35 protein-coding genes (1 of these 35 running past the window's edge) are annotated in these 57,671 nt (G+C 54.1%); 12 read left to right on the forward strand and 23 right to left on the reverse strand.

What is annotated here, in order from left to right:
• Window positions 1–280: 280 nt before the first annotated feature.
• On the reverse strand, window positions 281–2,842 hold the full coding sequence (locus P9L94_17140) for a hypothetical protein (protein MDP8245811.1): 2,562 nt from the start codon (window positions 2,840–2,842) through the stop codon (window positions 281–283).
• Between the two features lie 270 nt (window positions 2,843–3,112).
• Here P9L94_17140 and P9L94_17145 point away from each other — a divergent pair, with 270 nt between their 5' ends.
• The 3 genes from P9L94_17145 (at window position 3,113) to P9L94_17155 (ending at window position 7,605) form a co-directional block, all read left to right on the forward strand.
• Window positions 3,113–4,930 (forward strand): ABC transporter permease subunit, encoded by a 1,818-nt coding sequence (locus P9L94_17145; protein MDP8245812.1) that lies wholly within the window; start codon window positions 3,113–3,115, stop codon window positions 4,928–4,930.
• Between the two features lie 74 nt (window positions 4,931–5,004).
• The gene (locus P9L94_17150) at window positions 5,005–5,628 is read left to right on the forward strand and encodes a lysophospholipid acyltransferase family protein (protein MDP8245813.1); all 624 of its coding nucleotides are present in this window, start codon (window positions 5,005–5,007) and stop codon (window positions 5,626–5,628) included.
• Between the two features lie 156 nt (window positions 5,629–5,784).
• The gene (locus P9L94_17155; protein ID MDP8245814.1) at window positions 5,785–7,605 is read left to right on the forward strand and encodes a 30S ribosomal protein S1; all 1,821 of its coding nucleotides are present in this window, start codon (window positions 5,785–5,787) and stop codon (window positions 7,603–7,605) included.
• On the opposite strand, the gene proB is transcribed toward P9L94_17155, so the two are convergent.
• From proB to P9L94_17170, 3 genes are read right to left on the reverse strand one after another with little or no spacing between them, the layout of a single operon-like run.
• Entirely contained in the window at window positions 7,594–8,730 is a 1,137-nt protein-coding gene (proB, locus tag P9L94_17160; GenBank protein MDP8245815.1) for a glutamate 5-kinase, read from the reverse strand. The two genes, P9L94_17155 and proB, sit on opposite strands and share 12 nt — an antisense overlap.
• Window positions 8,723–9,868, reverse strand: coding sequence for a GTPase ObgE (gene obgE / locus P9L94_17165; protein MDP8245816.1), 1,146 nt, complete (start codon window positions 9,866–9,868; stop codon window positions 8,723–8,725). The genes proB and obgE overlap by 8 nt, the downstream gene beginning before the upstream one ends.
• 2 nt (window positions 9,869–9,870) lie before the next feature.
• Window positions 9,871–12,021 carry a hypothetical protein gene (locus P9L94_17170; protein MDP8245817.1) on the reverse strand — a complete coding sequence of 717 codons (2,151 nt, stop codon included), beginning with the start codon at window positions 12,019–12,021 and terminating at the stop codon, window positions 9,871–9,873.
• A gap of 154 nt (window positions 12,022–12,175) precedes the next feature.
• On the opposite strand from P9L94_17170, the gene P9L94_17175 reads away from it, so the two are divergent.
• From P9L94_17175 to P9L94_17185, 3 genes are read left to right on the forward strand one after another with little or no spacing between them, the layout of a single operon-like run.
• Window positions 12,176–14,083, forward strand: a complete 1,908-nt coding sequence (locus tag P9L94_17175; GenBank protein MDP8245818.1) for a hypothetical protein — start codon at window positions 12,176–12,178, stop codon at window positions 14,081–14,083.
• A gap of 8 nt (window positions 14,084–14,091) precedes the next feature.
• A complete protein-coding gene (locus tag P9L94_17180; GenBank protein ID MDP8245819.1) occupies window positions 14,092–15,204 on the forward strand; it encodes an NAD-dependent epimerase/dehydratase family protein in 1,113 nt (370 codons plus the stop codon).
• A gap of 9 nt (window positions 15,205–15,213) precedes the next feature.
• Window positions 15,214–15,825 (forward strand): methyltransferase, encoded by a 612-nt coding sequence (locus tag P9L94_17185; GenBank protein ID MDP8245820.1) that lies wholly within the window; start codon window positions 15,214–15,216, stop codon window positions 15,823–15,825.
• Here P9L94_17185 and P9L94_17190 read toward each other — a convergent pair.
• From P9L94_17190 to P9L94_17200, 3 genes are all read right to left on the reverse strand, one after another.
• Window positions 15,797–16,741: an SDR family oxidoreductase gene (locus P9L94_17190; protein MDP8245821.1), complete on the reverse strand. Its 945-nt coding sequence runs from the start codon at window positions 16,739–16,741 to the stop codon at window positions 15,797–15,799. The genes P9L94_17185 and P9L94_17190 overlap by 29 nt on opposite strands.
• 95 nt (window positions 16,742–16,836) lie before the next feature.
• Entirely contained in the window at window positions 16,837–18,108 is a 1,272-nt protein-coding gene (locus P9L94_17195; GenBank protein ID MDP8245822.1) for a hypothetical protein, read from the reverse strand.
• A 23-nt stretch (window positions 18,109–18,131) separates the two neighbouring features.
• Entirely contained in the window at window positions 18,132–18,731 is a 600-nt protein-coding gene (locus P9L94_17200; GenBank protein ID MDP8245823.1) for a YIP1 family protein, read from the reverse strand.
• Window positions 18,732–18,808: 77 nt separating this feature from the next.
• Between P9L94_17200 and P9L94_17205 the strand changes: the two genes are divergently transcribed.
• From P9L94_17205 to P9L94_17215, 3 genes are read left to right on the forward strand one after another with little or no spacing between them, the layout of a single operon-like run.
• Window positions 18,809–20,188, forward strand: a complete 1,380-nt coding sequence (locus P9L94_17205; protein ID MDP8245824.1) for a replication-associated recombination protein A — start codon at window positions 18,809–18,811, stop codon at window positions 20,186–20,188.
• Window positions 20,185–21,222, forward strand: a complete 1,038-nt coding sequence (locus P9L94_17210; protein MDP8245825.1) for a biotin--[acetyl-CoA-carboxylase] ligase — start codon at window positions 20,185–20,187, stop codon at window positions 21,220–21,222. Before P9L94_17205 ends, P9L94_17210 begins: the two co-directional genes overlap by 4 nt.
• A gap of 37 nt (window positions 21,223–21,259) precedes the next feature.
• Window positions 21,260–22,234 carry a zinc transporter ZntB gene (locus tag P9L94_17215; GenBank protein MDP8245826.1) on the forward strand — a complete coding sequence of 325 codons (975 nt, stop codon included), beginning with the start codon at window positions 21,260–21,262 and terminating at the stop codon, window positions 22,232–22,234.
• Between the two features lie 130 nt (window positions 22,235–22,364).
• Here P9L94_17215 and sppA read toward each other — a convergent pair whose 3' ends face one another.
• Window positions 22,365–23,471, reverse strand: a complete 1,107-nt coding sequence (sppA, locus tag P9L94_17220) for a signal peptide peptidase SppA (protein MDP8245827.1) — start codon at window positions 23,469–23,471, stop codon at window positions 22,365–22,367.
• 205 nt (window positions 23,472–23,676) lie between these two features.
• On the opposite strand from sppA, the gene P9L94_17225 reads away from it, so the two are divergent.
• Window positions 23,677–24,762 (forward strand): MraY family glycosyltransferase, encoded by a 1,086-nt coding sequence (locus tag P9L94_17225; protein MDP8245828.1) that lies wholly within the window; start codon window positions 23,677–23,679, stop codon window positions 24,760–24,762.
• Here P9L94_17225 and P9L94_17230 read toward each other — a convergent pair.
• The 4 genes from P9L94_17230 to P9L94_17245 all read right to left on the reverse strand — a co-directional run bounded on the left by P9L94_17230 (window position 24,728) and on the right by P9L94_17245 (window position 30,769).
• Window positions 24,728–25,501, reverse strand: coding sequence for a hypothetical protein (locus P9L94_17230; protein MDP8245829.1), 774 nt, complete (start codon window positions 25,499–25,501; stop codon window positions 24,728–24,730). The two genes, P9L94_17225 and P9L94_17230, sit on opposite strands and share 35 nt — an antisense overlap.
• A gap of 10 nt (window positions 25,502–25,511) precedes the next feature.
• Window positions 25,512–26,828, reverse strand: coding sequence for a DUF1015 domain-containing protein (locus P9L94_17235; protein ID MDP8245830.1), 1,317 nt, complete (start codon window positions 26,826–26,828; stop codon window positions 25,512–25,514).
• Between the two features lie 30 nt (window positions 26,829–26,858).
• Entirely contained in the window at window positions 26,859–29,606 is a 2,748-nt protein-coding gene (locus tag P9L94_17240; GenBank protein MDP8245831.1) for a transglycosylase domain-containing protein, read from the reverse strand.
• Between the two features lie 200 nt (window positions 29,607–29,806).
• Window positions 29,807–30,769: an alcohol dehydrogenase catalytic domain-containing protein gene (locus P9L94_17245; protein ID MDP8245832.1), complete on the reverse strand. Its 963-nt coding sequence runs from the start codon at window positions 30,767–30,769 to the stop codon at window positions 29,807–29,809.
• A 182-nt stretch (window positions 30,770–30,951) separates the two neighbouring features.
• Here P9L94_17245 and P9L94_17250 point away from each other — a divergent pair, with 182 nt between their 5' ends.
• Both P9L94_17250 and P9L94_17255 read left to right on the forward strand, forming a co-directional pair.
• Complete coding sequence (locus tag P9L94_17250; protein MDP8245833.1) at window positions 30,952–31,287, forward strand: STAS domain-containing protein; 336 nt, start codon at window positions 30,952–30,954, stop codon at window positions 31,285–31,287.
• A gap of 225 nt (window positions 31,288–31,512) precedes the next feature.
• The gene (locus P9L94_17255; GenBank protein ID MDP8245834.1) at window positions 31,513–32,103 is read left to right on the forward strand and encodes a pilin; all 591 of its coding nucleotides are present in this window, start codon (window positions 31,513–31,515) and stop codon (window positions 32,101–32,103) included.
• 412 nt (window positions 32,104–32,515) lie between these two features.
• On the opposite strand, the gene P9L94_17260 is transcribed toward P9L94_17255, so the two are convergent.
• The 11 genes from P9L94_17260 to P9L94_17310 form a co-directional block, all read right to left on the reverse strand.
• Window positions 32,516–33,973 (reverse strand): sigma-70 family RNA polymerase sigma factor, encoded by a 1,458-nt coding sequence (locus P9L94_17260; GenBank protein MDP8245835.1) that lies wholly within the window; start codon window positions 33,971–33,973, stop codon window positions 32,516–32,518.
• Window positions 33,974–34,347: 374 nt separating this feature from the next.
• The gene (locus P9L94_17265) at window positions 34,348–35,784 is read right to left on the reverse strand and encodes a glutamate synthase subunit beta (protein MDP8245836.1); all 1,437 of its coding nucleotides are present in this window, start codon (window positions 35,782–35,784) and stop codon (window positions 34,348–34,350) included.
• 12 nt (window positions 35,785–35,796) lie between these two features.
• Window positions 35,797–40,353 carry a glutamate synthase large subunit gene (gltB, locus tag P9L94_17270; GenBank protein MDP8245837.1) on the reverse strand — a complete coding sequence of 1,519 codons (4,557 nt, stop codon included), beginning with the start codon at window positions 40,351–40,353 and terminating at the stop codon, window positions 35,797–35,799.
• Between the two features lie 365 nt (window positions 40,354–40,718).
• Window positions 40,719–43,235 (reverse strand): AMP-binding protein, encoded by a 2,517-nt coding sequence (locus P9L94_17275; protein ID MDP8245838.1) that lies wholly within the window; start codon window positions 43,233–43,235, stop codon window positions 40,719–40,721.
• Window positions 43,232–44,473, reverse strand: a complete 1,242-nt coding sequence (locus tag P9L94_17280) for an MFS transporter (GenBank protein ID MDP8245839.1) — start codon at window positions 44,471–44,473, stop codon at window positions 43,232–43,234. Before P9L94_17280 ends, P9L94_17275 begins: the two co-directional genes overlap by 4 nt.
• A gap of 89 nt (window positions 44,474–44,562) precedes the next feature.
• Window positions 44,563–45,354, reverse strand: a complete 792-nt coding sequence (locus tag P9L94_17285) for a sigma 54-interacting transcriptional regulator (protein ID MDP8245840.1) — start codon at window positions 45,352–45,354, stop codon at window positions 44,563–44,565.
• A 97-nt stretch (window positions 45,355–45,451) separates the two neighbouring features.
• Window positions 45,452–47,161 (reverse strand): glycosyltransferase family 39 protein, encoded by a 1,710-nt coding sequence (locus tag P9L94_17290; protein ID MDP8245841.1) that lies wholly within the window; start codon window positions 47,159–47,161, stop codon window positions 45,452–45,454.
• A 132-nt stretch (window positions 47,162–47,293) separates the two neighbouring features.
• Window positions 47,294–48,604 carry a hypothetical protein gene (locus tag P9L94_17295; GenBank protein ID MDP8245842.1) on the reverse strand — a complete coding sequence of 437 codons (1,311 nt, stop codon included), beginning with the start codon at window positions 48,602–48,604 and terminating at the stop codon, window positions 47,294–47,296.
• 119 nt (window positions 48,605–48,723) lie between these two features.
• Window positions 48,724–55,329, reverse strand: coding sequence for a hypothetical protein (locus tag P9L94_17300; protein ID MDP8245843.1), 6,606 nt, complete (start codon window positions 55,327–55,329; stop codon window positions 48,724–48,726).
• Between the two features lie 111 nt (window positions 55,330–55,440).
• Window positions 55,441–56,700, reverse strand: coding sequence for a prepilin-type N-terminal cleavage/methylation domain-containing protein (locus tag P9L94_17305; protein ID MDP8245844.1), 1,260 nt, complete (start codon window positions 56,698–56,700; stop codon window positions 55,441–55,443).
• A gap of 26 nt (window positions 56,701–56,726) precedes the next feature.
• Window positions 56,727–57,671, reverse strand: partial view of a hypothetical protein gene (locus tag P9L94_17310; GenBank protein MDP8245845.1) — the 3' portion only. The gene runs 594 nt beyond the window's last position; the window shows 945 of its 1,539 coding nt (coding positions 595–1,539); its start codon lies beyond the right edge, outside the window — the gene reads right to left on this strand; its stop codon occupies window positions 56,727–56,729.

The raw sequence follows: 57,671 nt of genomic DNA on the forward strand, positions 1-57,671 counted from the left end.
GTGGCGCTGAAAGCGCCGGGGGGATATCAAAACAGCACAAACAAAGCGATACATTCAAGCAATATCTCAAGGGCTGCCGTCGCTTCGCGACGCCTTGCCCTTGCCACCCCTTAAGTCAATGACATTGCCCCCAAGATGGGGTTGAAAGCGCAGCAATATGTTGGCGTTTATCATACAACCCCCACCTTAATCCTCTCCCAACTTGGGGGAGGGGAGGTAATAAGCCCTCCCCAGGCTTCGGTCGTGTTGCTCCTTCGTAATGACACTGACAATTATGATCTCAAAAACCTGCTTCAAAATCCGGCGGCGCCAACTTTGGCGGCTCGACGATTTCACGGCCTAAAAAGCGCAATTCGCCGCTGTCCCGGTATTTCAATTGAATCTGCATATTCAACTCGTGGAGATTAAAATTCCGGGGCCGATTGTTGGGCGCTTTCATTTGGCATTGAATCGCCCCCAGTGTCGTATTCAAAAAGCGGCTGGGTTCAAAGACGTCGCCGTTGTCATCGGTGATTTGAGAAAGTGGGAAATATTTTTTCGTCGCCTGGTCTTGAAAATGCAATTCAAATTCGGGTTCTACTTGTGGGGCGGGTTGCACGTTGCCGCCCACCTGGTTGTTCATCATGTCAGAATAGGTGATGCGAAGGTTCATGCTTATGATTTCCGCGCCCTTAATCGGCGTCGTACTGCGTAACGCCCATGAGTCTTCCATGCCGGTTTGGATGTTTATGTATTGGTTGTTGCCACTGGGCATTCCCTTCATTCGGCCTTGGATGCGGTTGTTGCTAAGACGGTTCATTCCCTGGACGATTTTCCAATTCAGTTGCGTGAGAGTGGTTTCGCCGGTTGGCTGCGAATAGTAAGGGAAGACAACCGATAACAAGGTGTTGCCCTTTGGTTCGATCATCTCGTCATTGATTTCAAATTCCAACTGCGGCTCGCGGATCAAGGCGGTAAAGACGCCCAGTCCTTGCGATTCATGGTAGTTCAGCAGGTTCGCGCTATATGCCTGGCTGAGGTGCTCGCGAATCATTCGGGCGGGGTCGTTTTTAAATTCCTGAAAATTGCTGCCATACATCCCCATTCCCATTTGATTAAATCGGTTGAAATTTTGCTCATTGTTTCGCGTGAAGGCTGTGATCTCAACCGTTTGGCCTGGAGAGAGCGATGTCCAACTCTCATACCAATTTGACGCCATAAGGGTTGCTTTTTCGAGAGTCTTTCCAGTGTTATTGGTGATGCTGCCGCGCAGTTTTCCATCTTCCCAAGAGGTATCAATATCGACGCCGTCGCCAAGAGACACTGTGTGAAGTCCCTTAAATACGCGCTGCGACCAGTGGTGAATGAGATAGTCGCTGATGAAAGAGTCTGTCTCTTCATAGTGGACGTTAATGATTTCTTCTGACAGATTATTTTGCGGGCGCCCCATCAGATTTTGACGCTCAGGAGCCAGTGGAAACGCGGCGGGCGATGAGAAACGAATCTCATACCACTTGCGCACAGGAGAATAAATCGCGCAGTAGGTGCTTGAGGGCGCGGTTTTGGCGTTAGGACGCGACTCAACGATGCTGATTTGATTGACGGTCACGCTGCTTTGCTGGCGTAACGCGCCGATGTAATACACGCCGACAGCGAAGACAATCGCCCATATCGGGACCGTAAACCATGCCCATTCTAAACGACCAATGCGGCGGAAAATCAGATAATTGACCGGGACGACCAGAATAATATACAGCCCCAGATACATCGCGATAAACTTGGTGCTGGGCAATTCGGCCTGGAAATCCCAGCGTAAAAATCCATCAACATAATTATCGAGTTGAGTGATCACTTGCGGGGTGATTGGCGCGGGAGAATCCGTGATGAACTGTAGGAAAGTCTCTTGCAGGTTGGGGTCTTCAAATAAAGGGCCGTCAAGCGAACCGGCGCAGAACACGATGCGGCCTGCGCCCCATTTGCGCTCAACCACAAACGGGCTGTCGCCTGCTTTGAGCCAGACGGTCGTATTGGGGTCGTCAATCATTTCGCTGGTTGCAATGACCATTTGCCGGGCCAGGTCTGGCGAGGCTTGGCCATCAGTCGCGTCTAACGTGGTCCCTGCTTCCACGACGCGTGAGCCGGTCAGATTGAGAGGGATATACAGCCGGAAGCCGGAGGTCGAGAGTTCCTGCCAGTTGGAGCCAGCCGCGAGGATCAGCGTCCCGCCCATTTGCACCCAGTCGTCGAGCGCTTGTTGTTGGCGGGTATTGATCGCGGCGGTTTCGCCGCCGTCCCACATCAAAACGTCAAGCGAGCGGTATCCCGGCCACCATTGAGGCAGAATGGTGGGGGAGGTGTAGAGCAGATGGCGCACGATGTCGATGTCTAACTGGTCGCTTTGCGCCATATAGCCGTGGCTGCCGCGCTCTTCGCTCATCACGGCGATGATGCGATGGGTGTCGTCTAAGATGGTTCCAATTGTGATTAACTCGATGGGGATGGTTTCGCGCGCGGTCTCGATATAAAACTCTAATTCATCTAAAAATTCAGGCGTGTGTACGGGAATATCAAACTGGCGGCGCGCTTGCGATGGTAATTCAATCGGGGTGCGGTAGCGTTGCGAGCCTTCTTTAAATTTTACGAGAAAGTCGCCTGCGATTTCCGGGCCGTTGTTTTTTAAATTCACGGTGAGCGAAGCCCATTCGCCGCTGCGGCGGAAAGGGTACTCCGGGTCGAAACCGGTGACGACAGCAACGAGCAGGCGTGGTTCTTCTTCCTCTTGATCGGGCGCCAAATCACCCGAACACGAGACCAGCATGAGTACAACCAAACATAAAAGGCCGAAAATCCCATTACGAATCACGGATTGTTCTCCCATTCCTGTCGCTACGGAAAAACCACTATACCATTTAACATATAGTAAATAACGGTTTAATTTCAACATGATCGTGTTTTTTTTATTTTTTTTGTGTCCAACGAGGCGAAACGCACTATTTTATTTACAAAACCGAAAATCAAACCGTTATCTTGAGTATCTGTTTGGAACCCGGCTTGATTGATGGCTGCCGACGTAGGAAAATCGCCTAAGAACGCGGATCGGTTGGCGTTTTTCGATGTTGATATGGAGTGAAATGTGAATTTTGTTCTGCGATTGTTTACGTCAGCGTTGCTCATTCGTGAAATTCGCATCTTTCTACGCAGCAAAAAGGCCTTTGGCGCATTATTGTTGTTCCAAAGCGCTCTGCTGCTGATTGTCTATCAAAACTGGGCGGGATTCGCCGCGCAGTTTCAGCCCGGCGGAAATACCATCTTTGCGTCCCGGTCGCTATTCGCGGCGATTACCGAGGGGCATCTCTATTTTCTGACGATCATCACGCCGCTGCTGATGGCGCCCGCTATCGCGGCGGAGCAAGAACAATCCACGTTGACGCTCTTGCTGTCATCGCCTATTTCAAATGCCCAGTTAGTCATCGCCAAATGGTTGACGCCGATTTTATTTCTTATCCTGTTATTAACCGCTTCGATCCCATTTTTGTCGATCCCGTTTCTTGGCGAAGGGCTTTCGGCGAGCGAGGTGGTTGTTGCGTACATCATTTTGCTATCAACGACGCTGATGTTCGGCAGCCTGGGGCTGTTCTGTTCGACGCTGCGGTCGCGGGTGTATGAGGTGTATTTGATTACCGTCATTATGACGTTGGCTGTCGGGTTTGTTCTCCCCTACCATTCCGCCTTGTGGCATTACATTCAGACGTTGAATTGGAGATCCGCCGCGTCGAGTGTATGGGGCTTTGAAAATTTCAGCCCGTTTCACGCGTTTCATAGTGAAATGTACCCTTCTGCGGACCCCAAATCATTTATCTCGTTTACATTGAGTCTCTTTGGCGGAGGCGCCGTCAGAGTGACGTGGTCGCTGATTCTGTTTGTAACCGCTTCGGTTAGTTTGACTGTGATGTTTTTATACCTCGCGATGTGGAGGATGCGCTATATCGTATACGGCGAAGGTTCTGTCGTGTTAAGTGGCTCGGGACAGTTGTTTGAGGATGAACCGCGCAGCAGAAAAGATGAAATAGACTCCGACCATAAGCCCGTGCGATCCGATGAAGATGAATTGATTGATGAAGATGCGCTTGATCTAGATGCGGGCTTATATTTAGAGCGTCGCGTCCAGTGGTTCGCGCGCTGGCCGGTGTTGTTTCGGCTGACGTATATTTCGCTGATGCTATCCGCGCTGACGCTGCCCCTGGCGTCGTATAAAGGCTCGGGGCTCTTTTTATCGCTGCCGTTTATCGTCGCGGCGTTTTTTACCTTGCCACTGGCGGCGACCAGTATCAGTTCCGACCGGGAACGCGGGACGCTCGATTTATTGCTGACCTCGCTGATTTCCACCAAAAAACTGATTAAAGCAAAATTCGTCGCCAATATGCAATACAGCAGCATGATTGCGCTGGCGCTATTTGTGCCGGGCATGTTGATTCAAATGATTTTTGGCCTGTTGTTGAAATACAACGTCGATTTGATTTTACAATGGTCTGATTTGCCTGCGTATTTATTTTATCTGGTGATGTTGGGCGCGGCGTTGATGATGTATACCGCATTGGGGCTATTTTGTTCGGCCTATTTTTCACGCACCAACCAGTCGATGTTGACCGCTGGCGTGTTAATTTTTGTCACCCTGGTTCTTCCCTTTATGATTCCCGCGCAAACATTGACGACGATCTCGTCGGCGTTTGGTTATCTGGTCGTTATCGGGTTATTGTTTTTAAGCCCGTTGTCTGGAATCTCACTGTTGTTTCCTGAAGGGCGCGTCAGTTTATTGACCAATACCACCGCGAGTTTACGCCTGAGCGGAGACCTTTCTTTCTACTTTGCCGTATTTCAATGTGTCGTTTGCGTAGGAGTTGCGATATATTTATTACGCAAAGCGCAAGCGGCGCTTGATCGCCGCGATTGAAACTCGAGCAAAAAGAAGGTATCGTTTGGTTTGTTGTGGGGAAAGAAATTCAACGAGAGATTTTGGCAGCGTAGATGCAGTGGTACTATCGGTTTCATTGGCTATTCCTCCATCTTCTGTTTTGGGCCTATTTTGGCTACAAGTCAGGCGGAGATGAGCATATACCGGAGGATGGCCCCCTCTTACTGGCTGCCAACCACAACAGTTTTTTAGACCCGCCAATCATTGCCTTAAGCATTCGTAGACAGACAACTTTTTTAGGAAAAGAAGAACTGTTTTCGATTCCAGGCCTTGGCTGGTGGATCAAATCGCTGGGTACGTATCCCGTGAAACGGGGCGCAGGCGACCTTCGCGCGGTGAAAACTGCGATTCGCTTTCTTAAAGAAGGCAAGGTGATGATTATGTTCCCCGAAGGGACGCGCAGCAGCGATGGTAATTTGATGGACTTTCAAGACGGGTTGGCGTGGTTGTCGTTAAAAACCAACGCGCCTATCGCCCCTGTCATGATCGAAGGCGCGTTTCGCGCCATGCCGCGCGGCGTTTTTTTTCCAAGGCCGCGGCGAATTCAAGTCCAGATTGGGCCTTGCGTTCGGCCCACGCCCGAAGAACTCGAAGGCGACCAGACGCAGGCAATCCAGTCAATTACCCGGCGATTACACGAAGCAATGAGTAAAATGCAGAACGAAATCAGGGCTTAGCCCGGGCGGACGCTTTGGTTTTCCTGTTGGAAAGCCTTAACAGGCACGAAAATTCTTGTACAATCCAAAGCGGTTTGTGCGAGGAGCGTACCTCTTATAGTAAGCCCCGCCCCCCGTCTTCATTGGGACGATCAGAAGTTGGAGGCAATAATCTTTATGGTCAGTCAAGAACAAGATCATGCGACTACCCTGGCGGAACACGATGTGAATATCGTGGATGGGCAAGTCAACCTAACAAATGATGAATCCGCCGATGCATTTCCCGATGAAGATATCGATATGGCCGCGTTATTGGACGAATCGATGTCTTCAAAAATCGAGTCGGGCCAAGTCATCACCGGCAAAGTCTTAAAAGTAACCTCTGAAGACGTCGTGATTGATATAGGCTTAAAGTCTGAAGGGCTTGTGCCTCTGCGCGAGTTTCTCGAAGACGGCAAAGACCTCAATGTGGTTGTTGGAATGGACATTGAGGTGATGGTCATCCGCCAAGAAGGTTCAGACGGCTTGCCGGTCTTGTCGCGTCAACGCGCCAAACAGGTTAAGGCGCGTCACGTCTTGCGTGACGCCTTCAAAAACGGCGAGTACATTAAGTGCGTGGTTTCGTCGGTGGTTCGCGGCGGCGTTCAAGTCGACTGCGATGGTTTGCGCGGCTTTATCCCGTTCTCTCAATTGGGACCGGGCGCCCGCAGCCAGGACGAACAGAAGGCGCTGCTTGGTCGTTCGATCGAGTGCAAGATTCTCGAAATGAGAAGCAAGAACGACCTGGTTCTTTCTCATCGCGCCGTCTTTGACGAACGCCGGGTGCAGATGCGCGGCGCGACGTTAGAGAACCTCGAAGTCGGCAAATGGGTCAAAGGCGTGGTCAAAAACATGACCGACTTTGGCGCATTCATTGACCTCGGCGGCGTTGACGGCCTGCTTCACGTTAAAGACATTTCCTGGGGCCATATCGCTCACCCGAGCGAGGTGCTTCATGTCGCTGATGAAATCGAAGTCTTAGTGCTTTCGATGGAAGGCGAGCGCATCGGTCTGGGTATGAAACAAAAAGAAGAAGACCCCTGGTTGAGCGTCGCGGCGAAGTTCCCGCCGGGCTGCCAGATTAACGGCAAAGTCACCAGCCTGACCAAGTACGGCGCGTTTGTTGAACTCGAACAAGGCGTTGAAGGTTTGATCCATATTTCGGAAATGTCGTGGACCAAGCGCGTCCGCCATCCGAATGAATTAATCAAAGAAGGCGAAGAAGCCCAAGTCAAAGTGTTGGGCATCGACAACGAACGCAAACGCATCTCGTTGAGCCTGCGTCAGACCCAGGTTGACCCGTGGACGTTAGCAAAAGCCAACTACCCGGTCGGGACAATCATTGAAGGCGAAGTCACCGGCATGACCGATTTCGGCGCCTTTATCCGCTTGCCCGAAGGCGTAGACGGCATGATTCACGTGTCGGATATTTCCTGGATGGGCAAACTGAACCATCCCAAGCAAGCCTTGAAAAAAGGCGAAACGCTTCGTTGCAAGGTGTTGGAAATCGACCCGTCGCAACAACGCATCTCGCTGGGCTTGAAACAACTCGAGCAAGACCCGTGGGAAGCCGCCCAGAAGAAATACCGTCCGGGTACGTCGCTGCCCGTCGTGGTCAAACGCATCACTGACTTCGGCGCGTTTGTTGAACTCGAAGAAGGCATCGAAGGTTTGGTGCACGTATCGCAGGTCAGCAACCAAAAAGGCCAGCGCGCGGAAGAAGTTCTGAAAGTCGGCGAAACGGTCAACATGAAAGTGCTGAAATTCGACCGTCAGAACCGCAAAATCAGCATGTCATTAAAAGAATTCGTCAAAGAGCAAGAAGAGAAGGAAGTCAAGCAATACATGGCTGACGTCGGCGGCGGCAACGCGACCCTCGGCGAACTCTTAGGCGAACAAATGAGAGCGCTGATGGACAAGCAGAACGAAAGCGCACCGGATGACGAGTCATCCAGTTAACACTAGATTGTCGCGGTGAATGACCACGCCTGACGTGTGATGGTCATCGCTGGATTGAATATCTTTGCTGCGGCGTCCTTGAATTTGAACCAGATCGCCCGAGGAAACATTAACCAGTCCTCGGGCGATTTCTTTGTTTGTTTCGTTAATGATTTGCACCAGGTCTTTTTCTTGAAATTCACCGATAACCTGTTTCACGCCAGACGCCAACAGGCTTTTCCCGCCTTGCAATAGCGCGTTTGAGGCGCCCGCATCCACCACGATTTTTCCGCCGCTGAGCGTTTTGGCGTGGGCCAGGTAATATTTTCGCGCCGCCAGTTTTTTCTCAGACGGCAACACCCAGGTGGCGCGTCCTTGCCCCTGGATGAGTTCATTCAATACGCCGGGGCGCAGGCCGTTGGCGATGGCGGTCAGCGTACCTGATGAGGCCGCCGTTCGCGCAGCGCCCAGTTTGGATTGCATCCCTCCCATCGAAAACTCATCAATGTTCGGGTCAACGCATTGCATGGCGCCGTCGAGGTCGTCATCAATCATTTCAATCAGTTCGCCGGATTTCGTTACAGGATCAAACGAGCGGAACAACCCGTCAACCGTGGTGAGCAGCACCAACAGTTGCGCTTCCATTTCACCCGCCGTCAGCGCCGCCAGCATGTCATTGTCGCCGAAGGTAAGTTCTTCGACGGCGACGGTGTCGTTCTCATTGATGATCGGCACGACGCCGATGGTGAGCAGGTGTTGTAGGGTTTCACGCGCATTAAGATACGATTCGCGTCGGTCAAGGTCGCTGCGGGTGAGCAGAATTTGCGCGGTGATAATGTCATGTTGCGCGAAGAGATCGGTGTAGGCTTTCATCAGGCGGCCTTGACCAATGGCGGCGTAGGCTTGCTTTAAGGGCAGCGACGCCGGACGCTTGGGAACGCGCAACGCCCGCAGGCCCGCGCCCACCGCGCCGGATGATACTAAAATCACTTCGACGCCGCGTTGTTTGAGTTCGGCGATTTCTCTGACCAGCGATTCGATGACCGGCAAATTGAAATGGGTTTGCTCGTGGTCGATGACGCGCGTCCCGACTTTAATGACGATGCGCTGGACGTCGGTTAAAAATGGCGACAGTTTTTCATTCATCAAGTTGCGGTTCGTCCGTTGAAGTGATGGGTTTCGTTTGGGCGGAATCCATTTGTTGTTGCAGAATATCCGGCGCCGTTTGCATGATCGGCGTTTCGCTCCGCCCTATCGTCTCAGTATACAAAGCGATGATAGATTGGCGCAGATGTTCGGTGTTGTTTTTTTCGCTGGCGGAAATCACAAACAATTGGTCATCGCCAACATCGGGGTGCTGTTCATGGAACGAGTGCAGCGCTACGTCAAGCGACTCTTCATCTTCGAGCAAATCGCGTTTGTTGAGCGCCACTAAAAAGGGGCGTTCTAAAATACTGGCGTCATATTTTTCCAGTTCATAGCGCAAGTCGCGGTAGGTCTGCGCCGGGACGTCAGGGTCGTGCGGCGAAAGTTCGATGACGAAGACCAGCAGATTTGTTCGCTCAATGTGTCGTAAAAAATCAAAGCCCAGCCCGACGCCTTCGTGCGCGCCTTGAATGATGCCGGGGATGTCGGCGATGACGAAACCGCCGCCTTCCGGCAGTGGGATCGAGCCGAGAATGGGTTGCAGCGTCGTGAACGGGTAGTTGGCGATGCGCGGACGGGCGCCGGTGATTGACGAGATCAGGGTTGATTTGCCCGCATTGGGCAGCCCCACCAGCCCGACGTGCGCGACGGTTTTTAGTTCAAAAATGGCGGTGAATTCATCGCCGGGTTTTCCACTGGTGGCTTTGCGGGGCGCATGGTTGGTAGAGGTGGCGAATTTTGAATTGCCTTTGCCGCCCTTGCCGCCTTGGGCGATCACGGCCTCGCCGTTGGTTTCTTCCATATCGAGAACCACTTCACCAGTCTCTTCATTGAAGATGACGGTTCCCGCAGGAATTTCAAGCACGATATCATCGCCATACGCGCCGTAGCGGTTGTTCTTGCCTCCGCCTTCGCCGTTGGGGGCTTTGCAAACCGGCTGAGAGTACATTTTGTCGAGCGTATTCAGGCCGGGATTGACGCGCAGCAGAATCGAACCGCCGTTGCCGCCGTCTCCGCCGTCCGGGCCGCCCAGCGGGACGAATTTTTCATGGCGAAACGAAACGCGGCCGTCGCCGCCGTCGCCTGCTTTCAGTTGGATTTTGGCCCGGTCAATAAACGGCCCTTCATAAGACGGCATAGTTACTCGCTCAATTCTTGTTTGGCGTTGTATAAAATCGGTTCTACAAATCCCGCTTGATAGAGATCGTCGTCGGTCATGGGTGAAGTCGCAGTGGTCAGAACCAACTTGTCGAATTGGTTATTATACTTGCTTACGTCTAATTCGATGGTTTTAAATGGCTGCTTATTGGTTAATTGATGCAATGGGAAGGTTTCAGTATAAACCACATCGCGCACTTCGTTGCGGTCGACGTACACATTAAAGCGGATCCATTCATCCGGGCCGTATTCCCGCTTTGGAACATTCACCATCAAAGCCGTTTTGAAAGCGGCGTTGTCGGGCATCAGCATCTCATAATGCGCTTCAAAGTAGTGCATCCCGGCGTCGAGCACAACCACGGGATGTTCGCCCCAGGTTGCTTGATGGATGCGGCCTTCGGTGCGCGGCGTTTCAGCGCGGTCGAGCGGGACGGCGAGGCCGGGCGTATCGCGCCATAAATCGTAGCGTTCAAACGATTCAAACTTGAAGATGCAGATTTCGCTAAACCAGCTGTATTCGGGGTTGTCAACTAACTCCGGGTCTGACACGCAGGCGACCAGTTCGGTATGCCGGGTCGGGTGCGAGATGGGGTTGTGGTAGGTCTCGGTGGAATAGGTCGTGTAGTAATCCAATTTGAAATGCTTCATGTACTCGAGCATCCGCGCCCAGTGAGGGCTGCGGTCATTAAACCCCTTGAGGTAAGGGAAAATATCGGGGTGCAGCAGGCCGCCTTCGTCTTTGCAATAGCGTTCGCAATAGGCGCCAATCACGCCGAGGCCGGTGCTGCCCAACAGTACGCGGGATTCGGGCGGGGTGTTTTCGCGAATCCATTCCGCCGCCAGTTTTCGGACGCCCTGGCGTTTCTCTGAATGGACCTCATAGAAGTCTAAATCTAATTTGAGTTGCAGCGGCGTTCGTTCTGCAATGATGTAAAACAACGGCCCCGCAAGCAATAACGCGGCGCCGTTGGCCCAAAGCGCGCGGCGGGTCGAATGTTGGGTGCGGGCTGTGAGCCATTGCACCAATAAAAAAAGCCCGAACGCGGCTTCAATGTGAAACAAGACGATTATGATTTGGATGTACCGCACCGCGTAGCCGCCGAATTGGGCGCTGATGTGAAACGCGGAGCCGAACAACACCGGAAACAAAAAGAGACAAAACAGCGCGGCGCGCGCGGCAAAGCGGTAGGGCGACGGCGTTTTGCGTCCGCATTGGTAGGCGAAGCCTAAAAGAGACAGAAAACTCAATCCGATCAAAATGCAATACGAAACCAGAGTCGCGTCTTGTTGAATGATCGCTTGATAGCCCTGCGTCAGCGAATAAAAGCCTTCACGAATTTTCTGAAACAGCGACCACGTCGTGAATTCATTGTGAGAAATCAACTTGCCGTAAAATGTGGTGGGCAATAACAGGCCGGAATGCGAATATATATAGAGCGTGTAGGGCAGCGCCAATAGAAGAACGCCGCCGACGAATAACGCCGCTTCGAGCGCAATCTGTTTCAACGGAATGATGGAGCGTTTCGCAAAAGCGGTCGCGTAAACGATCAGAAATGCGACGTAGCCTCCCGCCAGCGCCAAGCCTTCAGGGCGGGCCAAAAATAAAAACCCCGCCAGCAGCCCGAGTAGTAGCGGGTGGGTTTTGGGGCGTCTTAGAGCGGCGTAGGCCCAACCCACCACCAGCGCATGAAACAGCAGTGTTTCGAGCCCCGCTGCGGCAGTAAAATAGAGTAGGCGACAGAGCGCTAGCGTAAATCCCGTAAAACTGGCGAGCACAAGGTTGTCGGTTTCTTCATACACCAGGCGCTGCGCGAAATAGATGAGCGCCGCATGAGCGAGAACGCCGACGATTTGCATGCTATAAATTTCATCGACAAAGGGCAGCAGGTTAAATACAATCGCACTCAGTAAGGGATATAACAAACTGGTGACGCCGAAACTCACTTCGCCGGGGTTAAAACTCAACCCCATGCCCTGCGAGAGGTTCTCGACGTATTGCAGATAAATAAAGGCGTCATCCAGCGGGAACCCGTGCGTACGCAACATAAAACGCGCATTGATCGCCGTCGCGACCAGCATTGGCGCCGCCCACAGGAGTTGAAGCCAAACGGTTTTTGAACGAATCCACTTCATCGGTTGTTTTGTTGGTTCTCAGCGTTTTGCGCTACAGAGTGTACTCTAGCACGCAAGCCCCGCGCGACCGAGATGGAAAGACGCGCGTGTTTTTTGTGCGATAAAGAAACAAGCCGCGCGCCTGGTTCGTGATGGGCGGCGGCGCGGACAAAATATGCAAAAACCAGTCAGTTTGCGCATCATTCTAATTGTTTTATTAGGCCTGTTAGCGGTGGTGTTGTTTCGCGCGGCCTGGTTGTGCGACGACGCGTTTATCACCTTTCGGGTGATCGACAATTGGTCGGACGGCTTCGGCTTGCGTTGGAACATCGTCGAGCGGGTGCAGGTGTTTACTCATCCGTTGTGGATGCTGTTGATGGCGGCGCTTCATTTGTTGACGGGCGAGTTTTATTACACCAGTCTTGTCCTTTCGATGGCGTTGACGGTCGCGGCGGCGGCGATCTTTATTTTCAAAATTGCTGAGAATGAATCCGCCGCATTGCTAGGCGGCTTGTGCTTTGTCCTTTCAAAGGCCTTTGTCGAGTATGGAACCTCCGGCTTGGAAAACCCGCTCAGTTATGTGCTGCTGGCGTTGTTGTATTGGCGCTATCTCGCGGGCGTTGAGACGATGCGTGAGAGGTTTACGTTTTCGCTGCTGACTTCTTTGATCGTGTTAAACCGGATGGACGCGGTCTTGCTTTGCCTGCCCGCGTTTGCGCATATCCTCTACCGCCGCCTCACAGTCCGGGACGTTAGCGTTTTGCTCTTGGGTTGGCTGCCGTTTGCGCTCTGGGAACTTTTCTCACTCGTCTATTACGGATTTTTGCTGCCCAACACGGCCTATGCAAAATTATTTCATGGTCTCAGCCAGTCGCATTTGCTGCGAAACAGCCTGTATTATTTCAGCAACTCGCTTCAACAAGACCCGATTACGTTGTGCGTCATTGCGTTCGCGTTGCTGTTTGCGTGTGCGCTAAAAGACGTTCGGCGCCGCATGGTTGCGGTTGGGGTATTGTTGTATGTTCTCTATCTGGTCAAAATCGGCGGCGATTTTATGAGCGGGCGTTTGTTGACGCTTCCATTTTTCGGCGCATTGGTCGTCTTGTCCGGCGTTCGTCTTCGATGGAAGTCATGGCAATTCTTGACGGGTGTGTTGCTTATCATGGCGCTGGGTTGGGCGGCGCCGCGTCCCATTGCGTTGAGCGGCGCGGACTATGGACTGACCGAAGCGCGTCGTGATGCGCATGATATCGCCGATGAACGGGCGGAGTATTACCCCAAAACCGGACTGCTGAAATTTTTCGGACAGCGCTTTAGCGCCGGGTGGATTTTACGCTATTTGCAGGGAACCCGCGCAATCGAAGGCGACGTAATCACTCAGGGCAACATGGGATTCATGGGGTTTTTCGGCGGGCCGGAACTTCACTTCATTGATGTGTTCGCTCTGACCGACCCGTTGTTGGCGCGCTTGCCCGCGCGACAGGATTGCGCCCAGCGCCCCGGGCATTTTTTTCGCGTGCTTCCTGTGGGTTACGTCGAAACAGTACGAAGCGGGGAACTGAGTTTTCGCGATGAAAACCTCGCCCGTTTTTATCATCAACTAACGAAGGTCGCGCAAGCGCCCCTGTTTTCATTCGAGCGCTGGGCGGCCATCGTTCAAATGAACCTCGGCGTGAATGCAAAATGGGTGGATCGCGACTATTATATGAGCAAGCCGCAGTCGGTGTTTTTACTCGACGAACTCACCCGCCGCGTTCCCGATGGGGCCGACTGGGGGCACGAGGATACGCATATCTTTACGACGGAACGGATGACAATACAATTAGGTTCACCGCAGTTTTTCCCGCGGTTTGAAATCAGTCTGGATTCGAGTGATCTGTACGCCATCCAATATTGGTTGAACGGCGCCTTGCTTGCAGAAGCGTCTGTCTCGGAGCCTGTCTCTGTGGCGTCCGGCATGGCGTCGCGCACCATCAAAACGCCAGGCCCGGCGCTGGAAAGTGGATTCGACGAACTTCGCGTCATCCCGCTGGACGGCGATGGAAATTACAGCATGGGGCATTTGATCCCAATCAACGAATGAGGTTTAACATGAAGGTATTGGTTACAGGCGGCGCCGGTTTCATCGGATCAAGCATCGTAGACGAACTGATTGTACGAGGGCATCAAGTCCGCATTTTTGATGCGCTCGACCCGCAAGTTCACCCCGGCGGCGAGACGCCCGACTATCTCAACCCCGATGCGGAATTTATCCAAGGCGATGTGCGTGATAAAGATGCGCTTGAAAAAGCGCTGCAAGGCCAGGACATCGTGTTTCACAAAGCCGCTGCGGTGGGCATGGGCCAGTCGCAATATCAGATTAAACATTACGTCGATGTAAACACTGGCGGCACGGCGAACCTGCTCGACCTGTTGGCGAACACAAAACACAACATCCAAAAAATGATCGTCGCTGCGTCGCAATCCAGCTACGGCGAAGGCTTGTGCGCGTGTCCCGTACACGGCGTGTGTAAGCCCGGCTTTCGCGGCGAAGAACAACTCGCTGACAATCGCTGGGAGCACGAATGTCCGGTTTGCGGCGCGGTGATGAAGGCCGTGCCGACCACGGAAGCCACTTCGATGGATTGCAAGGCGATCTATGCCATCACCAAGCGCGACCAGGAAGATATGACGCTCAGCATCGGCGAGACCTATGACCTGCCGGTGGTTGCGCTGCGCTATTTCAACGTATTCGGCCCGCGCCAGTCGCTGTCGAACCCTTACACCGGCGTGATGGCGATTTTTATGAGCCGCCTCGCCAACCAGAAGTCGCCAGTCATTTATGAAGACGGCGAACAATCGCGTGACTTTATTTCCGTGCATGACATTGTGCAGGCCAATCTGTTGGCGATGGAAAAAGACGAAGCGAATTATCAGGTGTTTAATGTGGGTACCGGCGTTCCTACGTCGATTGCGGACATTTCGCGAACCTTGGCGCGTATTTATGAGTCAGACGTCGAGCCGGAAATTACTTGTAAGTATCGTAAGGGCGACACCCGCCATTGTTACGCAGATATCTCAAAAATCACCAACGCCCTCGGCTTTAAACCCAGCGTTTCGCTGGAAGACGGCATGAGAGAAATCATCGAATGGTCGCGCACCACCACGGCGGAAGACCGCTTTGATGAAGCCGCCAAAGAACTTTCGAGACGCGGGCTTGCGTAAGGCCGTCCATTGAACCCGGCGCCGGATTTTGACCGTCTTCGACCGAATATCGAAAGCCAGCGGCTCGCCGAGTTCGTTAAAGTAGAACCAGGGCAAACCGTCGTCGATCTTGGTTGCGGCGGCGGGTATATTGCGATGCGTCTGGCGCATCGGTTCCCGCAAGTTTTAGGGATTCTTGGTTTCGATATTCAAAAAGACGCTGCCCAACAGGCCTCTGCTGCGCATCAAAAATTTCTCCAAGAACAATGCGGCTTTGCTCCGTTGCAATGGCTGATCGCAGACGCAACGCAAGCGCCCTTGCGGCGACGCTCCGTTGATGTGATTGTTTGCAACCCGCCGTTTTTTTCAGGAACCGCCTCGCGCCCTTCGCCCGACGCCGCAAGGCGCATTGCCCGGCGGGATGATACTCTCACCGCAGAACAGATTGTCGCCTTCGCTGATTGGGCGTTGAAACCTACGGGCAGCCTGTATTGGGTTTGGCCTGCGTCGATGCAGAAAAAGACAAACGCCGCCGCGAAGCGCTTTTGCTTCACGACGGCGGAAAGATGCGTCTTATCTGATATCCGAAAACGAGACGGTGGAGTGGGGCTCGTTAGGCTACGGCGCTCAACACCGATTTGAAATAGGCGATGGTCTTTTCGAGACCTTCCTGTAGAGAGACTTTCGGCTCCCAGCCTAGTTCCGCCTTGGCCTTGCTGATGTCAGGCTGGCGCACTTTTGGGTCGTCTTCGGGCAATTCTTTAAATTCGATCTTGCTGCTGGAACCGGTTAATTCAAGGACTTTTTCGGCCAATTGTTTGACCGTCATCTCGTTTGGATTGCCGATGTTGACTGGCGTGGGGATGTCGGATTCCAACAAACGAATGATGCCTTCGACTTCATCAGAGACATAACAGAACGAGCGCGTCTGGCTGCCGTCGCCGAAGATTGAAATGGGTTCGCCTTTCAGCGCCTGGCTGATGAAGGTCGAAACCACCCGCCCGTCTTCAACGCGCATACGCGGGCCGAAGGTATTGAAGATGCGCACGATGCGGGTTTCGATATTGTGAAAGCGCTGATAGGCCATGGTCATGGCTTCGGCGAAGCGCTTGGCTTCGTCGTAGACGCCGCGCGGGCCGATGGGGTTTACGTTGCCCCAATAGTCTTCGGTTTGCGGATGAATGAGCGGGTCGCCGTAGACTTCTGAAGTCGAGGCGAGCAGCAGCCGCGCATTTTTTTCGCGGGCAAGCCCCAGCGCTTTGTGGGTCCCAAGAGAACCGACTTTCAGCGTCTGAATCGGCAAGCGCAGATAATCAATCGGGCTGGCGGGCGAGGCGAAGTTCAAGATATTGTCAATTTCACCAGGGATATGAATGTAATTGGTGATGTCGAGATGGATGAATTGAAAATCCTTGCGTCCGATCAAATGTTCGATATTGGTCATGCTGCCTGTGATAAGGTTATCGACGCAAATCACTTCGTGACCTCGCGCGAGAAGCGCGTCAGCCAAGTGAGAACCTAGAAAGCCGGCGCCGCCGGCGATTAATGTGCGTGGCATGTTTTTCCCTCGGGATGTGATGGTGCAAGATGCACATCCTATCAGTCTGTACGCTGTTAAACAACCAGACGGAACGCCATCGCGCGTTTATCAAGTCAAGTCTTGCGCGGCTTCTTTTTCGCGGCGGGAAACAACACGTTATTCAAAATTAACCGATAGCCCGGCGAGTTGGGGTGTTGCGATAAATCGGTGTCTTCTTCGCCGACCAGGTGTTGCGGGTCTTCGGGGTCGTGTCCGCCCAACAGGGTAAAGGTGCCTTCATTCAACGCGCCGTGAATATACTTGGCGACGCCGAATTGAGGAAAGTCGGCCAGCACGACGATATTGGGTTTTAATTTTGATTTACGAAATGCGGTGGTCTGTCCCCAGAAATCTTTAATTTTTTGGACGTGGTTTTGGGTCAACATGGTGGGGACGGGGTCAAACTTCGCCGAAAATTCAAACAGGTTAAAGGTGTCGCCCTGATAGCGTTCGCCTTGGGCGGTCGCCGGACTCGGACTGGTGTCGATGTCGGAATATTCATAAATCAATGGGTTGGGAATCAACGAAAAATTCTGAAAGGCGAGGCAGTGGGCGTAATTCAATTTGTCTTGAAAGCCGGGGGTGAGGCCGTCGCCGTCGATTTCTTTGGCGACGATATCCAAACCCAACGCTGCAAGCCCGATGTCGATGGTGTCGGTGGCTGCGCACATGGCGAAGATAAAGCCGCCTTGTTGAATGTAGGTTCGAATCGCGTCCGCCACCGCGCCTTTATGTTGCTGTACTTTTGAAAAACCTGCTTGGCGCGCGGCGGCTTCAAATTGCCGCACTTGTTGCAAGTACCAGGGCGCCGTGCGAAAGCTGCGAAAAAACTTACCGAATTGCCCGCTAAAGTCTTCATGGTGCAGGTGGAGCCAGTCGTATTTGCCTAAACTGCCGTCGAGTACATCCTCGTCCCAAATCACATCGTACGGGATGTCTGCATAGGTCAGCGCAATGGTGACCGCGTCGTCCCACGGGTCGTTGGTGGGCGGCGCGTAAACGGCGACTTTGGGCGCTCGCTCAAGGGGGATGCGCTCCATGTTTTTTGCGTCGATCTCAGCATAAATGCTTTCGACTTGCGCGTCGGAGATCGGCAGCGCGGTGACGCCGTTCATCGCGGCGCGGCGTTGGGTGGCCTGTGTTTCAAAAATCAAAAACGAGCCGCCGCGATAATTCAGCAGCCATTCGGCTTTATAGCGCTGCGGCGCCTGCAACGCCCAATAGGCGACGCCGTAGGCTTTGAGGTGGTTGGTTTGGGTTTCTTCATCCATGGGGATGAGCAACGCATCGGCGAACGAAGACAACGTGAATCCGAACAATAAAAAAATCAAGAAAATGCGTTTCATAAAATGGTTGCGTCCTTCAGTGGTTAACTCGCAAAGAAATACGTACCGGCTTTGAAGATTGTAACCCCAAGCATGAACATCGACGCCAGCGACATGATGGCGCCAATCACAAGAACGATTGCGGAGGGGACGATTGCGATCAGTATGGCTTGTTTTTTGTCGAACCCGTGGACTTCGCGCAGGGCGTAATGCAGATAAAACCCAAACGCAGCGGCGATGAATAGATGATTGAGCAGCGGGATTGGAATGAGTAACAGAAAATACGAGACCCAACTATAGGCAACGCAACGAAAGATCGAATCGAAGGTGATGATCTCGCGATAACAGCGCACTAAGCCGTATAATGCTGTGCTGAGCATGTATAAAAATATGGTCCCATAAATGACGGAAGGGATCAACCATAAAATCGAAAAGCCCAAGGTGAACGGCGCCCAAAGCAGCGCATAAGCGCCGCGCGGCGCTGCGATGCAGAGCATGGCGAAAGCGGTCGGCTTCCAATACCCGCTTTGCGTTTTTTGTTCGCGGAACGCTTCTTTCGGCGACAACAAAATGCGGCGCCCTTGCTCAAAGTGCTCGTAGAGGAACTGCGAAACGGTGGCTGATTTTGTTTTGGCTTCGTTCATGGCCCTGTGTCTGTTACGCGCCGGATGGTTTATGCGCGGTTTTGGAGTATCATGCTTCCGAATTGTAGGCCAATTGTGTGAATTTTCCGATGGAAGAGACCAACCGACAAGACGCATTGTTTGAAAGCGCGGAAACTCCGCCGATTGACGCGCCTCAAAAGGGTGCGCCGCTGGCGGAGCGTTGCCGACCTGCGGCATTGAGCGAATTCGCCGGGCAGGAAGACGTATTGGGCGCCGACCGCCCCTTGCGTAAGGCGATTGAGAACGACCGCGTCCCCTCGATGGTGTTGTGGGGGCCGCCGGGCAGCGGCAAAACTACCCTGGCTCGACTGGTCGCCCGTTTGACGCGCGCGCAGTTTCTTATGCTTTCCGCCACCAACAGCGGCGCCAAAGATTTGCGCCAGGTGGTCGAACGCGCCCAAGTCCACCGCAGCCGCAGCAAGACCATTCTGTTTATTGATGAAATCCACCGCTGGAATAAATCACAGCAAGACGCGCTGTTGCCTCATGTTGAATCCGGCTTGATTACGTTGATCGGCGCCACCACCGAGAATCCCTCCTTCGAGGTCAACGCGGCGTTGTTGTCGCGTACCACGGTTTTTACTCTGGTATCATTGGAACCCGACCAATTGCTGCATGTATTAGAAAATGGCCTGGTGGTGTTGAAGCAGGACGGCCTCAACATCGAGGCCGAAGACGACGCGCTCGCGGCGATTGCGTCGGCGTCGCATGGCGACGCGCGGGTGGCGCTCAATGCGTTAGAACAAGCGGCGTTGTATTTTGCCGAAGACGATCAAACCGTCGTCTTGACCGTCGAGGGCGTATCGCGCGTCTTGCAAGAAAAGCGCATGTTGTACGACAAGTCGGGCGAAGAACATTACAACATCATCTCCGCGTTTCATAAATCGATGCGCGGCAGCGATCCGCAGGCGGCGTTGTACTGGTTCGCCCGCATGATGGAGTCGGGCGAAGACCCGCTTTACGCCGCGCGCCGCATGGTGCGTTTCGCTAGTGAAGACGTGGGGCTGGCTGACCCCAACGCCTTGCTGATTACCATCGCCGCCCGCGACGCCTACCACATGTTGGGCAGCCCCGAAGGCGAACTGGCGCTGGCCGAAGCGGCGGTCTATCTGGCGACCGCGCCCAAAAGCAACGCGCTCTATCAGGCGTTCAACGAGGCCTTGGCGACGGTAAAGTCAAAGGGCTATCTGCCGGCGCCGATGCACATTCGTAACGCGCCCACCTCATTGATGAAAGACATGGGATACGGCAAAGGCTATCGTTATGACCACGATTTCGACCACGCCTACGCTGCGCAAAATTACCTGCCGGACCAAATCGCGAAGCAGGAATTTTACGAACCGACCTCGCGGGGCTTCGAGGCGAAAATTCAAGAACGCATGAACTATTGGAAAGAGCTCGCCGATAAACGAGACGGCGAGTCAGGCAAGAAATGATCCCACCGTTGTTAGAGAATTATCACTGGTTACACAACCGCGATGATGCCACATTGCTGCTGCAGGCGATGCAACGGCGCCCGTTTCACCGTTTTTCCTTAGGAACCCTCGCTGAGAAAGCCAAATTGACACAGGCGGAAACCGTTCAGGCGATCGAACTATTGCAAGGCGAAGGCGTACGCATACTCGCGACGGCGCCGGGCGAATATGCGTTGGACCCGAAAAATGATCGTTTGCATCCTGACGTGATCGCCGCACAGTTGCCCACCAAATGGTGGGGGCGGCGGTGTTTGGTCGCGGAGCAATTGCCATCAACGATTGACGCCGCGCGTCGATTGGCCGGGCAGCCGCCTGCGCACGGCTTGCTTGTCGTTGCAGAACATCAAAGCCAGGGACGCGGGCGTCAAGGCGCGGCCTGGGTGTCTCCCAAACAAAAAGACTTGTTGCTGACTTTTGTCGTCCGGGTGCGCGACTGGACGCCCTCGCTGTCGTTTCTTTCGCTCTATGCGGCTGTCGCGGTCGCTCGCGTGTTGGACACTGCTTATAACATTGGCATCGGCGTGAAATGGCCCAACGACCTCACCGTCAATGGCAAAAAGCTGGGCGGCGTCTTGGTTGAAATTGACTCAGAGCAGCAGTTGGTTTTTGTCAGCCTGGGTCTAAATGTTTTGAGCCTCCCCGATGATTGGCCAGAACAAACGCGGGAGGTCGCCGTCTCGCTGGCGATGTTAAACGACGAACCCTGGGACAGAAATTTGCTGCTGGCGCAACTGGGTTCTACCTGGGAAGCTCTGTGGGAAGGCGCCGCGCAAGATCACGGCGAAGCGGTGTTGGGGTATTGCCGCCGCTATTCAACCACACTCGGGCAAAATGTCTCCTTTCGCATCAAAGGAAAAAAACGGTCCGGGTTCGCTCGTGAAATCGACGAAAACGGTCGCCTGGTGTTAGAAAAAAATGATGGCGAGCGGTGCGCATTTTTATTGGAAGACGTTTGCGAATTACGCGTGATCGGCTCTACAATAAGTTCTCGTTGAATAAAACGTAAACCATACGAAATGACAAGGAACTCTTATGTCTGATGACGATGGATTGCTTTGCGCTTACTTGCTCGATGGAGACGGTGGAGGCCAACTCGTTGGTTGGGACGCCATCCATTCTCATAATAACGATTCATTGACTCTGTGGGTGCATCTCGACCGCAAACAGCAACAGAGCCAACAATGGCTTGAGCAGGACGCGGGGTTGGAAGCGCATGTCTGTGAAGCCATGTTAGAAGAAGTAACCCGCCCGCGCATTGAACGCTTTAAAGACGGCGTGTTATTGATTCTGCGTGGGGTGAACCTTAACGTCGGCGCCGACCCCGAAGACATGATTTCTGTTCGCTTGTGGGTCGAACCCAAACGCATCATCAGTCTGCGTTATCCGCGTTTGCAGGCAGTGCAGGCTTTGCGCGACAGCCTCGACGTAAAAAAAGGCCCTTGCGGCTCCGGTGATTTTATCGTGCAACTGGTCGACGGCCTTACCGACCGGATGGACCCGGTCATTGACGATTTGGAAGTGCAGATTGAAGAGTTTGAAACCGTAGCAATTGATCCCTCATCCCATCCCGATGTCTCCTTGCTGAGCGAACTGCGCCGCCGGGCGATTACGCTCCGGCGTTACATCGCGCCGCAACGAGAGGTGGTTTCCAGGCTTCAAGTTGAACCGTTGTCGTGGCTGGACGAAGTCTCTCGCGCTCAATTGCGCGAATCGTCTGACCAGATTCGCCGCTATGTTGAAGATTTAGACCTCGCGTATGAACATGCGTTGATTATTCAAGACCAATTGCAACACCGCATGTCGGAACAAATGAACCGCACTATGTATTTGGTGTCGATTATTGCCGCCATCTTTTTACCGCTTGGTTTGCTGACCGGTTTATTGGGCATCAACGTCGGCGGGATGCCCGGCGCGCATAACAGCGTCGCATTTTGGGTCGTTTGTATTATTCTACTTGTGCTTGCGTATATTCAAATTTGGGTTTTTCGCCGGATGAATTTCTTTTAGACGCGGGCTTCCACGTTCGCGTCATTGCGGGCGAAGCAGGCCATCGCACAGTATTTTGCAACCACTATATACATGAAAAGGCGGGCGGTTCGCCGCCGCGAACCAACCCGCCCTTCACTTCAACGCAATATTAGTAAGGCATACGAAACTGGATCGGCGATTGCGCTTTGGCTTCATCAAGCCCGAACAGGTTTGACATTTTGCTCGACATGAGATCAAGCAGCGTGAGTTCTTCTTTTTTCTGTTCGATCACGGTCGGGTCGCTGCGCATTCCCGCGAGTTTGGCCGCTAGATCAATGGCGTCGTCGAGCGTTCCTAACTTGTCGACAAGCCCGACGGTTTTGGCTTGGCGTCCAGTATAGATTTTCCCTTCCGCTGAAGCGCGAACATAGGCCAAAATGGTTTCGTCGTCAGGACGAAAGCGTAGCGTTTGCGGCGCGGCGCTCTCATCGCTTTCACCGGTGGCGTCTTCGACGGCTTCGTCCGCCATACGCGCTTGAAAGCGGTCGCGTTCTTGCTGATATTCTTGAATTATAACGGTCAAATCGGGCGAGAAGGGAAACGTCTCGCCGTGCGTTTCCGCGTTCCAACTGTCAAGCACTTCTTCCACCTGGCTTCGGCGGCCTTGCGCAACGGCTTCGACAAATTGTTCGTATGTGTCGTCGATGACGCTTTGCATCATGGCGCGTTCGTCGGTGGTCAGGGTGCGGTCATACGAACCCATGTCTTTATACTTGCCTGCTTTGACGGTCTCATAGTCGATGCCGATTTTTTCGAGCAACGCCTGCGCCTGCATGAATTTGGCGTAGACGCCGATGCTGCCGGTCATGGCGCCGGGGGTCGAGACAATCTGGTTCGCTTCACAGGCGACGTAATAGCCGCCCGAAGCCGCGACAGAATTGAAATAGGCGACCACCACCTTGCCGTGTTCATGGCGGATGTCGTGAAGGGCCTGATAGAGGTTTTGCGAAGGGCCGACCGCGCCGCCGGGGCTGTCGACTTCGAGCACAATGCCTTTGACGGAATGGTCGTCGCGGTAGGTTTCGAGTTGCTCGATCCAATCTTGTTCATAATAAATCGGGCCGACAATGCGCACTAACGCCAGGCGTTCTTTGCCCAGGATGTTGGGCGTCGAGCCTTGCACCATGTAAGCGATTATCGCGATAAAGACGCCCGCGAAGATCAAAAATAAAAAGAAAAAGGTTGCGAGTAACAGTAAACCTGTTGATTTCTTCATTGGTTATTTAGCCTTTTCTCGCTCGGCGCCGAACCGGTCGGCGTGAATTCATCGTGAGCGTATGATACTGTTCCATGGTCAGCATCGCCTTATGAAATAGCGCTGCTGTTGATAATCTATAGCGATTTTCGGGTTCGGCCCCGCCCAGCGACTGGGCTGGCTCCGAAACAGTATAACCCTTGCTTGGAGCGGATGAAATAAGCTTATGCCTTTTGAATACGGAACCTTGTTTTTGGTGGTGATGTTGACGGGCTGGGCGGCGACCCCGTTGTGCTTGCATCTGGCGCGCGCGCTGGATTTGGTCGACCACCCCGCGGAACGCAAGGTGCATGTTCAACCCATCCCCTATCTGGGCGGACTCGCGATATACGCCGCTGTGGCTGCGGGCTGCATCTACGTCGCCGTCTGGGCGCCGCACCTGCTCTATGCCCAATCTATTCAGCCCTCGCTGCTTGTCTTGTTCGGCGTTGCGACTTGTTTTCATGTTCTCGGCCTGATTGATGACGCCGTTTCGCTTTCGGCGGTGTTGAAAATGACAGTGCAAATCATCCTTGCGTCCGTGTTGGTGTCGCAGGGGTTCACCATTACCCAAATGACCAGCCCGATTGGCGGCGTCTTGCCGTTGGGGTGGGTCGGCGGCGTGTTGTCGGTGATTTGGATCATCACGTTAGTGAACGCTATTAATTTTATTGATGGTCTCGACGGCCTCGCGGCGGGCGTCGTTTTTTTTGCCGCGTTAGCGAATTTCTTGATCTCGCTTGATCCCTGGCAAAATTTCGTCTGTATAACGTCATTAATGTTGATGGGCGCCTGTTTGGGATTTCTGCCGTATAATTTTTCTCCAGCCAAAATTTTTATGGGCGACGCTGGTAGTTTGTTCTTGGGCGTGATGTTGGCGGGCGGGTCGCTGGCGAGCAACGTCAAAGGCGCAACGGTGATGTCGCTCTCGCTGCCGTTGGTGATTTTGACCATCCCGCTGATTGACGCGACGCTCACCGTTATTCGTCGTGGACGCCGCGGCGTCCATCTATTCAAGGCCGACCGCGAACACATTCATCATCGTTTGTTGCGGCTGGGGTTGTCTGACCGTCGCGCGGTATTGTTGTTGTATGGATTATGTTTTTTGTTGTCGATGGCGGCGGTATTGGCGTCGAAGTTGCCGCCGCGTTATACATTTTTATTTATATTGGTTTTCTTGGCTGCTGTGGGCTGGGGGTATTTCGCTTTTCATACGTTAGAACGCCGGGCGATGGCGTTCAACGGCGAAACTTCGCCGCCGCCGCAGCAATAAACGCGAGCGCCAAAATACCTGCGCCGCCCACGATACCATATTGCCAACCGGTTCGCTTGGGCTTTTCTACAACAGTGCGTTCCGGCAGGATGATGTTGACTTCAGCGTCTGGCGCCGTTTCGTCAAACGAGACTTGGCCTTTGATCGAGTCTGTCCCGGGCGCAAACCCCTTCTCGTTTAGAATTTCATAATCAAACGGCTTGAATTCGCGATAGGGAATATGCCCTTCGTAATGAACGCCGGGCGCGGTGACGATCTGCATCTGCTTCCAACCGGGCACGGTTTCTAAATCATAATCTTTTAATTGAAAGTCTAACGTGGCGCCGCGCGGCAGCCCCGCCGGCAGCGGACAGACATACCCCAGATCAACCTTGATGACGTGCATTCCATTATGGCCGAAATGAGCGTAAGCGTCGCCCATACGAAATTCCAGCGTTAGGGTTTCGTCGCCGATTTTTAGATATTGCCGCCCGCCGTAGCGTTTGCCTTCGGTTTTAACGTATTCTGCGCGCTCTTCGTCGGTGATGACGCCGTCGTCGTCAGGGTCAAGCCTCTGTGAGGCTTCCTCGGTGGAACTCAGCCCGAAAATGATTTGATAGACAAGCACAACCTGGGTTGGGGCCAGGGTGGCTTCGACGTAGCGGTCGATGCTTTCCGGGTTTAATGCGTGCGGCTGCGCGGCGAACGGCGCCGCCAGCAGCCATATCATTATTAGAAGTATAAACCGGGTTCGGTGCATGAGTTGTCGGCTATGCGTTTGAATCTGCAGCGGAGCGAATCAACAGCCCCGTTGGAATTTTCGGATAAAAGTCAGTCGATTTTTGCGGCATGCGAACGCCCGCCATCGAAACGTCAAACACTTGGGCGGGTGGAATGCCCGCCATCAAAAATGCGACATTGTATTCCGGCGTCTTAGCCAGGTTCATGGCTTCGTCTTCGCCGCGAATGTATTTTACGTGATTGACCAATTTGTCGTTGGTCAGCCCGAGCGCTTCTTCAAAGATGAGGCGGTGTAAGATGGTCACGTTCAATTCACGAATCGATTCCGGCGCCGCTTGCAACGAGGGCGATTCCGCTCCCTGCCGTATGCGATACGCCCACGTATAATGCCCGTCGTGAATGAGTACCGAACTGCGGGACGCGTCCGCCGCCAGCAAATCGCGCACTTCGGCGCCGTCGCTGATCGACACCGGCGTCATCGCGCCCAACGGGTCCAGTTTGGCTTGCACCCGGTCGAACCAGTCCGTCGGCAGCCCTTTCACCACGCGGTGGGTCGGCAGTACGCGCAGGCCGGGGTCAGCCAATGGAACAATGAACGCCAACACCTTGCCCCATGCTTCGTCTTTAGAATTTTTGCCGGTTTTCTCCATCATCTCACGGCGGTAATTGCAAGCCGTTTCATAGCGATGATGTCCGTCGGCGATAACCAGGTTGCAGGCTTTGACGCCCGCTTGTACGGCGGCCAAGTCGTCGGGATTGCTGATTGCGCGAAGCATGTGGCGTTGACCGTCGTCGCCGACAAAATCCAGCAGCACGTCTTTGGCGGAAGCAAAAATACTCGACCAGGTTGCGGCTTCGCCGTCGCCTAACAAAAAGATCGAAGACAGGTTGGCTTGCGCGGCGCGGGTCAAGCGCAGACGGTCGGCTTTAGGGCCTTCGAAGGTCTGCTCATGCGCCTTGGGGCCGCTGTCGTCTTCGAGGTCTAACGCGGCGAACAGCCCGGTGCGCGTCCAGGTTTGTTCTTCGGCCTGGTAGGTCTGGCTATACACATAAAATTGCGGGCCGTCTTGTTTTAGCACGCCTTCGTCTTGCCACGCTTGAAAACGCGCGGCGGCTTCCTGATACCAGTCGGCGGATTCTGAATCGGTCGAATGAGTGGTGACGTCGACTTCTTCGTCGCCGGGCTGGGGCAAGATCAATTTGACGACGTTATGTTCGTCGAGGCCCCATAAACGCTTGCGTTCTTCATGAGGGATTTTGTCGTACGGAGGAGAGATTAATTTGTCGATTTGCGGGACGCGGTCAAGGTTAAACCGCAACCCGGGAAAGGGGTGAATATCAGCCATGTTTCCGTCCAAACTATTGAATGTGTGTGATTAGGGATACGCATTTAATATAAGCTGATATGCGTCTCTTTGGTATGGGCGCAAGTCGCCTTCGTCGCGGCGGTGGAGCGGGCAAGGCTCGGTCGGCGCGGTGCCTGCGATAAAGGGAACACTATGCACCACCGGGAGGGCCGGGGTGGAGCGCTCATCCTTGACGTTCATACATTCATCGACCGCCAATTGACCGCTGAGGTCGCAGATTTCATAAAACTCAATGCCGGGCGGCGGCGGAATCTCACCGAACAATTGCGGCTGCAAATCATACGCCTGCTGCATGAAATCCATCCAAATCGGCAGCGCGACTCTGGAGCCGGTCATTTTGTTTCCCAATGATCGGGTGTAGTCGTCAAAGCCCATGTAAACGATGCACAGCATGTCATTGCTGTAGCCCGCATACCAGGCGTAGGTGCATTCATCGGTGGTGCCGGTTTTGCCGACGCTCCAAAACGGCAGTTCAAGCGCCTCGTCGGCGGTGCCGTCTTCAACCACGCCGCGCAGCAAGTAGGTGACTAGGTAGGCCAATTCGGGCGACAGGCGTTTGCGGTCGAACAGAGGTTGGTCGAATTCATAGAGCAAGTCCGGCTGTTTCTGGCGGGAATCCTGGCGCTGATAGACCTTGTCGACCATGTGCAGCCGGACAAAATCGCCCCGGTTCGCCAAGACCGAATAAGCCTGCGCCATTTCATAGGGGCTTGCCCCTGCTGAACCAAGCGAGATCGAGAGGTCTTCTTTTTCGATGCGCAGTCCAAAGAAATTTTTGCTGAACCGCACCAGGTTTTGGATGCCGGCCATGCGGCTTCCCTTGTAGTTGTCGAGCAGCCACACCGACGCGGCGTTAAGCGAATGCACCAGGGTATAACGCATGGTCACGCCGCCGAAATAGCGATTGTAGAAATTGCGCGGCGTCCAACCGGTCCAGTATTCATGCTTAATGTCTTGGAGGATCGACGCCAGCGTCCAGTTTCGGTCTTTTTCCGCCAGCGCGGCGGCCATGACGAACGGTTTGTAGGCGCTGCCGGGTTGGACGTTGGTTGACATGGTGGCGCGAATGAAATTGCCGCTATTGGTTTTGTCGTTGTAATCATATCCGCCTACCATCGCCAGCACCTTGCCGGTCGACGGCTGCACCGCGACCAGCGCGCCTTGTACGTGTTGCTCTTTCGCTAATATCAGCTGAATGCCCGATTCTCCCTCGACTGCTTTGGCGGGAAGGTAATAGTCAGGTTTTAAGATGTCAAATTCATCCCATTTGGCTTTTGTCTCGTCGATTGTCAGCGTAAACGGCCCTTCGCCGCCAGCGACATTGGGCAGCGTCACCGTTACGCTTTTTGTTTCAGGGTCATAGTCAGTCAGAATGCGGGCGTCGTATACGTCGCTTCCAACCTGAAGTTTGCCGGAGGTATGGCGGTTCACGCCGCGATAGCCCGGCTCGCCCCAATGCATCCCCGTTTTGTAGCGCATTCGGCGCTCGTGTTCTTCGATGCCTTTTTGCAGGGCTGCTTCCGCTGCTTCTTGCATATCAACGTCGATGGTGGCTTTGACGTCGATGCCTTTGCCTTTGATGCGCAATGGCTGGGCATTGTTGGACACAAAATTGCCGTTTTTAAACTGGCGTTCGATTTCCCATGAGAAATACGGATACAGCGCGATCTGGTTGCGCCCGAATGAGCCTTGTTTGAGTGTGAACGGCTCCGCGAGCGCTTGGTCGTATTGGGTTTGGGTAATGAACTGGTCGCGCAGCATGGCGCGCAAGACGGTGGCGGTGCGCGTGAGGGCCCGCTCCGGGTTTTTCGCGGGCGAATAGCGGTTGGGCGCTTGCAACATGCCCGCGAACAGGGCGCATTCTTTGATGGTGAGGTCACTGACGTTTTTGCCGAAATAATATTCTGCGCCGCGCGCCACGCCATAGGCTTGGTCGCCCAGAAAAACCTGGTTCAAATAAATTTCTAAAATTTCATTTTTGGTGTAGCGCTTTTCGATTTGCAGCGCGACTTTCCATTCCCAGTATTTACGCTCAAAGGCTTTGATGCCGGTCTTGGGCATTTGCGGCCAGGGCACCTTATCGTTATTGATGAGGTCTTCGGCCAACTGAATGGTGATGGTGCTGGCGCCTTGGGTGCGGGTCCAGGTTTTGATGTCATATATGATCGCCCGAATGATATCGGGAAGGCTGATGCCGCTATGCTCATAAAAACGGCGGTCTTCTAACGCAATCACCGCTTGGGGCAGATATTTGGGCATTTCAGATAGCGGCGCCATTTCGCGGTTTTGGGTATCGCTATAAAAATTTGCGATGAGTTGCTCTTTGTCGTCGCCCGAAAAAATCTGCGACGGCATGGCGGGCTGGTATTCTTCTAAAAATTCATTGACGGGCAACTGGGCCAGGTGCATGTCGAAATATCCGACCGTAAGCCCAACCGCCCCTCCCATGATGAGCGCCAGCAAGGCAAAGAATACGAAGAAAATGCGCCATAAACGGCTGCGTTTGCGTACCGGGCGGGCAGGCGCGGCTTTGGCAGCAGTTGGCTTAAGGGGCGCGGCGTCCGTCGGCTTGGATGCTTTTTGCTTTGGTTTCTGAATGGGCAGCGATGGTTTGTTCGTTGGGACTCCACGCGGCGCGGCTTTGCTCTGCCGGGTTTTCGCCATGCCGGGCGGTTGAGAAATGGGCGGCAAGGGGTTACGCGGCCCCTTGTCTTTGGGGCTGCCGCCGGGAGATGGGTATTGATTCAAATCATTCATATTCGAAAATTGGATCCAGTTATTCTAGTATGACGCATAGTTTACACAGTTTGCTCATACTTCAACCCGCTCTTTTCAATCATCCTAGCAAAATGTCGCAGGGGATTGGGTGAAGCGGCTTTCGTAGTCAGCGGCAATAAGCCGCGACGGAGACAAGCGAAACCCAACCCCGAGGCAATTTGCGACCAGCAATAATCTCTTTAAAACGAAAGAAGCACTTTTTTGGCGCCGGGCGTTTGGGCGTGCTCCCATGCCGCCGCTGCTTGATCGAACGGATAGGTTGCTTCGACCAGGCGCTCCACTGGCGGCTTTTGGCGTTCCAAAAACGCCAGGGCCGGGGCAAATTGTCCGCAGCGCGAGCCAACCACAGTCACCTCGTCAATCACTAACGGGGTTAAGTCTATAGGTTCGGCCTGCGCCATCGTACTCTTGAGCACGATGCGTCCGCGCGGCTTGACCAACTGCATGGCGCGGCGAAGTCCTGCGCTGCTGCCGGTTGCATCGACGACGACATCCCACTGACGGTTGATCGTTGAGTTTGGCTCTTGTTCTACGCTGGTTTGCAGCAGGTCGGATACGAGGTCTAATTTGTTTTGATGATGTCCAATGAGCAGGCTTGCGCCTTCGTGACGCAGCGCAAACGTCATTGCGATGAGCAACCCCAGTTTGCCGTCGCCAATAATGCAAACGCGCTCGGTCGGCTCAATGTGCATCTGCTCAAAAATTTCCAACGCCGCGGCAAGTGGTTCAGTGAACACCGCTTGTGGATCGCTGACCGGGTCGGGAACGCGAAGCAGGTTCTCTGCGGGCAGGCTGAGCCATTCCGCCATGCAGCCGCTGCGGTTTAAGATACCTAATACGCTGCGGTTAGGGCAATGGCGCTGCATGTTGCGCTTACATTCAGGACATTCGCCGCAGCCTGCATTAATTTCGCCGACCACGCGTGCGCCCTTAGGCCATGGAGCGTTCGCATCATCAATTACGCCAATGAACTCGTGACCGAGAATGCCGGTAAAGCCCATGTATCCTCGTGTGAGTTCTAAATCTGTCCGGCAGATGCCAGCGAGTTTTACGCGAACGCATATTTCCGTCGTGGATGCGCCCGGTTTTGGCGCGTCGTCCTGAATCATAATTCCAGGAGGCTGGCAGCGTACTGCTTTCATTATTCTCTGTCCTCTATCAGGTCGAGTAGGTATGTTGTAAAGTTTGTGTAGCAATTATTTACGAGATGATGATAATTTACCGCATTTATTTCAAAATGAATGCGTTTAGTGCGTGGATTTTTTTCCCTTGGCTATTATACTTCAATATCTAGTCATTTTTAATTATAGAGAAGGCTGAGTGAATGCAAATACAACGCGTGGATCAGGGGGATGTAACCATCCTCCAATTTGAAGAAGACGAGCAACTTCTTGATCCAGAAATCTTACAGGCGTATTTGTATGACCTGATGGACGAGAAGCGCTACCGGGTATTGATTGATATTGAAAATGTCCGGTATGTGAGCAGTTCTGTATTAGGCCTTTTTATTACAATCTGTAAAAGCGCAAGAGAAAATGACGGAGAAGTAAAGATCGTCAATGCGCAGCCTTCCGTCTCAAACGTGTTCCGCATGACCCGGCTTGATCGCGTGTTTCAAATGTTTAATGACCGCGATTCCGCCATCGCCTCCTTTGAATAATCTGGTTTGCAGGTTCTGCTTTGCAAATCATCTCTCTCTATCGGCTGATATACGACAGCCCCCCAAAGATAAATGGAACATTTTACGCTCTAGGCTCGTACTACTAGTAGTAAGAGAAATGAGCGCATGATCGTATCGCCAATTGGGATAACCGCCAATGAATAAAGCGTTTGACATAATACTGTGCGTTAAGCGCGCCCGTAGGGCTCAGCGATAGATACAGTTATGAAAACTCAATCCGCACATAATTCTGGCAACCACTATAAAGCCGCATTCACGCTGATTGAATTATTGGTCTCGGTTGCGATTGTCGGTATTCTGGCGGCGATTGCGATTCCCAATTTTCAAAACTCCCTCGTAAAAGCGAAAATGGCCAAGGCCGTCGCTGACATGAACGCCCTCTGCACCGCAATCGAAAGTTACCACATTGATAAAAACCGCTATCCCGCCTGGACGGAAATCGACGGGACGCATAAGAACCCGGTCGACCGCCGTCTAAACCCGCTGACCAGTCCCATGCCTTATATGTCCTCGATTCCTGTCGATCCGTTTATTTCGATATGGGAATACGCAGCCTACACGACGTATGATTACGTGGATGCGTGGAGTTCAATTCATTATAAAAAAGATGAAATTTTGGATATCTCTTTCCGTTGTTCGGAGTGGCGGCTGGCCAGCGCAGGCCCGGACGGCGCCGTGACCTTTGGATCGTCTTTTTCTTTCGACGCGACCAATGGCTTGCGAAGCGCGGGCGACATCGTCCGCACCGGGCCGACGACGAAGTTCCCCTGCGTTCCTTTTTTACGGAACAAATAACGCAGATTGCTGTTTGCTCAATAAAGTTCCCCTTGTTCAAGGGGGGACGGCGCTGAAAGCGCCAGGGGGGATCTCAAAACAGTACAAACAAAGCGATACATTTAAGCAATATTTCAAGGGCTGGCTCCGATCCTCTCCGCCTTGCCCTTGCCACCCAGTCAGTTTTACGGAAAAAATAATACAGAAGCGATTGTCTTAAAATTTAAGGTCAGTGTCATTGCGAGGAGGTCGAAGGCCGACGCGGCAATCTCGCAAATCGAAAAGCGAGATCGCTTCGCTATGCTCGCGATGACACGAATGATCGGTCGAGTAGAAAACAAATATCTTCCTCCACTGGGAATTCGAGGAAAACGACAAAAAAAAACGGGCAATCGAAATTCGATTGCCCGCTGGTGTTTCATGTGACGGTCGCTTAATTCAAAAAGTCTTTGATCTCGCGAGCGCGTAATGGGTGGCGCAATTTGCGGATCGCCCGTTGTTCGATTTGGCGCACCCGTTCGCGAGTGATACCGAAGCGCTTTCCGATATCGCCTAACTTCCAGACTTTGCCGTCAGTCAGGCCGTAGCGCATGCGAAGGATGGTTTCTTCCCGTTCGGACAACTGACCGAGAATTTCTTCAATGCGCTCGTCGAGAACTTCATTGGCCAGTACATCGTCCGCCGATTCAATGCGCGGGTCTTTAATCAATTCGCCAATGGTGGTCTCTCGATCTTCACGGACGGGCGTCTCTAGCGAAATGGGGTCTTGTTGCCAACCCAATAAGTCGCTGATGCGGTCTTCGTCCAACTCGAGATGCTTCGACAATTCTTCCATGCTCGGGTCGCGTCCCAGTTCCTGCAAAAGCATTTTTTTCGCTTTGTCTACCTGGGCGATTTGGTCCGCCACGCCAGTCGGGAGGCGCACGGTTCGGCGTTGTTGCTTCACCGCGCGGGAAATGCTCTGGCGAATCCACCAGACGGCGTAGGTGCTGAATTTGGTTCCGCGATGGTAGTCAAATTTATCGACGGCGCGGGTCAGCCCTAAGTTGCCTTCTTGAATCAGGTCCAACATTGGGATGCCGCAGTGTTTGTAGCGTTTCGCGACCGACACCACCAAGCGCAAGTTGCCGCGAATCATGTTCTGGCGGGCTTCACGGATTTGGTTTAGCCCCTCGGTGACCAAGTCGCAGCATTCTTGCAGGCGGTTGGGCGTATCGCCGGTTTCATCGGCAAAGGCTTTGCGTTCTGAACTGGACATGATGCTACTCAAGTTCTTTTCTGCATCGCGTACCGAACGGGCCAACGCCCAAAGCGCATTCACATCGAGGTCCATCGAGTAGAGAATCTGGCTCCACTTCTTTTTGCGGTTGACCAATTGGCGGTCTGACAACAAACCGGAGTCGTCTTCTTCAAACCCGCTTTTGATGTCGCGCAAATTTTTGCGGAGAATTTTAATCTCTTTCGCCAGTTCCGTTTTGCGGCGCGTACGTCCAGCGTCGGGGTTACGGAACATGGTGTGCGCCGAACGGTCGCCCCGGCTGAGATCGTTGACGATATCTTCCAACTCGCGAATTGCGATGCGAGAGTTCGACAGGCCTTCCGCGAGCAGGCGGCGACCCGTATCCATCATTTCGTAAATTTCCACTTCTTCATCTTTGGTTAAAAGCGGAAATTCGCCGATTTGGCGCAAATAGTCTTTTATGGGGTTATCCATAGAGCGGGAAGGCGTACTTGGTTTCCGCGCGCGTTTGGCTTTTTTCGGCTTCGCAACCTTTAAGTCTGGTTCGCTTGCAAATGGTTCTTCAACGGATGAAACGTCTGCATCCGGTTCGAGCGTTGCGATGGCGCCGATGCTGTCGTCCCAATCACTGGTTTTGGCTGACGTATACATAGTGTCGGCTCCCCTCTGTAAGATAGTGTCCCTTTTTTAATACGCAATGAATGTTCCAATATTGTCAAGGGGTAGTCTATCTAAAGTAAAACATGCGTGTTATTGCTGCATAGATGTTTGAAAATGGTGAAAAGTTGATCAAATGTGTGTCATTTTTGGGATGTCAAATTGGTTTCTGTGTCAGAAATGCTCTATTTACAGTCAAAATGATAGAAGAATTTCACTTTTCATCATTCCCGTAAAAGTTGATTTACATTTTGAATTACGCTTTTGGCGGTTTGATGTAACGCGTTCGGTTACAGAATCAATTTCCGCAACAAAAAAAGAGGCCTGCAAACGCAGGCCTCTTGAGTAATCGTTGGTATTTCAGTGAGTTAGGTGAGGATCGAACTGCCCATCAGGTATTTATCCACCCCAATGGCTGCCTGGCGGCCTTCGTAAATCGCCCATACGACCAGAGATGCGCCGCGTTTCATGTCGCCGGCGGCGAAAACGCCCGGCTTGGACGACATATAATCTTCGTCGACGGTCACATTGCCGCGTGGGTCGAGATTGAGGTCTAAATCAGCGATCAGGCCTTTTTTCTCCGGCCCGGTGAAGCCCATCGCCAGCAAGACGAGGTCTGCATCCAGGTCGAATTCAGAGCCGGAAACTTCTTTCATCTCGCGGCGCCCGTCAGCATGGGTGACAAATTCGACTTTGACGCCGTGGAGTTTTTCGACGCGGCCATTCGAGCCGGAGAACGATTTGGTGCTGACGCTCCAGTCGCGGTCTCCACCCTCTTCGTGAGAACTCGAACTGCGCAGGGTAAACGGCCAGTGGGGCCAGGGCATATTTTCGGTGCGGGTTGCGGGCGGCTTGGGCATAATTTCAAATTGGGACACATGCTTGGCGCCCTGACGAAGCGAAGTGCCCAGGCAGTCGGAACCGGTGTCGCCGCCGCCAAGAATGATGACGTTCTTGCCCGCTGCTGAGATGAACTCCTCATCGGGAATGACATCGCCCGCGACGCGCTTGTTGTTCATCGTTAAAAATTCCATTGCCAAGTGGACGCCGTCCAACTCGCGGCCTGGAATCGGTAGGTCGCGCGCCTGCATGGCGCCGCCGCACAATACGATTGCGTCATATTGATCTAACAGTTCGTCGCCTTTGACGTCGAAGCCGACATTGACGCCGGTTTTAAATTCGACGCCTTCTTCCGACATCATGTTGACGCGGCGGTCAATCATATATTTTTCCATTTTGAAGTCGGGGATGCCGTAGCGCAGCAGGCCGCCGATGCGGTCGGCTTTTTCAAACAAGGCCACGGTATGGCCCGCCCAGTTAAGTTGTTGCGCACACGCCATGCCCGCAGGGCCAGAGCCGATTACGGCGATTTTTTTGCCCGTGCGGCGCGTGGGGACTTTGGCTTTGATCCATCCTTCGTCAAAGGCGCGGTCGGCGATGTTGCGTTCAATTTCTTTGATGGTGACAGCGTCGTTGTTGATGTTGAGAACACAGGCTTCTTCACACGGCGCCGGACAAACCCGCCCGGTCACTTCAGGAAAATTGTTGGTTTTGTGAAGACGCCGAATCGCTTCTTCCCAGCGGCCTTTGTATACCAGGTCGTTCCAGTCGGGGATGATGTTGCCCAGGGGGCAGCCCCACTGGCAGGTCGGGACGCCGCAATCCATACAGCGCGCGCCCTGGTTGCGCATCTCATCTTCGCTGAGATGACCGTGAAACTCGTTATAACTTTTGAGCCTCTCATCAACCGGGCTATCGACCGGCGTCTGACGTTCTTTTTCGAGAAATCCTGTAACCTTACCCATTGATACTCCTCGTTACTTGGCTGCGGCGGCCACGCCGGGTTGTTGGTCTTGTGCGCGGGCGGCCAACTCGTTGAGATAGCGCCGATATTCTTTTGGCATGACTTTAATGAATTTCGGCAAGGTTGCGTCCCAGTCTTTGAGAATGGTTTCCGCAACGGTGCTGCCGGTGAATGCAAAGTGTTTTTTAATCATTTCATGCAACTCAGCAACATCGCTGGCTGCTTGTACGGGTTCCAGATCAACCATAGACGGGTTGCAACGGCCTTTGAACCCGCCGTCGATATCGTAAATGTAGGCGATGCCGCCGCTCATGCCCGCCGCAAAGTTGCGTCCGGTGGTTCCGAGAATGACAGTGCGACCGCCGGTCATATATTCGCAGCCGTGGTCGCCTATGCCCTCGACGACGGCGCGCGCGCCGCTGTTACGGACACAGAAGCGCTCGCCCGCTACGCCTCTGAAGAAACACTCGCCGTCGGTCGCGCCGTATAACACGACGTTGCCGATGAGGATGTTGTCCTCGGGGACATACGTGGCTGTCTTGGGCGGATACACAATGGCGCGTCCGCCCGACATGCCTTTGCAGACGTAATCGTTGGCGTCGCCTTCGATTTCCATGGTTATGCCATTGGCGAGAAAGGCGCCGAAACTCTGTCCCGCTGATCCATTGAATTTAATGTGGATGGTACCGTCAGGCAAACCAGCCAGGGCATATTTTTTCGCGATTTCGTGGCTCAAGGTGGTGCCGACGGTGCGATTAATGTTCACAATCGGCATATCGAGTTTGACTGGCGTTTTGTTTTCGATTGCGTCTTTGCACAGTTCAATCAATTTATTGTCGAGCGCCCCATCCAAGCCGTGGTCTTGCGTACTCACATTATGGAGCGGATGTTTTTCCGCCTCGGCGGGTTTATGAAGGACTTTTTGCAGATCGAGCGTCTTGGCTTTCCAGTGTGTGATGTCCTGACGCGGCTTCAAGTATTCGGTGTGTCCAATCATGTCAACGACTTTGCGAACACCGAGCGACGCCATGATTTCACGAATTTCTTCGGCGATAAAGAAGAAGAAGTTGACCACATGTTCGGGTTTGCCTTCAAATTTTTTGCGCAATTCTTCGTTTTGGGTTGCGATGCCGACCGGGCACGTATTCAGGTGGCACTTGCGCATCATGATGCAGCCGGAGGCGATCAGCGGGGCGGTAGAGAAGCCGCATTCTTCCGCGCCTAAGATAAACGCAACGGCGGCGTCGCGTCCGGTTTTCATCTGGCCGTCAGTTTGGACGACAATGCGACCGCGCAGGTCGTTCTTGACGAGAACCTGCTGAGTTTCAGACAGGCCGAGTTCCCAGGGCAAGCCCGCGTGTTTGATCGAAGACATCGGAGACGCGCCGGTGCCGCCGGAGTCGCCGCTGATGAGAACGTGGTCTGACTTGCCTTTTGATACGCCGGCGGCGATGGTGCCGACGCCAACTTCGGAGACCAATTTGACTGAGACGCGCGCGCGCGGGTTAGAATTTTTTAAATCATGAATCAACTGCGCCAAATCCTCGATGGAATAAATATCGTGGTGCGGCGGCGGAGAGATCAGGGTCACGCCGGGGGTGGAGTGGCGCACCTTGGCGATGACTTCGTTGACCTTGTGTCCGGGCAACTGGCCGCCTTCGCCGGGCTTTGCGCCTTGCGCCATTTTAATTTGCAACTCGTCGGCGTTGGTTAGATATTCGATGGTGACGCCGAAGCGGCCTGACGCGACTTGCTTGATCGCGCTGCGCTTGCTGTCGCCGTTGGGCATCGGCTTGAAGCGGATCGGGTCTTCGCCGCCTTCGCCAGTGTTGCTTTTGCCGCCCAGGCGGTTCATGGCAATCGCCAAGTTCTCGTGGGCTTCTTTGCTAATGGAGCCGAACGACATCGCGCCCGTGCAGAAGCGTTTGACGATTTCCGCCGCTGGTTCTACCTCTTCAATCGGGATCGACCCGTTCGTCGAATGGAACTCCATCAAGCCGCGAATAGTGTTGTGTTGTTTGTTTTCGTTATTGACGCCTGCGGAGTAATCTTTAAATGTTTTGTAATCTTTGATCTTGACCGATTGCTGTAATGCCGCGATCGAATCGGGGCTCATGCGGTGGCGTTCGCCGCCTCGGCGCCACTGATAACTGCCGCCGATCATCAAGTCGGGGTTGCCGTCCGGCACGGGCGGGAAGGCGTATTCGTGGCGCAGTTGGGTTTCGCGGGCGATGACCTCTAGCCCGATGCCGCCGATGCGCGAGGTGGTCCAGGTGAAATACTCGTCGATGAGTTCCTGACCAAGGCCGACCGCCTCAAAAATTTGCGCGCCAGTGTAACTTTGCAGCGTCGAAACGCCCATTTTCGAGAAGACTTTGAGTAAGCCTTTGTCGATGGCGTTGATGTAATTTTTAATGGATTTCTCTTTGTCCATACCGGGCTTGAGCGCTTCATCGTCCCAGAGGGCCAAGGTTGTTTCCAGCGCAAGGTAAGGGTTGACGGCTTGTGCGCCGAAGCCCGCGAGTACGGCGAAATGCTGCACTTCGCGCGGCTCGCCTGATTCCAACACCAAACCGACGCGGGTGCGCGAGCCTTCACGAATCAAGTGATGGTTAACGCCGCTGCTGGCTAAGAGCGCCGGGATCGGGGCGTTGTTTTCGTCAACGCCTCGGTCGGAGAGAATTAATATAGTGAAACCGTCTTTGATGGCTTGCGAGGCTTCTGCGCGGACGCGGTCCATCGCAGCCTTCAACCCGGCCTCGCCTTCGGCGACGGGGTAGAGCGTTTTAATGGTTTTGCTGCGCAAGCCGGGTTGATCCAGGTTGCGAAGTTTTTCGAGTTCCTCATTGGTGAGGATGGGCTGCGTTAAGCGCACCCGGCGGCAGTAGTCGGGTTTTTCTTCGAGCACATTGCCTTCGCTGCCTAAGAACACGTCCAGCGACATGACCAACTCTTCGCGAATCGGGTCGATGGGCGGGTTGGTGACTTGCGCGAACAGTTGCTTGAAGTAGTTGAACAACAACTGCGGGCGGTCAGACAACACCGCGAGCGGCGTATCGTTGCCCATTGAGCCGGTGGGTTCTTTGCCGTCGTCGGCCATCGGCCCGATGAGGAACTTCAAGTCTTCGTCGGTATAGCCGAAAACCTGCTGGCGTTTTTGGGTTGACAAACTTTCTTCGGCGGCGCCATTGGTGTTTTGCGGCGCTTGAATGTCGTCAATCATCAGGCGGTGTTGTTTGAGCCACTCGCCGTAGGGCTTTTGGCTGGCGAGTTGTTGTTTGAGTTCAACGTCTTCGGTGATCTCGCCTTTTTCGGTATCAATGAGAAACATGCGGCCCGGTTGTAGGCGGCCTTTTCGCACTATGTCCGCCGGGTCGATCTGCAATACGCCGGTTTCGGACGACATCACGACGAAGCCGTCCTTGGTGACGACGTAGCGCGATGGACGCAGGCCGTTGCGGTCAAGCACGCCGCCGACTTTGACGCCGTCGGTGAAGACGATTGAGGCCGGGCCGTCCCACGGTTCCATCAAGCAGGAGTGATATTCATAAAAATCAATCTTGTTTTGGCTCATGCTTTCGTGACCGCTCCACGCTTCGGGAACCATCATGCAGATGCAGTGCGCTAACGAGCGGCCTGACATGAGCAGCAGTTCCAGCCCGTTGTCGAGCGTGGCCGAGTCGCTGGAGCCGGGAATGCAAATGGGAAAAATCTTCTTGATGTCGTCGCCAAAGAGTTTCGATTCAAACAGCCCCTGGCGCGCATTCATCCAATTGATGTTGCCGCGCAGGGTGTTGATTTCGCCGTTGTGGGCCAAATAACGGAACGGCTGCGCCAAACTCCACGTGGGGAAGGTGTTGGTGCTGTAACGCTGGTGCATCAACGCGATGGCTGATTTGAAACTCTTGTCTTGCATATCAATGAAATAGGCGTCTATTTTATCGGCGACCAACAGGCCTTTATACGCAAGCGTCTTGCACGAAAACGTAGGCGCATAAAAGAAGCCGACTTCGGTTTCATGCGCACGGGCGTAATTTTCGATCAATTTTCGAATGACGAAGAGCTTGCGCTCGAATGAATCGCGATCTTTGATCGCGTCGCTCTTTTTGATGAAGACCTGGCGCATGAATGGCTCGGTTTCGCGCGCCAACCAACCGATTTGAGTGTTATTAACCGGAACATCGCGCCAGCCCAGAACGGTTTGGCCTTCTTCGGAGATGGTTTTTTCAATCACCAACTGCATGGCGGCGCGTTTATCGGCGTCTTGGTCGAAAAACAACATGCCCACGCCATAATCGCCGTTGGCAGGCAGATCGAAGCCCATCTTATCAGAATGGGTGCGAAAAAACTCATCGGGAATCTGCATAATCATCCCGGTGCCGTCGCCGGTTTCGGGATCGCAGCCGCAAGCGCCTCGGTGGGTCAGGTTTACCAAGACTTCCATGCCGCGCTTAATGATGTCGTGCGCTGGTTTACCATGGATATTCGCCAAAAAGCCGATGCCGCAGTTGTCGTGTTCGTAAGCTGGATCGTAGAGGCCTTCTTTAGGCGGTAGATGTCCCTTAATCATGTGTCGCTCCCAATGGCGGTTTTGGTCGTTCGCGTTAGATGCAGCGCTATCTCTCTCGTTTTGTTCGAGCGTGTGCTGCGCCTGAAATTGAGTCGTCTTTATTTTAGTGGCTGAAAGACGTTTATTTGCGGGGATCCAGCATTCGAAACACCGATAAGAATGGTTTCCCGATTATAATCCGTAGCACTAAAGCAACAATAAATCGAAGTGCCCCCTGCTTTCGCGTAACGTTTCTTGACGCCCCCATATTCGTGAGGGGCTCCACATTATAACCAAAACCTAGCGTTCGTCTAGATTTTTAACCATTTCCAGCGAATTGGGGCATTAGAGAATATATAGGCTTAAGTTTATAAAGCAGAGAGTGTTTATCCTCTTTTATTACCGTTGTTTATTTGCTCCCACAGCATAACAATCTCTTGTTGAATCCGTAGGTTGATCTCTTGGATGCTCGCATCTCCCGGCTGGAAGGGCTTGCCGAAAACGATATCGACCCGGTTGCGCTTGGGCCATCCGGCGCCTGTGGGCAGAACCTTGTGCGCGCCGAAAGTCGCCACCGGAACAATCGGAACCTGCAGGTTGTGCGCAAGTATGCCGGCGCCGTCTTTGAACTCGTTGAGATTGCCGTCGAGTGTGCGGGTGCCTTCGGGGAACAGCAAGATGCTCCATCCCTTGTCGACCAGTTCCCCTGCGTAGGCCATGCTCTGGCGAAAGGCGCCGGTGTTCGAGAAGGGGAATATGTTAAACCCAATGGTTGAGATGTTCCACGCGCTCCACACCGCCAGCCTCGTTAAAAAGCCTAAGCCATCAGTGATGAAATATTCCGCCCATGCGGCGGGGCAGGCTTTTGCGCCCAAATGGGCAGGCGTCAGCAATTGGATTAAGGCGGTGTCGATATGGCTGGTGTGGTTCGAGACAAAAAACACCGGGCCTTTTACGTCCTTCAAGTTTTCAAGCCCGGAGCAATGAAGGTCGCAAAACAGGCCGATGGCGGGGCGGACGACGCTGTTCTGAAACAACCAGCGAAAGGCTCGGGTCGGCTGCGTGAGCGTCCAACGGCGAATATGGAGCGGCTGGGCCTGGTTGCTGGAATGCAGCAAGGCCTCAAGTTCGCGGACGGTGGTCTCGGGCGTCAGGGCGCGTTCGTCCACATCGGTCCTGAACTCCGCCTCTAACTGGGCGGCCAATTCGACCCGGTCAATGGAACTCAACCCTAAATCATCGCCTAGTTTTGATTCCGGCTGAATTTCATCGAGCGCCAGGTTGCTGAGTTCACACAAAATGCGTTGCAGCGCCGTCCCTTTTGCTGATGGAGGCGCTGCGCCTTTCGGCTGAGTGATCTGGCTTTTGACTTCTTTCTTTTTGATTTTCAATGTCGGCGTCTTGGGGAACTCCGGCTCCGGCCAGACGCTGAATTCCTGGATGCGCTGTTCAGGTGGAAGTTGGGCGTTTGCGGATTTGACGGCGGCCTCGGCGGAGCCTGCGTTCTCATTGAGCAGCAGCACGGCGTGGATTTCTTCTTCGCGCTCGCCCACGCCGATCACGCAACTTTCTATGACGCCCTCGACCTGGTTTAAGACGTTTTCAATATCTTCTGGGTAGATATTGATGCCGTCGGCGGTAACGATTACGTCTTTTAGCCGGGTTCGGATATACAAGAAGCCGTTGTCGTCGATCTCGCCTACGTCGCCGGTACGGAACCAGCCGTCCCGAAACACTTTTTCGGTTTCATGCGGCTTTTGGTAATACCCGCCGAACACGTTGGGGCCGCGCGCGAGAATTTCCTTGCCTTCGCCCAACTGAATTTCGACGTTCGACACTGGCAGGCCCACCGAGCCGACCCGGCGGGCGTTGGGCTGAGCGGCGGTCAAAACCGGGCTGGTTTCAGTGAGGCCGTAGCCCTGCCAGATTTGAAATCCCAATCCAAGCCAAAAGCGCTCCACATCCGGCGCCAGGGCGGAGCCGCCCGAAACAAACGCATGAAAGCGCGTGTTGAATCGCTTATGAATAAAACGAAACAGTAACTTACGCGTCCAGCGCGGCAGGATATTTGCGCACCGTATCGCCAGACGAAATATACCCGCAACTCCTTTGGCTTCGAGTTGTTCTTCGATGCGTTGTTTGAACATGTCTAACAGGCGCGGCACCAACACCATGACGGTAATGGTTTCGCGTTGGAACACTTGAGCAAGCGCGGAGGGTTTCAGTGTTTTCAGATAAAGAACCGAACCGCCCGCCGCCAAGACCGTCCAAAAGCCAGCGGTTTGTTCGAGCGCATGGCTCAGCGGCAAGACCGACAACGCGTGATATGACGCGTCAACCGGAATATGCGCCAAAATGTCGCTGACGTTGACCGCCTGGTTGCGTTGAGTGAGCACCACGCCTTTCGGATCGCCCGTGGTGCCCGAGGTGTACAAAATTTGTGCGACGTCATCCGGCTGGATGGGAGCGTCCTGCGTATGCGGTTGGGCTGATTCAACTTTTTGAAACAGCGTTTCGGTGAGCACGGTTGGAGCGTCAATTGTGGGGTCGGCGCTGAATTGCGACCGCACCAGCAATTTCGCTTGCGTCTCCCGCGCAACGTGTTGAATGAACTCCGGCGTATGCCGCGCATCAATGGGAACCAGAACCACGCCGGAAATCACGCATCCACAATAGACCATCGCCCATTCGGGGCTGTTGGGCGTCCAGATCAGGATGCGGTCGCCGCGCTCGACGCCGATGGAGCGCAAATAGCCCGCAAAGCGCAACGCCTGTTCATACAACTGCGCGTATGACGTATGGAAGATGCGAAACCCATTGAAAAAGCGGATGGCGTCGTCGGTCCCGCGTTCAGGGAACGTATTGACGATGTCCGCTAGAGTGTTGAATTCACGCTTCGTCATGATGATGTCCCCTTGCGAAATAATGGCTGCGCGCGTTTGTCGGGCGCAAAGGCCAGGCAAATCAGTCCAGCGATGAAGAAGCCGATCAAAATATAAATTGCAACTTCGTAGCCGTATGTTGTCGCCGCCCAGCCAAAGACTGCGGGGCCTAATGCGCCGCTGGCTTTATTGAATAGCGCCAGAAATCCAAAATATTCGCCCATTTGTTCGGGCGCCGCGAATTGAATCAAGAAGGGGCGCACGGCGGCTTGGTACGACGCCATCGCTGCGCCGCCGATCATCCCGGCGATGGTGAACGGCGTCAGCGTTTCGATCCAGAGAAATGCGACCAGTACCATGATCCAGACGACGCCGCAAAAGAAAAGCACTTTTTTCGGGCCGAAGCGGTCGGTCATCTTGCCTGCGATCCAAGAGCCGATTGCTGCGGCAAAGGCCAAGCCTGCATAGATTTTGACGAACTCTTGTTGGGAAAGCCCCAGTTTGGTTTCGCTGAATAAGTACAAAAATACCACCACCGACATGATGGCGTTCCAAAATAAAAACGCGCAGCCGAGAAAGGCGACGAACCCCGGTTGTTGCGGCAGACGGCGTACGGTTTGGCCTAACTCGCGAAACGCGCGTGAAATTTCTTTGAAGGCGCTTCGTTGCGATGGCGTCTTGGGTTCGCGAATGACGAAAAACGGATAGAGCGAAAACCCAAGAAACAGCACCGCCGTCAATACAAACGTGCCGCGTACGCCGAACTCGGTGTCCCACCCGGCGTAGGCCATCCATGCGGCCAGCGCGAGCAGTGAAAAGGGCGTACCCAGGTAGCCTACGCCGACGCCCCAGCCGCTGACCGTGCCTTGCGTTCTTTCGTCGGCAAGTTTGGGGAGAATGGCGTCATAGACCGCGAGGGAGATTCCATACAAAAATAACGAAACCACCGCCAGCGCCAGCGCGATATACAAACTCGAAAACGCAATCGCGAACGAGGCGGCGCAACAACCCAGCGTACAGAGAATCAGGTAAGGCATTCGCCGACCGCTTTGGTCGGACAACGCCCCCACCACTGGCACCAACACTGCCGCCAGCAGCGTTGAAACCGACATGACATACCCGACGTGGATTTCTTGCCCGCCCGCGTAATTCTTGATGAACACCGGGAAGAAAAATGTGATAAACAGGGCCGAGTACATCGTGTTGGCGAAATCGTAGATGCACCATGCTGCGATTTGATTGCGTGGGCCAGTTCTCATAGTGGTTCCTAAAAATACTGTTTGTTTATATGTAAACAATATCCGGCGGCGGTAGAAATGTCAAGTCATTCTTTCATTTTTTTTCGCGCCTATGTTGGGGACGCCCGGTTCGCTTGTTCGACTGGCGCAGGGTCGATCAAATTTTCTAAGGTGGTTTTGTCGATTGGGCCTTCCGGGTAAAAAACGGCGATCCGTTTGCATAGGTTTCTCAGCTCGCGGACGTTGCCGGGCCAGGGGTAGTCTAACAGAAAGCGTTGTCCGTCCGCGAGGAGCCGCCCGTTGTATCGAGGAAGAAAGTGATGAAACAATTGCAGCGCGTCTTCGCTGCGTTCGCGCAACGGGGGCGCGTGGAGGCGAATGACGTTGAGCCGGTCATAGAGGTCAGGCAAGAAGCGCCCGGCTTGTTGTTCTTGGACAAGATCGCGATTGGCCGCCGCAATGACGCGGGTGCGGATTTGCAGAGGCTGGGTGGAGCCGATGCGTTGGATAGTGCGTTCTTCCAGAAAGCGTAAAAATCGCCCCTGCATTTCCAACGATAGCGAAGCAATCTCATCGAGAAAGACGCTGCCTTGGTGGGCTTGTTCCAATAGGCCGATGTGGCGATGCACCGCGCCGGTAAAGGCGCCGCGTTCATGGCCGAACAACACCGACTCCGCCGTCGCGGCGTGGAGGGCGGCGCAGTCAACCGTGATGAAGGGGCCGCCCTTGTTGGCGCTGAGTTTGTGCAGCGCTTTGGCGATCAGTTCTTTGCCGACGCCGCGTTCTCCGGTTAGCAGGATGGTTTCGTTACAGGCGGCGGCGGTGCGCACTTGCGCTTCGAGCGTTTTCATTACCGGACTGTCGCCTATGATGGCAAAGCGTTTGAAGGAGATCGGTTTCATTGCGTCCTCGCTGAAAGGTAGAGTGATATCGCATTTCAGCGTAGGCGGAGGGGCGTCCCGCGTTCATCCCCCAGGTGGCGCCGTTTTGTCATAAGTTTTAATCAGCAAGCGGCGGCGTGGATGGTTCTTTCTTTTTTAGGAGATAAATTGGCTCGATGATGTGGGATTTATCTGCGGTTTGGATGAAGCGCACCCATCGGGCGAGGCGGTTGCCTTCTCGTTTTTCGTGCTCTTTTTCTTTTTTGCAATACCCGGATGAGACGATCTCATAACCATTCTGCATGGTTAAGTCCATCGCGTCAAACACACTCTTGCGGCACAGGGCGAATGTCGGGCGATGCTCATGGAGTTTGGCTTGAAAGAGGTTCTCATGCTTTTCCAATTGCGAAAAAGTCAGAGAAGGAATATCGAATAAGAATAATTTCTTATGGAAATAGCGCTCGTTGACCAATAGTTCAAACGGCTGGACTTGTTGTTGTAATTGCAACGCAAATTTGGTGACGGGAAAGAGTTGCTTTGATGGCAGTACGGCCTGGAAAATGATGCAATGCAAAAATAGCAGCCAGACCGCGACGGACAGGATGCGCGCGGCGGGCGTTCGCGAGATCGCCAAACTAATTACGCCCAGCGCCAAGCATGAACTGAGCATGACCGCCGCCCCCGTCGAATAGACGATGTCTCCTAAGAGCAAATGCAAACTAAGAGCGGTTGTCGACGCGATGGCGCCCAACACGCCGATAAACCAATACGTTTTATGAAACCGGGGCGTCTCGCCAGAGGGCATGAGCGCTTGTACGCAAAGAAGCGCCAGCGGCAGCGACCATTGCAAGGAATACCACTGGTGTTTTTCGCCTACGATGAGGGAATAAAACAAAACGTAGGTTGCAAACCAGACGAACGGATACGAGCGCTTTAATGCTTGCCCAAATGATTGGCGATTGTTTTTTTGAAGCCACTGTCTCAGTCGCAGCAACGGGAACCAAGACCACGGGGCGAAATACAACAACAAGACGGGCAGGTAATACGCCGGGGAGTTTTCGAGAGAAAAGACGCGCCCGGCGGTTTCCTGGCCCATCATAGTTAACAGGCGCATCGGGCCGAGTTTCGCCATCAGCATAAAATACCAGGGGGTAATGATTGCAAGCAATAGCAGGGCGCCAGGAAATGACATCAGGCGTTTGAGTTCATGGCGGCGTTGGTTCAAACAAAGATACGCCGCCGTTACGGCGAACGGTAACAGAATGCCGACCGGGCCTTTGATGTTGAACGCCAAGCCCGCGCCCAAATACAGAAACAGCAAGTCGCGCGTACGGCGCGTCGTCAGCCAGCGCCACGCCGCCAGATGGGCGCAAGCCATAAAAAACGCCAGCGTCATTTCCGGCACGGCGTAATGGGCGTAACGGTAAAACACATCCATCGACGCTAACACCCACACTGTTAGCGCGCGGCGTTTCTCATCCGCAAAAATCCAGCCCGACGAATAATACGCTGCGATTAACATTCCCAACGAAAAGAGCCACGACGCCATGCGGCTGGACGCGAACCCATGCCCCAGGATGGATTGAAAGGAGAGCATGAGCCAATAAAACCCGATGGGTTTGTTGATGCGGGGGACGTTGTTATAACTTGGGACGAAGAATTCGCTCTGCGCCAACATGCTTCGAGTGGAATTCATGTAGTAATTTTCATCTTGATGGTAGACGTAGGGGTTCGGCAAGGTGATTGCGGTCAGCAGCGCAAACAGCAGCAAGGGCAGCAACAAGCCGAATGGCTTTCGCGTCCAAAGAGAAAGCAGGTCGTTTACCATAACCCGGTTAGTATATGGAGAAGCAGGGCGCTCCTTAAAGGTTCGTTTAGATTTATTTGCAATTTTTTTGCGCACAAAAAAAGCGGGACGGCCAATTGACCGCCCCGCTTTGTCGCGTTGTGATGAGTGGGTCTACTGTTCGGAGCGCTCGCGGAAGAACATGTTGGTGCGTTGATCGGGGCGGAAACCGCGGTCGCCGGGTTGGCGTCCCAGGCGCCGGTTTTGGGCCGGGTTGAATTGGCCGGTCGGGTCGATCATGGACGCTTTGGGGTCGGAGCGCAACACAATTGGCGCTACGCCGCGAATGGTCTTTTTGATTTTTCGCCCTTCGGTGATGCTTTCAAACTCAATGTCAACAATCACGCGGACCGCGCCGTCATAGGTTCGGCCTGGAACAAAAGCCAACATGCGGTCTTCTTCTAATGTTTCGATGAAGTCCGCTTCGCGGTCAGTAATCGATTGGTCAAACCCGCTGCCAATTTTAAAGGAACGAATATAGCCCACGTCTTGGGTCGCGCCCTTGTCGTCAATGTTGATGCGGATGCGCGCGTTGGGGTCGATGCGAGTGATATCCATTGGCTTGCCGTCAGAGCCGATGACCTGGACGTTCAGATAGGACAATTGGCGCGGCCCGGCAGCGTTGGCGAAATCGTCGGGGCTGACCGTTAACAATGGCGGGTTGGCGATGACTTGCACCGACTGCGCCATCAACTTCGGCGTCGGCGTCGGGGTCGGCGTTCCAGCGCGCGGGGTGGGTTCCGGCGTAGGCGGCGTACGGTCAGGTAAAGGAGGCTGCTCTGGAGTTGGCGTTGGAATTGGGGTCGGGGTGTTTTCGTCTGAACCGCCCGTGGAAGGCCGTAGCACAAAGTTATCAACATGCCCAATTGATGTGGGGTTGGTTCCCGTAAATTCAATTCGGATCAAATTGCTGGCGGCGCCGTTTGATGTCGATAACCCGGGTACCGGACGAAATATCTCTGAAATGGCTTTTTGTTCGGCGTCGCCGGGAGTGGTCGGAAATGTTAACACTTCGTCGTCACCGACAAACACTTTAAATTGTCCGCTGATGACGTGGGCGCAAAATTCAACGCGATAGAAGTTTTGTCCTGAGAGCGTGTCGGTATTCGGCTCTTGCACAATACTGTTGCCGTCTACAAAAACAGCGAAGTGATTTTGGATCAAGTTATTATCTGCGTCGACGTCAGGGCCGAGTTCTGTGCCCGTGGTGGCCGGGCTGTTGGTCATGATCCAACCCAGGGGGGGTGTGTCGCCTTCGAGGGACGTTTCAAAGTCCCAGTTTTTGGTCAAGTTGTTAAATGGCTCATCTCCGCCAATGCAGGAGTTGGTGGTGTAGACTTGGTCGACGCCGAATTGTCCATACGCCAGCAGGCCTGAGCCGACGATTAGGCAAATCCCGATCAGATAGAGGGCTTTTGCTCTCATGGTATTGTCCTTCCGTTCCTCACGTCTGGCGCACCGTCTTCATTTGTACAATAGCGCGAAACCAGACATTTCGTCAATTTTCGATTTACAAACTTCTTGTTGAGACTGGCTCCGTCTTCTTATTCTGAAACGTAGACGGTCTCCAGTTTCCGTTGCGCGATGATATTGCCGTCGCTGTCAAATATGCGGCCTTGGGCAAGAATGCCGAATGCGCGTGATTTGACGGTGATTAAATTTGAGATTCGGTTCATCAATGCTTCCATGTCTTCGGTGGTCAGTTCGCGTCCCAGTTCTGCATTGAGCCGATCACGCAGATCGCCGGGCAAGTCGGGCTTACCGTCAAGCGTCCGGTCGACCGGGCGGCGCAACGCAGCGGAAAAGCGCTCGCGGCGACGCAGGTGCGTCAACTGCGACATCAATGTTCCGATGTCGGCGTAGGGGCCGTCGTCGGGGGCGACCACGGGTGTGCTCAAATATACGTTATCGAAATCAAGTTGCGTATCCAAAATGTCCAACGGCTTTAAGTTCAATTTGTTAAAGCGGCGTTGCACAATGTCATCGAAGTTTTTGAAAAAGCGGAACTCGCGGCCCACGCCCATAAACTTAAACTCTGACATGGTGTCAACATTTTGGTACGCCGTACGAAGCCGATTGGCGTCGTTGCTGAGCATGTCGTCGTTCAAACCTTGTACGCCGAAACTCATGTCGCGGCCTGTGGGTTGGCGGCCTTCGATAATGAAGTCGGCGACCAAGTTGTTGAACAGTGAGCGTTCGATCAGCGGTTCAATCTGGCCGGGAGCGATTGGCGGCGTGCTGGGCAGGGCCGACAGCACTTCGCGCGACGCGGTGTTGACATTGATCTTGCCGGGCAGAATGCCGTTCAGTCCAGTGGTCACCATGTTATACAACTGAGTATATTGGTTTTCCCATTGGTCGAGGCGTTCGCGTTGCGCCAATTGCAAGCGGCGCGGTTCGTCGTTGGTTGACCGTTGCGCCAATTGCGGGTTGGGCATGATCTGACCGCGCTCCATGGCGGCGTCTTCGAGCCGTTGGGGAATAATCGGCGTGTTGATGGTTTCAAATTTATTGCCGGTATGCAAGCGCGAAATCTCGCCGATGGTCGCCAGCGGGCCGTTTTTCACATACGCGGTATTGTCGATGATATCGAGCGGATCGCGCGAGCTGCCGCGCAGGTCGAGACGGCGACGCGGATAGGCGGGGACGTAACCGCTGTTGTCCCAACCGGGCGTTCCGGCGATCAGACGTTGGAACGCGTCGGGATCATTCTTGCGGCGTTGGCCTTCGCCTTTGACGCGGCCAAATAACTCGATGCCCTTGAAGAAGTAATTATCGTCCGCCACCGAACCTAAATCGGTTCGGGTGGTTCCAGCGGCTTCATAAAACCCGTCGCCGTCTTCATCGGTGATGGGGAACGGAACGCGGTTGTCTAAATCGGGCCGATTGGCGACATTTAATACGCGGTTCAGCGGCATTTTTAAGTCTGGCGTACTTTTGCGCATGACCACGGTGATTTCGACCATCGGTTCTGAGTCGGTGTCATTGCGAAGATCCTGCCACAATTCGCGGTCTTCTTTGCGCAGGTCGACCGTAAACGCGGTGTCGCCGTTGCGTAATTTCGCAAAGATGGGAACCTTGCTGCGCCGTTGTCCGGCGGGCTGATAAATATTGTCGGGGTTGGCTTCGATGTCTGCATCGTCATTGAGCGGGTTGCTGCCCGGGTCGATGATGCGAAACGCTGGTTCGATTAACACTTCGCCGACAGGCATATCAAACGGAATGCGGTCGCCGGGGTTCGCCGCGATACGGATGTTGCCGCCATCGTTTACCAAAATTCTCTCACGTGCGACGTATTGGCGTCCTAAGACACGCACGGTGAATTGGTCGTCGATGTTGGGGTCGTATCCCGCGCGTGTCAATTCACGCAAGCCCATACGCCAGACGAACGCTGTATAGCGAACGTCAGAGATGCGGTTCGGGCGTACATTCAGCAGGTTCTCAAAGCCGCCCAGCGTATCATAGAAAATGACTTTCTCGGCGCCGTCTTGAATGGCGGCTTCTTTCATCATGGAGGCGGAGCGTTCGAGGTTGCGGACCAGGTTGCGGTCGCCGCGCGCCATCTCTCTTGGGTAATCGAAGTAGTCGCCGATGAAGTCCCAGCCGTTCCACCAGGAATCTTTAAAGGAGGCGGCTAGGCCCGCCATGTCGCGGTCGACGAAGCGTTCGAGATCATCGCGAACAAAGTCGGTTTCAAGGCCGCGCGTACGGTCAGCGTAACCGCCGATGGTATTGCGCCGGAGCTGGCCGGTGCGGCGGTTGGGCTGCATGTCGATGACGATGGCGTCTTTCGCGTCTAACTTGATGCTTGACGGAACCGAGCGGACGCCGCGTACTTTCCAGTCGGCGGGGCTGACGTCGAAATTGGTTTCAAAGTAGGTGGGGTCGGTGCGCTCGAATGATTCCATGCCCTTGTAGCCGGGCAGCGCAACGACGTCGATTCCCGCGCCGTTTTCTTGAATGTCAACAATGGCGTTGTTAAACGTGGTGCGGTACGTAAACGAGTCAACGTAATTGCCCGCCGGATCATAAAGGCTGATCTTCTTTTCGCGCGGATTATGCGTGAGTACGTCTTCTTGATAATCAAACAAACGGAAGCCGAGATCGCCCAATTGCGCGTTAGGGAACAAGCGGTCGGGGTCTAAGAAATCGTCGATGCTGTCTCCGATGGCTTGTTCTTCGATTTCCACCAGTAGAGGAACCAGGATGCGGTCTTCGGCTTCAGTTTCGAGTTTGGCGTAATTGTCAGTCAAGAAACTACGGAACCCTGCCAGATTGTTGACCAGCAGCATCTTGTTGTCTTCGAGGCGCAGTTCTTCGTTGCTGAGCGGGTTGCCCAAGCGGTCTTCCGCTAACAACGGCTCGGAGGGGACGCCCGCGCCGGGCAGCCCTTCGCCTTGCTTTAATTCAAGGCCGGTGTCATCGGCCCATGCGGGTTTCATGCGGGCGATGATGGAATTTTCGTCATCATCAGGAATCATATAATGTCCATAGGGCGTGGTGATCGTCCAGCCGGACATGTTTATATCTTCGAGGCCCAGATTGACCAACTCGACGTATTGCGCATAAGGATTGATGAGTTCGATGCGGTCGATGGACGTTACATAATGGTTGTCTGGTCTCGGATCGGCTTCGTCAATCGGCGCCGCTTCGATGCGCAGGCTTAATTTTCCATTAGAACGCACCTGGACGCGGCCTACGCGGGGGTCTGAAAAGCGTTCGCTGAAATCAGGCGCGTTTCCCGGCCACCAACTCAGGCGGTAGGGAAGTATTAATTCAGAGGGTTGGTCGATGCCGTTGTTCCATTGCGCTGTATCGCGGCGAATGACTTCTTTGGTGAATGGGTCGGCAATCAAACTGATCTCTTGCAGCGTACCGTCGCTTGCGATGACATGTTTGTCGCTTTTAACGGGGAACGGCGCTCTCGAACCATTGAAGTAATAAGAGACTAATGGGTTGAGTTCATGTTTTGGGTGTAGATAGATGACAACGTCATAGTAGCCTTCTGGAATGTTTTCGAAATTCCAGGTGGCGATTTCAGGTTGAATGCCGATGGTGGTATCTATTAACAGTTGCGGTCTGACGTTGGTGACCATGAAGATGGTCGCTGGCGCCATCGCGTCTAAATTCGCCAGAGAGAATACTGGGTTGAAGGTGTTAACAAAGCCATTGGGCAAGAACATGTGAGGGAAGGTCTCGCCCGTGATCGGGCTGGGCGCCAGGCCCCAGTTGGTGTCTACCGGATAGTTCGGTAATGGAATTTGACCATCGTCTTGAAACCCGCCGCCTCGGCGGCCCGGCTCGAAACGGTTGCGCTTCATGGTTGCGACGGGACGTATGCTTGGATTGGTTGGATCATATTCGATTGACTCGAAGACGTCTTCCATTTCCAGGCGGATAACCGGCTTGGCCATGACTTCGTTGATGCGAATCGATTCAACGCCTTCAAACGTGATTTCCATACCGGTTTGAGGCGGGTTCGGCAGCAACAACCGCATTTGCTCCTCGAACAATTCGAGTTCGCGGCTGCCCCGGTTGGGGCCGGCCAGGAGGCGCGAGTGCATACGGAACGCGCGCTGGCGGCTTGAGAACAGATTAAAGGTTTGGCGCGTGACCGGGTCAGACAAGACAATGTCGTCTTCGCTTTTGCCTAACAGTTGGCGGACATCGCGTTCTTCGGTCGGGGTGTAGGGCGCCCAGGTGTCGATGGAGTCAAACAGATTGAGCGCGATTTGAAATTCGGGCGGATCTTCGTCCATGCGCCCGTCTTCGTCGTCGTCGTACGCGGCGATGTAGCGTTCGCCGACTTCATCGACTTCGCCGTCGCTATCATTGTCAACGCCGTCCATTTCGGGCGCGTACATCGCGGCCAAAACCTGCGGGTCATAAAAATCAGCATAGCCATCGTAATCATCGTCGGCGAAATTGGTGACGACCATATCGTCGCGGCGTTGCGGTTCTGCAATGATATCGCCTTCGGGGGTATCTTCGTCCGCATCAATATCAGCGCCCAAACCGGGGAAACCGTCGCCGGAGAGGTCGCCCCAGGCGTCTTCGCTGACGTGCCATTCGGGGTCGAACGCCAAAAGGCCGTCGCCGTTAAAGTCGCCCAAATCGTCGACCAGTCCGTCTTTGTCGTCGTCTTGACCGTTGCCTTCGATGTTCATGCCCGAGCGAAATTCGCGGTCGTTTTCGTTGCGGTAGCGTCCGTCAAAGCTATCTTCATTTTGATCAAGGGGTAGACGGCGTAAGCGCCCATCGTTGTCGTCGCCGCCGCGGGCTTCATCTTCAAGGCTGCCGTCCTGGTCGTCGTCAATGCCGTTTTCTAATGTGAGGGGCGAACCCACGTCCGGTTCCGCAAATCCGTCGAAGTCGCCGCTGGGGTAGAAGTTGCCGTCCCAGTCGTCGGAGGGTTCATCAACCAGGCCGTCGCCGTCGTCGTCGATGCCATTGGGTTTTCCGTTCAGCACGTCCGATTCGGCTTCGGGCTGCCAATCGTTATCCTGGTCAACTTGCAGGGCGAACAGGTCTTCGATGCGCAGCGGCGGGCTGTATTGAAAATCAGCGATGATGTCTATACCGCTGCTGCTGCCGCCTTGCGTCCAGGTGTCTTGTGCGCGCCAGTTGTAACCGGCGTTGGGGTTGATTTTTCCTACTTCATTGAATCCACTGGAAAGCGGGCCGGAAATTTCATCGGACTGGCTCCAGATGGTGGTAGAGTCGCGCAGGATTTTAAATAAACTCGGCGGCGGCGATTGAATGCGCGGCGGAACTCCGCCAGTGTCGCCGTTGATGAAGGTCAACAGGTTGAGGTCTTCATGGGTCGAGAAGGGGCGGTCGTCGCCCTTCGGCCTGTATACATTAAATTCGCTGGGGTCGTCGATGCCTTCATCTTCTTCGTCGATAAAGCCGTCGCCGTCGTCGTCGATTTTGTTGCCGGGGCGAAACTGGTCTAAGTTGCCTTGTTTTTGGTCGATGGCCTGTGAAATCGGCGAACCGCTAGTGCTGATGGTGGTTGCGCCGATGTACGTTTCGTCTTCTTCATTGGTAAGCCCATCATCGTCGTCGTCGAGGTTATTGCCGACAATGGCGAAGGGCTCGCCGTTAAAGGTTTGGGTGTCAAATACATTGCTCATTTTTTGAATATCAAGAATCGTGGGCGAGTTGTTGTTATTGTCGTCGAAGCTTTCACGGCCGGGTTTGCTGTTGGTTTGACCGCCGTCGCTGGCGCTGCCGTTACGGAAATTGACGATATAGCGCGCCAGTTGCTGCGCCTCGGAGGAACTAAAAGTTCTCACGCTGTTATTGCGCGTATAAGAGACGACCCGGTTGTAGAGAAAGACCGGCAAGTCGAGTTCGTTGGGGTGAACGCCCTGGTTATAGACGTAACTGCCGTCGAGGCCTGAGTTGTTGCCTGCATAGTTGAGGTTGATTTTGCTGGATTCATCAAACACGCCGACCAGGTCGCCGTCGTTGTCGTACCCGGTACCGTTGGGGAAGAACAACCCATCGCGGCGGCGGTCGGGTTGGTCTTCATCAACGCGGAAATCTTCGTCGTCATCTGAGGATGACAGCAAATCATCGCCGCCGTCGTCAACAATGCCGTCTTGGTTGTCGTCGATGCCGCCGAGTCCGGGTTTGCCGTCGCCGCGGCCCGATTGGCCGAGTGCGCGCGAGCCAGTGACGTCGCCGCGCGGGTCTTCATCAATGCCGCGCGGGATGGGCGTCGGCACAAACTTAATGCCCGTACGGTTGACGACGGTCGAGGGGCGCGAGTCTAACATGAAGGCGCTGGCGTCGTAGGAAATATTATTGTTTGCCTTGCCTTGATAGCCGATGTACCACGGGTCGAGTTGAGAAACATAGCGGGGTTGCAGGCGGCCCATGACGTCGTGTTGTTTGGTCGGGTCGAGGTCGTCCGCGAGCTGGGCCAATACCCCTTGCACCGCTGATTCGGCAGCTTCTTCGACGTTGACGCTGGCGGCGTAGTTCTGCACGGTGAATTCTTCCATGCGGATGGTATAGACGAAGCCCGCCATGATCGCTGCAAAAATCGTCAGCAGCGCGGTGACTGTCAGCAGGGCGACGCCCCGTTCGGAATCCCGCCTGCGGGGTTGAATGGATTGGGCTGTGTTTCGGTCGCTCATCATTCTGCGTTCCTTTACTCACACCTGTACTTAGAGTCTTGCTTAGGTTTCATCAAAGGTCGGCGGGCGAAGCCCGCTTGTTCGCCGCGTTGGCTTCAGCGCCCGGCTCGGCGTTTAGAGGCCAATGCTGCGGTAGTTGTTCGGTATAAACACGCGGGTGGTGTATGGTTGGGGCGGATCGGTTCGCTTGCGGTCTTGTACGAATAACGTAATTTCGACCATATTGGGCAAACCGTCCGTCCGTTTCAATACCCGGTCGCGTACTTCGCGATACTCCAAGTTATTCAATAGTAATTGTGGGTTTGTGACCAAAAATCCATTGCCAGCCCCTTGGCGTGGATACATGTCGTCGGGTTCATTGACGATGATGTTTTGGAACCCGCGCCGGTTGCTGCCTTCTATGCTGCTATTGGCGGCGAAATCATTGAATAAGGCCGAATCAGGCAACACCACTGCAGTTTCGCGCGATGAATCCCATTCGGTGGTCCAGCGCCAGCCGCCCCGGTTGTAGTCGTAATACCAGTAACGAAAACGCAGACCGCGAATGTTGTACGCCAGCGCTTCAAAGATTTTTCCCGGTGAATTGTTCGACTGGACGTTTCGCGCGTCCAAACTGCCAAACTTAGCGCCGTGGTCCCAATTTTCGATAGAGGTTTTAACCATGTTGGCGCTGACGTTGACGCCGATGGGAAGAATCGGCGGCAAGAGCCGCTCGCGCGATTGGTTGTCGATGAATTGGCCGAAGTCGCCGATTTCGGTGGCGTCATTGCCTCCGCCGTTGAGCGAAAGGGTTTGTCCGCGGCGAATCAAGCGCGTTCCAGTGGGGTCGAGGCCGTACGAGATTTCTTGCAGAATAACGTCGCCGGAATTTTCGACCGCGCTGACGAAATGCAAAATGTCGCTGGGGACGGCGCCCAGGTCTTCGTCGACCAGTTCGTCGCCGTCGTTGTCGAGGCCGTCAAGAATTTCTTCGTCTTCATCGCCGTCGCCGTCTTCATCTTTGAAAGCGCCGGGTACGTTGTCGTCGTTGCCATTGTCAACAATCAGATCGCGGTGGATGCCCGCGAAGCGAAAGCGCGGCCCGGTGGGGTTTTGTTGTCCTGGAATCACGGCGATCACGGAGTCAGGCGTTAAGTAAGCCGCGCGGATTTCCGCCGAGATGAACCCCAAGGCGCTGCGCGCGGTTTCGTTCATTTCGAGGCGGTTGACGGCGATGTCGCGGGCGCCCAATACCGAACGGAAGGTTTGCGCCGCCATGCCGGCCAGAATCGAAATGACCGCGACGGAGACTAAGAGTTCCACCAACGTGAAGCCCAATCGTTTGTCGATTGTCTTCGGGCTGCGCGGAATGGGAAACGGGTTTGCGTTCATCATCACGTCCTTCAATCTTCCTGGTTCGCTTATTCGACGCCGACGCTTGAGACCAAGCCGCGCGGTTGCCCGCTGGTCAGCGTAAACGACAACGAGGGGTCGCTCAGGTTGATGAATCCGACAAGGACAAATTCATCGGTGTAAAAATCTTCATCAATGACGCCGTCGAAGTCGTTGTCGATGCCGTCGAGTTTTTCTTCGTCAACGCCCCATTCGATGGAGCCGTATGAAATACGCTGGCGGCGAATTTCGCTGGGATCGGTTGTCCCTAGTGAATAACGGTCGCGTGGGTCGACGCGGGTGATGTCATTCTTGCCGCCTTCCCAGTCTTCGTCGTTGTCTTTGCCGTCGCCGCCCCAGGTGATGACGATTTCAACTCGTCGCCAGCCGGGCAAGGGCGCTGCGATGCAGTCTTCATCCACCAGGCCGTCTTGCGTTGGCGGACGGGTGAAGGCGCGTAAAAAGCCCGTCCCGCTTTGTTGGCGGGTGGGGACTTTAAAGTCCATATCGAGACCATCGGGCAATTCTTCGTCGACGAAGCCGTCGCCGTCGTTGTCGATGCCGTCGCCCAGGTCGGGAATGCCGTCGCCGTTGACGTCAACCAAGCCCCAGCGCCCGTTGTCGGGCACGACGCCGACGCGAATCTGCCAGCCATAACGGTCGTACGGCGGCGGGAACTTCGCAGGCGAGAAGGGGAAACGCGCCAATTGGCAATCTTCGTCGACGAAGCCGTCTCCGTCGTTATCGCGTCCGTCCCAGATTTCTTCGTCGATGCCTTCGTCAATCGCGCCGTCGCCGTTGTTATCAATGCCGTCAGCAACCGCAGGCGTTTTTGAATCATCGTCGTTGTCTTCTCCGTCGCCATCGTTGTCGACGCCGTCGCCCGCCAGGGTGGGCAGAAAGACATTGGTCCGCGGAATTCGAACGGACGGCAAGCGAGTGTCTTCGTCAATTAATCCATCATTATCGTTGTC

It is taken from the genome of Candidatus Hinthialibacter antarcticus, from assembly GCA_030765645.1.
Classification (GTDB): Bacteria; Hinthialibacterota; Hinthialibacteria; order Hinthialibacterales; family Hinthialibacteraceae; genus Hinthialibacter; species Hinthialibacter antarcticus.

Bases quoted from the DNA above. Each gene is read 5' to 3' on its own strand.
- P9L94_17150 (MDP8245813.1), top strand. From the start codon at position 5,005: ATGCAGTGGTACTATCGGTTTCATTGGCTATTCCTCCATCTTCTGTTT.
- P9L94_17155 (MDP8245814.1), top strand. From the start codon at position 5,785: ATGGTCAGTCAAGAACAAGATCATGCGACTACCCTGGCGGAACACGAT.
- proB (MDP8245815.1), bottom strand. From the start codon at position 8,730: ATGAATGAAAAACTGTCGCCATTTTTAACCGACGTCCAGCGCATCGTC.
- obgE (MDP8245816.1), bottom strand. From the start codon at position 9,868: ATGCCGTCTTATGAAGGGCCGTTTATTGACCGGGCCAAAATCCAACTG.
- P9L94_17170 (MDP8245817.1), bottom strand. From the start codon at position 12,021: ATGAAGTGGATTCGTTCAAAAACCGTTTGGCTTCAACTCCTGTGGGCG.
- P9L94_17175 (MDP8245818.1), top strand. From the start codon at position 12,176: ATGCAAAAACCAGTCAGTTTGCGCATCATTCTAATTGTTTTATTAGGC.
- P9L94_17180 (MDP8245819.1), top strand. From the start codon at position 14,092: ATGAAGGTATTGGTTACAGGCGGCGCCGGTTTCATCGGATCAAGCATC.
- P9L94_17190 (MDP8245821.1), bottom strand. From the start codon at position 16,741: ATGCCACGCACATTAATCGCCGGCGGCGCCGGCTTTCTAGGTTCTCAC.
- P9L94_17195 (MDP8245822.1), bottom strand. From the start codon at position 18,108: ATGAAACGCATTTTCTTGATTTTTTTATTGTTCGGATTCACGTTGTCT.
- P9L94_17200 (MDP8245823.1), bottom strand. From the start codon at position 18,731: ATGAACGAAGCCAAAACAAAATCAGCCACCGTTTCGCAGTTCCTCTAC.
- P9L94_17210 (MDP8245825.1), top strand. From the start codon at position 20,185: ATGATCCCACCGTTGTTAGAGAATTATCACTGGTTACACAACCGCGAT.
- P9L94_17215 (MDP8245826.1), top strand. From the start codon at position 21,260: ATGTCTGATGACGATGGATTGCTTTGCGCTTACTTGCTCGATGGAGAC.
- sppA (MDP8245827.1), bottom strand. From the start codon at position 23,471: ATGAAGAAATCAACAGGTTTACTGTTACTCGCAACCTTTTTCTTTTTA.
- P9L94_17225 (MDP8245828.1), top strand. From the start codon at position 23,677: ATGCCTTTTGAATACGGAACCTTGTTTTTGGTGGTGATGTTGACGGGC.
- P9L94_17230 (MDP8245829.1), bottom strand. From the start codon at position 25,501: ATGCACCGAACCCGGTTTATACTTCTAATAATGATATGGCTGCTGGCG.
- P9L94_17235 (MDP8245830.1), bottom strand. From the start codon at position 26,828: ATGGCTGATATTCACCCCTTTCCCGGGTTGCGGTTTAACCTTGACCGC.
- P9L94_17240 (MDP8245831.1), bottom strand. From the start codon at position 29,606: ATGAATGATTTGAATCAATACCCATCTCCCGGCGGCAGCCCCAAAGAC.
- P9L94_17245 (MDP8245832.1), bottom strand. From the start codon at position 30,769: ATGAAAGCAGTACGCTGCCAGCCTCCTGGAATTATGATTCAGGACGAC.
- P9L94_17250 (MDP8245833.1), top strand. From the start codon at position 30,952: ATGCAAATACAACGCGTGGATCAGGGGGATGTAACCATCCTCCAATTT.
- P9L94_17255 (MDP8245834.1), top strand. From the start codon at position 31,513: ATGAAAACTCAATCCGCACATAATTCTGGCAACCACTATAAAGCCGCA.
- P9L94_17260 (MDP8245835.1), bottom strand. From the start codon at position 33,973: ATGTATACGTCAGCCAAAACCAGTGATTGGGACGACAGCATCGGCGCC.
- P9L94_17265 (MDP8245836.1), bottom strand. From the start codon at position 35,784: ATGGGTAAGGTTACAGGATTTCTCGAAAAAGAACGTCAGACGCCGGTC.
- gltB (MDP8245837.1), bottom strand. From the start codon at position 40,353: ATGATTAAGGGACATCTACCGCCTAAAGAAGGCCTCTACGATCCAGCT.
- P9L94_17275 (MDP8245838.1), bottom strand. From the start codon at position 43,235: ATGACGAAGCGTGAATTCAACACTCTAGCGGACATCGTCAATACGTTC.
- P9L94_17280 (MDP8245839.1), bottom strand. From the start codon at position 44,473: ATGAGAACTGGCCCACGCAATCAAATCGCAGCATGGTGCATCTACGAT.
- P9L94_17285 (MDP8245840.1), bottom strand. From the start codon at position 45,354: ATGAAACCGATCTCCTTCAAACGCTTTGCCATCATAGGCGACAGTCCG.
- P9L94_17290 (MDP8245841.1), bottom strand. From the start codon at position 47,161: ATGGTAAACGACCTGCTTTCTCTTTGGACGCGAAAGCCATTCGGCTTG.
- P9L94_17295 (MDP8245842.1), bottom strand. From the start codon at position 48,604: ATGAGAGCAAAAGCCCTCTATCTGATCGGGATTTGCCTAATCGTCGGC.
- P9L94_17300 (MDP8245843.1), bottom strand. From the start codon at position 55,329: ATGATGAGCGACCGAAACACAGCCCAATCCATTCAACCCCGCAGGCGG.
- P9L94_17305 (MDP8245844.1), bottom strand. From the start codon at position 56,700: ATGATGAACGCAAACCCGTTTCCCATTCCGCGCAGCCCGAAGACAATC.